Annotated in this window: 44 protein-coding genes and 1 tRNA gene (1 of these 45 running past the window's edge); 17 read left to right on the top strand and 28 right to left on the bottom strand. The window is 38.9% G+C overall.

Going from position 1 to position 57,671, the window contains the following annotated elements; genetic code table 11:
• The 3 genes from D0T66_RS07880 to D0T66_RS07870 all read right to left on the bottom strand — a co-directional run.
• Window positions 1-1,053: the 5' portion of a sulfatase gene (locus tag D0T66_RS07880; RefSeq protein ID WP_163356714.1), read on the bottom strand. Its footprint begins 531 nt before the window's first position; only the first 1,053 of its 1,584 coding nucleotides appear in the window; it begins with the start codon at window positions 1,051-1,053; its stop codon lies beyond the left edge, outside the window.
• Window positions 1,053-2,480 carry a sulfatase gene (locus D0T66_RS07875; RefSeq protein ID WP_163356713.1) on the bottom strand — a complete coding sequence of 476 codons (1,428 nt, stop codon included), beginning with the start codon at window positions 2,478-2,480 and terminating at the stop codon, window positions 1,053-1,055. The genes D0T66_RS07880 and D0T66_RS07875 overlap by 1 nt, the downstream gene beginning before the upstream one ends.
• A 212-nt stretch (window positions 2,481-2,692) precedes the next feature.
• The gene (locus D0T66_RS07870) at window positions 2,693-3,259 is read right to left on the bottom strand and encodes an RNA polymerase sigma-70 factor (protein ID WP_163356712.1); all 567 of its coding nucleotides are present in this window, start codon (window positions 3,257-3,259) and stop codon (window positions 2,693-2,695) included.
• A gap of 153 nt (window positions 3,260-3,412) precedes the next feature.
• Here D0T66_RS07870 and D0T66_RS07865 point away from each other — a divergent pair, with 153 nt between their 5' ends.
• The 3 genes from D0T66_RS07865 to D0T66_RS16445 all read left to right on the top strand — a co-directional run bounded on the left by D0T66_RS07865 (window position 3,413) and on the right by D0T66_RS16445 (window position 6,538).
• Window positions 3,413-4,000, top strand: a complete 588-nt coding sequence (locus D0T66_RS07865; protein ID WP_255489769.1) for an AraC family transcriptional regulator — start codon at window positions 3,413-3,415, stop codon at window positions 3,998-4,000.
• Window positions 4,001-4,094: 94 nt separating this feature from the next.
• A complete protein-coding gene (locus D0T66_RS07860; RefSeq protein ID WP_370520774.1) occupies window positions 4,095-6,398 on the top strand; it encodes a heavy metal translocating P-type ATPase in 2,304 nt (767 codons plus the stop codon).
• Window positions 6,362-6,538, top strand: coding sequence for a heavy-metal-associated domain-containing protein (locus D0T66_RS16445; RefSeq protein WP_370520773.1), 177 nt, complete (start codon window positions 6,362-6,364; stop codon window positions 6,536-6,538). Before D0T66_RS07860 ends, D0T66_RS16445 begins: the two co-directional genes overlap by 37 nt.
• A gap of 63 nt (window positions 6,539-6,601) precedes the next feature.
• Here D0T66_RS16445 and D0T66_RS07855 read toward each other — a convergent pair whose 3' ends face one another.
• From D0T66_RS07855 to D0T66_RS07835, 5 genes are read right to left on the bottom strand one after another with little or no spacing between them, the layout of a single operon-like run.
• Window positions 6,602-8,050 (bottom strand): DUF4933 domain-containing protein, encoded by a 1,449-nt coding sequence (locus tag D0T66_RS07855; RefSeq protein ID WP_163356711.1) that lies wholly within the window; start codon window positions 8,048-8,050, stop codon window positions 6,602-6,604.
• Between the two features lie 33 nt (window positions 8,051-8,083).
• Window positions 8,084-10,438 (bottom strand): FtsX-like permease family protein, encoded by a 2,355-nt coding sequence (locus tag D0T66_RS07850; RefSeq protein ID WP_163356710.1) that lies wholly within the window; start codon window positions 10,436-10,438, stop codon window positions 8,084-8,086.
• Window positions 10,439-10,455: 17 nt separating this feature from the next.
• Window positions 10,456-11,124: an ABC transporter ATP-binding protein gene (locus D0T66_RS07845; protein WP_163356709.1), complete on the bottom strand. Its 669-nt coding sequence runs from the start codon at window positions 11,122-11,124 to the stop codon at window positions 10,456-10,458.
• A 22-nt stretch (window positions 11,125-11,146) separates the two neighbouring features.
• Complete coding sequence (locus tag D0T66_RS07840) at window positions 11,147-12,397, bottom strand: efflux RND transporter periplasmic adaptor subunit (protein WP_163356708.1); 1,251 nt, start codon at window positions 12,395-12,397, stop codon at window positions 11,147-11,149.
• A gap of 5 nt (window positions 12,398-12,402) precedes the next feature.
• The gene (locus D0T66_RS07835) at window positions 12,403-13,884 is read right to left on the bottom strand and encodes a TolC family protein (protein WP_255489767.1); all 1,482 of its coding nucleotides are present in this window, start codon (window positions 13,882-13,884) and stop codon (window positions 12,403-12,405) included.
• Between the two features lie 195 nt (window positions 13,885-14,079).
• Between D0T66_RS07835 and D0T66_RS07830 the strand changes: the two genes are divergently transcribed.
• From D0T66_RS07830 to D0T66_RS07820, 3 genes are read left to right on the top strand one after another with little or no spacing between them, the layout of a single operon-like run.
• Entirely contained in the window at window positions 14,080-15,435 is a 1,356-nt protein-coding gene (locus D0T66_RS07830; protein WP_163356939.1) for a sigma-54 dependent transcriptional regulator, read from the top strand.
• Window positions 15,432-16,727 carry a PAS domain-containing sensor histidine kinase gene (locus D0T66_RS07825; RefSeq protein WP_163356707.1) on the top strand — a complete coding sequence of 432 codons (1,296 nt, stop codon included), beginning with the start codon at window positions 15,432-15,434 and terminating at the stop codon, window positions 16,725-16,727. The genes D0T66_RS07830 and D0T66_RS07825 overlap by 4 nt, the downstream gene beginning before the upstream one ends.
• A gap of 40 nt (window positions 16,728-16,767) precedes the next feature.
• Window positions 16,768-17,763: an aldose 1-epimerase family protein gene (locus tag D0T66_RS07820; RefSeq protein WP_163356706.1), complete on the top strand. Its 996-nt coding sequence runs from the start codon at window positions 16,768-16,770 to the stop codon at window positions 17,761-17,763.
• Between the two features lie 318 nt (window positions 17,764-18,081).
• On the opposite strand, the gene D0T66_RS07815 is transcribed toward D0T66_RS07820, so the two are convergent.
• Both D0T66_RS07815 and D0T66_RS07810 read right to left on the bottom strand, forming a co-directional pair.
• Entirely contained in the window at window positions 18,082-21,273 is a 3,192-nt protein-coding gene (locus tag D0T66_RS07815; RefSeq protein ID WP_163356705.1) for an N-6 DNA methylase, read from the bottom strand.
• A 180-nt stretch (window positions 21,274-21,453) separates the two neighbouring features.
• Window positions 21,454-21,780, bottom strand: coding sequence for a hypothetical protein (locus tag D0T66_RS07810; RefSeq protein ID WP_163356704.1), 327 nt, complete (start codon window positions 21,778-21,780; stop codon window positions 21,454-21,456).
• A gap of 218 nt (window positions 21,781-21,998) precedes the next feature.
• On the opposite strand from D0T66_RS07810, the gene D0T66_RS07805 reads away from it, so the two are divergent.
• A complete protein-coding gene (locus D0T66_RS07805; protein WP_163356703.1) occupies window positions 21,999-23,342 on the top strand; it encodes a site-specific integrase in 1,344 nt (447 codons plus the stop codon).
• Window positions 23,343-23,356: 14 nt separating this feature from the next.
• Here the strand turns inward: D0T66_RS07805 and D0T66_RS07800 are convergent, their stop codons facing one another.
• On the bottom strand, window positions 23,357-23,881 hold the full coding sequence (locus D0T66_RS07800) for a hypothetical protein (protein WP_163356702.1): 525 nt from the start codon (window positions 23,879-23,881) through the stop codon (window positions 23,357-23,359).
• Window positions 23,878-24,357 carry an IS1 family transposase gene (locus tag D0T66_RS07795; protein WP_163356701.1) on the bottom strand — a complete coding sequence of 160 codons (480 nt, stop codon included), beginning with the start codon at window positions 24,355-24,357 and terminating at the stop codon, window positions 23,878-23,880. The genes D0T66_RS07800 and D0T66_RS07795 overlap by 4 nt, the downstream gene beginning before the upstream one ends.
• A gap of 267 nt (window positions 24,358-24,624) precedes the next feature.
• Here D0T66_RS07795 and D0T66_RS07790 point away from each other — a divergent pair, with 267 nt between their 5' ends.
• The 4 genes from D0T66_RS07790 to D0T66_RS07775 all read left to right on the top strand — a co-directional run bounded on the left by D0T66_RS07790 (window position 24,625) and on the right by D0T66_RS07775 (window position 27,646).
• The gene (locus D0T66_RS07790) at window positions 24,625-24,897 is read left to right on the top strand and encodes a helix-turn-helix domain-containing protein (protein ID WP_163356700.1); all 273 of its coding nucleotides are present in this window, start codon (window positions 24,625-24,627) and stop codon (window positions 24,895-24,897) included.
• Window positions 24,898-24,899: 2 nt separating this feature from the next.
• Window positions 24,900-26,219 (top strand): DUF3987 domain-containing protein, encoded by a 1,320-nt coding sequence (locus D0T66_RS07785; RefSeq protein ID WP_163356699.1) that lies wholly within the window; start codon window positions 24,900-24,902, stop codon window positions 26,217-26,219.
• A 131-nt stretch (window positions 26,220-26,350) separates the two neighbouring features.
• Window positions 26,351-27,253: a hypothetical protein gene (locus D0T66_RS07780; protein ID WP_163356698.1), complete on the top strand. Its 903-nt coding sequence runs from the start codon at window positions 26,351-26,353 to the stop codon at window positions 27,251-27,253.
• Between the two features lie 54 nt (window positions 27,254-27,307).
• Window positions 27,308-27,646 carry a hypothetical protein gene (locus tag D0T66_RS07775; protein ID WP_163356697.1) on the top strand — a complete coding sequence of 113 codons (339 nt, stop codon included), beginning with the start codon at window positions 27,308-27,310 and terminating at the stop codon, window positions 27,644-27,646.
• Between the two features lie 48 nt (window positions 27,647-27,694).
• Here D0T66_RS07775 and D0T66_RS07770 read toward each other — a convergent pair whose 3' ends face one another.
• From D0T66_RS07770 to D0T66_RS07745, 6 genes are all read right to left on the bottom strand, one after another.
• Window positions 27,695-28,219, bottom strand: coding sequence for an antirestriction protein ArdA (locus D0T66_RS07770; protein WP_163356696.1), 525 nt, complete (start codon window positions 28,217-28,219; stop codon window positions 27,695-27,697).
• A complete protein-coding gene (locus tag D0T66_RS07765) occupies window positions 28,216-28,536 on the bottom strand; it encodes an HU family DNA-binding protein (protein ID WP_163356695.1) in 321 nt (106 codons plus the stop codon). The genes D0T66_RS07770 and D0T66_RS07765 overlap by 4 nt, the downstream gene beginning before the upstream one ends.
• Window positions 28,537-28,792: 256 nt before the next feature.
• A complete protein-coding gene (locus tag D0T66_RS07760) occupies window positions 28,793-29,134 on the bottom strand; it encodes a DUF4406 domain-containing protein (protein ID WP_163356694.1) in 342 nt (113 codons plus the stop codon).
• 43 nt (window positions 29,135-29,177) lie between these two features.
• Window positions 29,178-29,516 (bottom strand): hypothetical protein, encoded by a 339-nt coding sequence (locus D0T66_RS07755; RefSeq protein WP_163356693.1) that lies wholly within the window; start codon window positions 29,514-29,516, stop codon window positions 29,178-29,180.
• Between the two features lie 91 nt (window positions 29,517-29,607).
• Entirely contained in the window at window positions 29,608-30,426 is an 819-nt protein-coding gene (locus D0T66_RS07750; protein ID WP_163356692.1) for a DUF6591 domain-containing protein, read from the bottom strand.
• A 30-nt stretch (window positions 30,427-30,456) separates the two neighbouring features.
• Window positions 30,457-30,894: a hypothetical protein gene (locus tag D0T66_RS07745; RefSeq protein WP_163356691.1), complete on the bottom strand. Its 438-nt coding sequence runs from the start codon at window positions 30,892-30,894 to the stop codon at window positions 30,457-30,459.
• Window positions 30,895-30,988: 94 nt separating this feature from the next.
• Between D0T66_RS07745 and D0T66_RS07740 the strand changes: the two genes are divergently transcribed.
• Entirely contained in the window at window positions 30,989-31,225 is a 237-nt protein-coding gene (locus tag D0T66_RS07740; protein ID WP_163356690.1) for a helix-turn-helix domain-containing protein, read from the top strand.
• A gap of 242 nt (window positions 31,226-31,467) precedes the next feature.
• Here the strand turns inward: D0T66_RS07740 and D0T66_RS07735 are convergent, their stop codons facing one another.
• From D0T66_RS07735 to D0T66_RS07710, 6 genes are all read right to left on the bottom strand, one after another.
• Window positions 31,468-32,475 (bottom strand): hypothetical protein, encoded by a 1,008-nt coding sequence (locus D0T66_RS07735; RefSeq protein WP_163356689.1) that lies wholly within the window; start codon window positions 32,473-32,475, stop codon window positions 31,468-31,470.
• A 969-nt stretch (window positions 32,476-33,444) separates the two neighbouring features.
• On the bottom strand, window positions 33,445-33,954 hold the full coding sequence (locus D0T66_RS07730; RefSeq protein WP_163356688.1) for an RteC domain-containing protein: 510 nt from the start codon (window positions 33,952-33,954) through the stop codon (window positions 33,445-33,447).
• Window positions 33,955-34,236: 282 nt separating this feature from the next.
• Window positions 34,237-35,748 (bottom strand): glycoside hydrolase family 32 protein, encoded by a 1,512-nt coding sequence (locus tag D0T66_RS07725; protein WP_163356687.1) that lies wholly within the window; start codon window positions 35,746-35,748, stop codon window positions 34,237-34,239.
• Between the two features lie 10 nt (window positions 35,749-35,758).
• Window positions 35,759-37,168, bottom strand: a complete 1,410-nt coding sequence (locus tag D0T66_RS07720) for a DUF4960 domain-containing protein (RefSeq protein WP_163356686.1) — start codon at window positions 37,166-37,168, stop codon at window positions 35,759-35,761.
• A gap of 12 nt (window positions 37,169-37,180) precedes the next feature.
• Window positions 37,181-38,866, bottom strand: a complete 1,686-nt coding sequence (locus tag D0T66_RS07715) for a RagB/SusD family nutrient uptake outer membrane protein (protein ID WP_163356685.1) — start codon at window positions 38,864-38,866, stop codon at window positions 37,181-37,183.
• A gap of 22 nt (window positions 38,867-38,888) precedes the next feature.
• Window positions 38,889-42,044, bottom strand: a complete 3,156-nt coding sequence (locus tag D0T66_RS07710; RefSeq protein ID WP_370520772.1) for a SusC/RagA family TonB-linked outer membrane protein — start codon at window positions 42,042-42,044, stop codon at window positions 38,889-38,891.
• A 245-nt stretch (window positions 42,045-42,289) separates the two neighbouring features.
• On the opposite strand from D0T66_RS07710, the gene D0T66_RS07705 reads away from it, so the two are divergent.
• The 4 genes from D0T66_RS07705 to D0T66_RS07690 all read left to right on the top strand — a co-directional run bounded on the left by D0T66_RS07705 (window position 42,290) and on the right by D0T66_RS07690 (window position 49,368).
• Complete coding sequence (locus D0T66_RS07705) at window positions 42,290-44,485, top strand: GH32 C-terminal domain-containing protein (RefSeq protein WP_163356684.1); 2,196 nt, start codon at window positions 42,290-42,292, stop codon at window positions 44,483-44,485.
• Window positions 44,486-44,506: 21 nt separating this feature from the next.
• The gene (locus D0T66_RS07700; protein WP_221412193.1) at window positions 44,507-45,682 is read left to right on the top strand and encodes an MFS transporter; all 1,176 of its coding nucleotides are present in this window, start codon (window positions 44,507-44,509) and stop codon (window positions 45,680-45,682) included.
• Between the two features lie 20 nt (window positions 45,683-45,702).
• A complete protein-coding gene (locus tag D0T66_RS07695) occupies window positions 45,703-46,587 on the top strand; it encodes a carbohydrate kinase (protein WP_163356683.1) in 885 nt (294 codons plus the stop codon).
• Window positions 46,588-46,659: 72 nt separating this feature from the next.
• Window positions 46,660-49,368: a substrate-binding domain-containing protein gene (locus tag D0T66_RS07690; RefSeq protein ID WP_163356682.1), complete on the top strand. Its 2,709-nt coding sequence runs from the start codon at window positions 46,660-46,662 to the stop codon at window positions 49,366-49,368.
• 1,106 nt (window positions 49,369-50,474) lie between these two features.
• Here the strand turns inward: D0T66_RS07690 and D0T66_RS07685 are convergent.
• From D0T66_RS07685 to D0T66_RS07670, 4 genes are all read right to left on the bottom strand, one after another.
• On the bottom strand, window positions 50,475-51,683 hold the full coding sequence (locus tag D0T66_RS07685) for a site-specific integrase (RefSeq protein WP_163356681.1): 1,209 nt from the start codon (window positions 51,681-51,683) through the stop codon (window positions 50,475-50,477).
• Window positions 51,684-51,965: 282 nt separating this feature from the next.
• Window positions 51,966-52,039 (bottom strand) — tRNA-Ile (locus tag D0T66_RS07680).
• A gap of 76 nt (window positions 52,040-52,115) precedes the next feature.
• The gene (locus D0T66_RS07675; protein WP_185154827.1) at window positions 52,116-52,868 is read right to left on the bottom strand and encodes a phosphatidylcholine/phosphatidylserine synthase; all 753 of its coding nucleotides are present in this window, start codon (window positions 52,866-52,868) and stop codon (window positions 52,116-52,118) included.
• Window positions 52,865-53,533, bottom strand: a complete 669-nt coding sequence (locus D0T66_RS07670; RefSeq protein ID WP_163356680.1) for a phosphatidylserine decarboxylase family protein — start codon at window positions 53,531-53,533, stop codon at window positions 52,865-52,867. The genes D0T66_RS07675 and D0T66_RS07670 overlap by 4 nt, the downstream gene beginning before the upstream one ends.
• Before the next feature lie 306 nt (window positions 53,534-53,839).
• On the opposite strand from D0T66_RS07670, the gene D0T66_RS07665 reads away from it, so the two are divergent.
• Window positions 53,840-57,421 (top strand): glycoside hydrolase family 2 TIM barrel-domain containing protein, encoded by a 3,582-nt coding sequence (locus tag D0T66_RS07665; protein ID WP_163356679.1) that lies wholly within the window; start codon window positions 53,840-53,842, stop codon window positions 57,419-57,421.
• Window positions 57,422-57,671: the final 250 nt, after the last annotated feature.

Genomic DNA, 57,671 nt, shown 5'->3' with positions numbered 1-57,671 from the left:
CTTATCAAAGAATCCATGCTCTCCAAGGAAATATCCTTGATCGGATACATAAACAACGATTGTATTTTCGGCTAATCCTTCTTTATCGAGTGTGTCGAGTAAGCGCCCTATATTGTCGTCAATTGCTGCGCCACAACGCAAATAGTCCTTAACCAATTTTTGATAAGTCTTCTTCCGCGCTTCTGTTTTATCCAATCCCTGAATTGAGAATGGAAGTTCCGGATAGAGACACCACCAGGCTGCAGGATCTTTGGAGGTATTTTCCCATCTCCATGCCATGTTTTCCAACTGCCGCCCTTCATAAGTACGTCCTGATTGTTCAGGCCCGAATTCCATCATACTTTCCGGCTCAGGAAACACAACATCGTCATATAAATACCTGAAGCGTTCAGGAAAATCCCAAGGCTCGTGCGTTGCCTTAAAGTGGCAGAACATCATAAAAGGTTTATCCTTATCCCTGTTCTTTATCCAGTCTATCGTCATGCCGGTCACAATATCCGTCGAAAAGCCGGATATCGTATCTCCAGCCTTAGCAATATCATCATCTACCCAGTTCCGCTCTGTTTTCATTATAGGATTATAATATTCTCCCTGATCATGAAAAACACAAAAGTCATCAAAGCCTGCAGGCTTCTTCTTCAAATGCCATTTACCAAATAAAGCTGTTTGATAACCACTCATCTGCAATTGCTTGGCAATATTATCAGCTTCGGGATACAGAGCGTCTTCCAGTGTATACACTCCATTATTCTGGCTATATGCGCCTGTCAGGATAGCGGCTCTGCTGGGTACCGATATCGAGTTAGTACAGAAAGTATTATCTAACGTACACCCCTCTTCGGCAAGGCGTCTTATATTATCATTCCTGACATAATCGCCCAAAACCCCGCCATAAATACCCCAAGCTTGCGAGGTATGGTCGTCCGACAGGATGAAAAGAATATTAGGGCGTTCCTTTCCCCCGGTTGATGGCTGAGGAGCTGATTGTGCTATCAATGGAGTAAATCCGCAGATCAGCCCAACCGGCAACAAGAATCCTTTTCTCAATTTCATTACTTGTAATCTTTTGTCAAACCCGGTGCTCGTCTTCCTGTACCTTGCTTCCGCGTCAGGTTGTCACCCAGATCCTCACGCATTTCGTTCGCTACCTGCATCAACTTCATAGCCACTTCGGGATATTGGCTGATAACATCGTAACGTTCACCCGGATCGCGGCGAAGGTCATATAATTCACACTTCGTCACCTCTGCAAAATCGTTTAGCTTACCCGGTTGCCCGTCGTTACCCGGGACGTAATCGCCATAGGTAGTATAACGATGCGGAAAAACAAGTTTGAATGTACCATCCGTCACCGCCTCCAAGTCGTTTTTCTTGAAATAATAAACAAACGATTCGCGCGGATTAGCCGTTTCATCGCCTTTCATCAATGGCAACAGGCTGACACTATCTATTTTGCGATTTGGTAGAGGAGCACCTGTTATTTCGGCAAAAGTGGAGAATAAGTCTATATTCGAAGCCAGCTTATTGCAAGTCGTTCCCGGCGTGATTTGCCCTTTCCAATACATTACACACGGAATGCGGTTTCCGCCGTCGAAAGTGGTAGCCTTCGCTTCGCGCAATCCTCCTGCCGAACCGGCATGGTTGCCATAATTCGCCCAAGGACCGTTGTCGGAAGTCAGTATCACCAACGTATTTTCTTCAAGTCCCTGCTCGCGAAGTGTCTGCAAAACCTGTCCTATGCTCCAGTCTATTTCCATCATCACATCGCCATACAAGCCCTGTTCGCTTTTTCCCTTGAATTTGTCCGAAACGGCTAACGGCACATGCGGCATAGAGTGTGCGAGATAGATAAAGAATGGTTTATTCTTATTCTTCTTGATAAAATTTACTGCCCGATTGGTATAATCGGTCGTGAACTTTGTCTGGTCGGTATTATAGCCGATTATTTTATTCCCTTCGAAAGTAGGCAAATCGGGGAAGTCGAAAATTTCGCCCTGTTGCGGGTGGAACGGCCACATATCATTGGAATATGGCAACCCGTAATATTCGTCGAATCCGTTCTGCAACGGCATGAATGGTTTGGCATCACCCAAATGCCATTTGCCATATATGGCTGTTTGATATTGTTTCTGTTTCAATAGTTCACCCATTGTCATTTCCTCCGGATTGATGCCATAGTCGGAGTCAGGCCCGGGAGCTCCGGCAAATCCTACCCTGTTGGGATAGCATCCTGTCAGCAATCCGGCACGCGAAGCGCCACTGATAGGTTGCCCGGCCAAAAAATGCGTAAAGCGCATGCCTTCGGCAGCCATGCGGTCGATATTCGGCGTTTTGTAACCGATTGCCCCGTTGAACGAAAAATCTCCGTAGCCGACATCATCAAGATTGATGAGAATGATATTGGTAGGCTTCTCTTTTGCCCATCCACTTACCGCAGAGAGCCCCAGCGCACCTAATACGAGTAAACTATTCTTGTTCATAGTGTTATAATTTATTATATTTCGGATTTACGTGTTTTCAAACATTAGATATTCTTTGCTTCAACAAGAATAATAAGAGGAGAAAAACGAATACAAAAATTTCATGGTACCTACAATTCTGTAGAAGTGGTGTTCTCTCTTCTCTAAATGGTTATGTTCTTCCGTTATATATAAAACACATAAGAGAGAGTTTCCCCTAATCAAAAAATAGCTTACGAAATAAAAAAGGATATATAAAGGATGGCGGGCAAATAATCTTTGAGCTCTTTTTTCAATATGGTCAGCGCTTTGGACATGTGGAATTCGACGGTCTTGACAGAGACGTCCATTTCTTCCGATATCTCTTTATATGTCTTATCTTTATATCTGCTCAACATGAAAACTTCAAGCGTCTTGAGGGGCATCGAAGCCAACGCTTTATCGATAATTTCCTGCACTTCGTTCGAGAATATTTCATTTGGGTCACACGCCTCGAGCGTAGTTATGCGCATGCCTATCTCCCACTCGGCCTGCTTGCCTATTTTTTCTATAATCCCTCTCCGCAACTCGGTATCGCGGAGGTAGTTGAGGCTTTTATTCTTAATTATCGTCAGGATATATGCCTGTATATTAGCGCCTTCTTTCAGCGAATGCCTATTATTCCAATAGGCCATAAACGCTTCGGTAACAAAATCCTCGGCGGTAGGTATGTCTCTCACATAGCTATAGGCGAAACGAACAAACTTTGAATAGTTTTTCGCATACAATTCGTTAAAAAGCTGTAAATCAGCCGCCTGCATTAGACTTTTCAGTTATTGGTTACTTATTCTTCTGATAGTTATCTATACAAATGTAATATTATTAATAGAAAATTCCGCGAAATTTACTATTTCTTATGTTTTATTAGCCACAAAATACCAAAATTACTTTCCTTTTTTCACTACATTAGTGAAATGAATTCGATGGGCGAAAAAGAAGAAAAATTATATATAAAAAATATGGTGTGCAACCGCTGCATTATGGCTGTGGATAGCTTGTTGCGCAACATGGAGATAGAGCCCGTATCTGTCGGATTAGGAGAAGTAGTGCTTTCCGAAAAGCTTGACAAAGAGCAAAAAGAAACGTTGAGAAACGCATTAGAGGCCATAGGATTTGAATTGATTGAGGATAAGAAAATCCGAATTATCGAACATATAAAGAAGATAATAATCGAACTGGTTCACTACAGCGACGGCGACGGACTGAAAGTAAACCTGTCGGAACATATCGCGCAGAAACTCTCACACGACTACAGCTACCTCAGTAAACTCTTTTCGGAAGTGACGAATACGACCATCGAAAAATACTTTATCGCCCAGAAGATAGAACGGGTAAAGGAACTCCTCGTCTACGACGAGCTATCGCTGAAAGAGATTGCCGACAGGCTCAATTATTCGAGCGTAGCACATCTGAGCGCACAGTTCAAGACTGTTACGGGCCTCACACCGAGCCATTTCAAAAAAGTAAAAGACAACAAACGGAAGCCTCTCGACGAGGTATAAAAATCTTATAACTCAAATCCATAATTATATAACATTTTTCGATAAGACGTAAGTTATCTTTGTATGGTAAGATTCAACAAAAGATAACTGCATAATGGCTAAGACAATAAAAGATACATTCCCCGTATTGGAGATGAGTTGCGCCGCTTGCGCTACACGCGTAGACAAAACGCTCAACAAGCAGGAGGGAGTAAAAGAGGCATCCGTCAATTTTGCTGCTGCAACCGCATCTGTAGAGTACAATCCACAGGTCACTTCACCCGAAGCTCTCCGCGCCGCTTTACAGGATGCGGGCTACGACCTCGTCATTGAAAAAGAGGAGAATACAGCAGACGAGCTGGAAGAAGCGCACCTCAGCAAATTCAAGCAACTCAAACGGCGCACCATCTGGGCTATCGTCCTTTCCATACCGGTAGCGATAATAGGCATGTTCTTCATGCATATGCCCTATGCCAACGAGATAATGTGCGCACTTTCCACTCCTGTCGTATTCTGGCTCGGACGAAGTTTCTTCGTAAGTGCGTGGAAGCAACTCCGCCACGGCTCGGCCAACATGGATACGCTCGTCGCATTAAGTACAAGTATTGCCTACCTGTTCAGTTTGTTTAATATGCTGTTTCCGCAGGTATGGCTTTCGAGGGGTATCGAGCCTCACGTATACTTCGAAGCGGCAAGCGTAATCATCGCTTTCATCCTGTTAGGCCGCTTGCTCGAAGAAAAAGCAAAAGGAAATACTTCGTCTGCCATCAAAAAGCTGATGGGATTACAACCTCAAACGGTTACCATAACGGGAAAACATAATGCCTTCATCGAAATACCCATCGACCAGATAGAAAAGGGGAACATACTGATAGTGAAACCGGGCGAACGCATTGCCGTAGACGGGCAGGTGACAGCAGGCAGTTCATACGTAGACGAAAGCACCCTCAGCGGTGAGCCTGTACCTGTATTGAAAGAAGCGGGAGCAAAAGTTTTTGCCGGAACACTTAATCAGAAAGGCAGTTTCCGTTTTCGGGCAGAAAAGGTAGGAAGCGATACCATGCTCTCGCAAATCATCCGTCTGGTGCAGGACGCACAGGGAAGTAAAGCGCCTGTGCAACGGTTGGTGGATAAAATAGCAGGGATATTCGTGCCCGTCATCATCAGCATAGCTATCCTTTCGTTTGTTCTTTGGTTTATCCTCGATTCCGCGAATGGTATCACGCACGGCTTGTTGGCTATGGTTACCGTACTCATCATTGCTTGCCCTTGCGCTTTGGGACTGGCTACACCCACCGCCATTATGGTGGGGATAGGTAAGGGTGCAGAAAACGGCATCCTCATCAAAGATGCCGAAAGCCTCGAAATCGCCCAAAAGATAGATGCCATCGTTCTGGACAAAACAGGCACTATCACCGAAGGAAAGCCTGTCGCAACCAATCTTTTATGGCTCGGAAATGACGACAGCCAAAAATCGGTCTTTTACAATCTGGAGAAGCTATCGGAACATCCCTTGGCCGAAGCGGTTGTCAGCCATTTCGGAGAGATACCTCCGGCAGACATCACCAGTTTCGAAAGTATTACAGGCAAAGGGATAAAAGGCGATGCTAATAAGCAAGCCTATTATGCCGGAAATCGTAAATTATTAGACGAAAACAAGATACATATCGACAAAACGTTAGATGCGGAGACTAAACGTTTCGCAAGCGAATCGAAGACGGTTATCTGGTTTGCCGACAGCGAAAGAGCACTTGCAATAGCCGCCATCAGCGACAAAATAAAAGAAACATCGGTACAAGCTATCAAACAGCTGAAAGCATCAGGCATTGAGGTGTATATGCTCACAGGCGACAATGAGGCGACAGCCAAAGAAATAGCATCGAAAGCGGGAATCGACCATTATCAATCCGAAACACTGCCTCAGGGGAAAGCAGAATTTATCCGCCAACTGCAATCGAAAGGAAAAAAAGTCGGCATGGTAGGCGACGGCATCAACGACAGCGCCGCGCTTGCACAGGCCGACCTGAGCATTGCCATGGGAAAAGGCAGCGACATTGCCATGGATGTAGCCAAGATGACGATTATCTCCTCCGACCTGACGAAGATACCGGAAGCGATAAAATTGTCGAAACTGACAGTGAGGACTATCAAGCAGAATCTCTTCTGGGCATTTATATACAACCTCATAGGTGTGCCGGTGGCTGCAGGAGTCCTTTACCCGATAAGCGGATTCCTCCTCAACCCGATGATAGCGGGAGCAGCCATGGCGCTCAGCAGCATGAGTGTGGTAACGAACAGTCTGCGGCTAAAAACAAAGAAACTCAATAATTCACTAAAAGAAAGAACAGTTATGACAAAGCAATTCAACGTAGAAGGAATGATGTGCAACCATTGCCGTATGCATGTCGAAAAGCACTAAACGGCATAGCGGGCGTACATGCCACCGTAACACTCGATCCTCCCGTAGCAACGGTAGAATTCAGCGAGGGAGAGAAAAGCATCGGCGAGCTGCAGCAAGCATTGTCCGAGGCAGGGGAATACAAACTATCAGAGAAATAACAAAACGTGACAAAGGCTGCCCCAAAAGGCAGCCTTGAGTTTTATATACCGTTCTATTCCAGCTTATTCTATAATTATCGCCAACAAAGAGCCGTCCGGCATATCAGCATATAAAGATTCCATCTTTTGTTGTTGTTCGGTTGAGTAGGTTGAGAAGTCTTTGCTGTCTATTATCTTTTTCAATTGCGATTTGGAATAGCCTACATATAGTTTGTTGCCCGATGTCTTTGCCCGAGACAGATTTATAGGTATCCCGTCCGGAATACTATTGTTGAATAGCATATCTTCGGGGAATTTATTCCAATCTTCGGGAAACTTACTTTCTTCCACACGATAAATTTTCTTATCATTTTTGTCGTATAGCGAATAATAGAATTTCACCGACCCGTCCTTCCGGTTGTTCGGGCAGTCGTAATTAACCGTATAAACGATATACAAAAACCGGTCTGTCTCCTTCAGGCTATATATAAAATATTTGCCTGCTTTGTTTCCCGTGAGGGCTGTTTCTATAGATGGCTTATGCTGCTTATAACTCAGTACATACCTCGGTGTCAGTTCGTTCGAAGATTTGAAACTGTAAACCGTATCATTGTATGCCTGACGGACATTCAGTTTACCGCCATAGTAAAACATATCCACTCCCTCGGGATTTGTATAGGCTCTGGTAATTTGCTTGGGGTTCAACGGATTATAGTTCATAAACCGGCACAAGGTATCGCCATTGATAGCATAGGAATACATAATCGGCTTTTGCTCCAGTTCGACAGGCCTGTAGTTATAAGACATCATCTCTTTCCCGTTGATAGGAATCGGTATGCCCATGCGGATGAGGGCAGTATGGTACATCCTCCGGTTGCTGATACTGTAATAATTGGCATAGGCTTTCTGTGCTTTCACATCAGATACAATAAGCATATCTCCATACGCTTGGGCTTTACCGATAAAAAACTCGCTCTCCGGCGTCCGTTCTACATCTATGCTGTTCTTTGTTTTATCATAGTCAGGATATTCTTTCGGCTTTGCCACGTCTGTTACAAATGTCCCGCTATCATCGTACTGATAATAACCGAGATAAGCATCGCCTGCTATGATGGCTTTATCCAGAAGTGTAATTTCCGAATTGAGCCCACTGCCCGACATCATATTCGTCTCGTATGTAACCGTAAATTTCGCATCCCCGAAAAAGCCGGGAAACTCATCCTTATGGGGGAAATCGAGTACCACATATTTCACCGACGAATAATAATCCGCCAGATCGAACACCTTCTTCTCCTGCGTCCCTTCGAGGTTTATCGTAACCGGAGGGTTTGCCGGATCTACTTTTCGTATTTCTTTGTATTTAATACCCTGTTTCGGGGCAACCGTATCGATAACCAATTGCGCTGGTATGTCTGCTGCAACTGCTGTTTCTTCTTTCTTTTTTTCCTCTTCCAGCGACTGCTTTTTTGAGCCTGAACAAGCCACCGACAATAGGCAGAAAGACAGAATAATTATAGATAAATTCTTTTTCATATACTATTTGTTTTCATTATGATTCAGTATTATTTATTCGCTCCTCAACGAATCGACAGGTCTTTTCCGTGCCGTCAACCATACCTGCAAGCCGACAACAAGGCTTGTTATCACCATCAGGCAAAGAGGCACAAGCAAAAATACCCACCAACTGAGCGTGGTACGATAGACATACCCTTCGAGCCATTTGCTCATCAGTATATAGCAAGTCGGGATGGAGAGTACAGCAGCTACACAGGCTATTTTCAGTATATCCTTGCAGAAAAGTTTGACGATATCGACTATTCCGGCACCGTTTATCTTGCGGATAGCAATCTCTTTCGTCCGTTTCTCTATCATAAACGACACCATACTGATAACACCCATCAGGGAAAGCAAGAAAGATATTACAGAAAAGACAGATAGCACTTTGAGCGTACGCAATTCATCTTCGTACATCTTGTTGTATTCATCCTCCACGGTGTGATACATTACAGGGCGATTCGCCCAGTCCGGTTTCATTTCCTTATACTTGGCAAGGATATATTCGAGTGTCTGCTGCTTGTCACGTCCTGTTGTCTTCACATATAGCTTAGTGCTGGCTTCGGGATTGAATGACATAAACAGAGGTGCAACAGGCTCTTTCAACGGCTTGAAATTGAAGTCTTTTACAACACCGATGATTCGCCCTTTGGCATAACCGTAACTTACGATATATCCCAGCGGATTATCGACATCCATCAATTTCACAAACGATTCATTCACAACTATATCGAACGATTTATCGTCGCTATCCTGCCACCACGACAAGCCGGACGGAATAAATTCGCCTTGCAACACTTCGAGACCAAAAGTGCCGGCATAATTGTGATCACAGAATATTTGCGTAAAGGCCATTTCGCCCAGATCTTCCGGTTTGCCTTCCCACGTCACGCCTGTATGCGACCAAGGAGCATTGTATGGCGGGCAATTAGCTATGGTAGCGTCTATCACATTCGGGTTTTCCTTTTTAATGATATTGATATAGTCTTCGGCTTCGTACCAGAGGTTCGTATCTAAAACGATAATATTCTTTCGGCTCATCCCTGTCTCGTCATTGAAAATGGCCGTTATCTGCTTGTAAATAAATACCGTACTCACCAAAATGGAGATGGACAGGAAAAACTGCAAGCCGACAAGGGCTTTCCGCATCCGTTCTTTCGAACCGCTTTTGGAGCCGCCTTTCAGTATAGAGGCCGGATTATAGGAGGAGAGGTAGAATGCTGCATAGCCGCCCGAAAGGATAGAAATCAAAATACAAACGGCGATAGCTATTACAATCGTTTGCCAGTCGAAACTGAGTGCAATCTTATTCCCCATAATCTCACTGAACTCGGGGAAAATATATTTGGTAAAGACCAAAGAGACAAAAACAGCGATAAGCGATATGATAAACGACTCGAAGAGGAAACGCTCGACAAGATTCCGGCGGGTAGCTCCGGTCACCTTGCGCACGCCGACCTCTTTCATGCGGTTCATGGCACGGGCAATAGATGTATTGATATAGTTGATAATCGCCATCAACAGGATAAGGAGTACTGCGACCGTGAAAAAGATAATCTGCGCATAATTGCCATATATCTCTTTGAAGCCGAAGCGTTCTATCGTAGTGATGTCTTGGGGCGAATGCAAATGCACGTCTTTGAGCGGTTGAACAGTCAAGGTATTTTTAGTATCTCCAAGAGTGGATAAAAACTCGGATAGCTGCTTTTCTAAAGCCCGCGTCATAGGTGTTCCTTCTTCCAACATAATATAGTGGCTGCCGCTATCCATCACCCTTGCGTTCACATTCAATATATCGAAGCGGACTTGTGTATTGGCCGGCATTTTCACCACAGCGCTAATCGTATACCCATCCATGAAGCGCATCAACTTCTTCCCGACGGGAGATTCATCGCCAAAAACTTTCCGGGCAGCTTCTTCTGTTATGATACAGCCACCCTCTTGTATCACCCCCTGCGGCGAACCCTCGACATATTCGTAGGCGAATATGCGCAGAAAATCGGGCGATGCCGCGGTATAATTCAGCATGATACCGTCACCCTCATCACCTTCGCGCGTAAGAGATGTATATTCGTTCACAACAACCGTAGCTGCCGAAATCTGAGGGAAAGTGTTTTTCAGCTTTTTAGTCATATCCCTCATGTAAACATTATGGTGGATACCGTCTTTTCTGTTCTCCGTCTCTATCAGCTTATACGTACGGTGGGCATTCGGATATGTATCTTCGAAACTCAACTCGAACTTAACCCAGAAAAGCAACAAGAAACAGCAAGCTATGGCAATAGACAATCCCAAGATGTTGATAACAGAAAAAATCCTGTCTTTGGATAGTCCTCGCAGCGTTATTATCAGATAATGTTTGAGCATAATATTCTTTTTTATATTTATGACTCCATAATTATTTGCCCGTCGAACAGGTTAATGATTCGTCCGGCATATTCGGCATCGTGCGGGCTATGCGTCACCATCACAATAGTAGTTCCATCGTTGTTCAGTTCGGTCAACAGATTCATCACTTCCTCACCCGTGCGCGAATCGAGATTTCCGGTAGGCTCATCGGCCAATATCAGTTTGGGGTTAGCCACTACGGCACGGGCAATCGCCACACGTTGCTGCTGTCCGCCGGACAATTGTTGCGGAAAGTGTTTTGCCCGATGCGAAATCTGCATCCTGTCCATCGCTTCATTCACACGGTTTTTCCGTTCCGATGCGGATATGCCCATATATAGCAGCGGCAGCTCGATATTCTCGAATACGGTCAACTCGTCTATCAGGTTGAAGCTCTGAAATACGAACCCGACCAGCCCTTTTCTTAATTTGGTGAGCTCTCCCTCGCTGAAATCACTTACATCCGTATTGTTGAGGATGTATTTGCCGCCCGTAGGCGTATCGAGTAAACCGAAAATATTCAGAAGCGTAGACTTACCACAACCCGAAGGCCCCATAATGGCAACAAATTCCCCTTCTTTTATATTCAGGCTGACATTTTTCAATGCCCACGTTTCGACTTCCTCTGTCCGGAAAACCTTTTGCAAATTTTCTGTCTTAATCATAGCTTACTATTTTTATTGTATATTATTCTAATACTAATTCCTGCACATCGCCAAAATTGTTGTAACCCGAAATAATGACTTGGTCACCCGGTTTCAAACCATCCAGAACCTCATATTGCAACGGATTCTGCCGCCCGATGACGATGTTGGTTCTCACGGCTCTTGTCTTATCCTTATTCAGCTTGAAAATCCATTGCCCACCCGTCGATTGGTAGAAATTCCCTTTGTTGATAACAAGGGCATCTTCGGGCTGCCCCATTTCTATCTGCAGGCGATAGGTTTTACCTATACGCACATTATCAGGCACTTTATCTGTAAAGAGGAAATCCACGTCGAAGTTGCGTTCCTTTATCTCGGGATTTATTTTGGATATGACTAACGGATATTTCTCATTCTTATACGTAATGGAAGCGGGCAAGCCCAACGAGATACGGTCGATATAATATTCGCTCACGGCCGCCGTCACTTTCATATTTTCCATTTCCTTCTGTTCGCCTATGTTCGTTCCGGCATTCACCCGTTCGCCCGGGATAACGTTCAGGAAACTCAACTGACCGTCTATCGGTGCGCGGACAACCAAATTATCGAGCCGTTCTTTGCTGCGCAGGTATTTTTTCTCTTCGCGTTCCATATCGTTTCGAAGCAGGTCGCGCTGAATCGCATTTTTGGCAGAGTCCTGTTTGAGTTCTTCCAATAGTAAGCGGGCATTTTTCTGATTATAAGCATATTCGTCCGCCGAGACATCCAATTGAGCTTTGCTGCGGATGCCGATGGCATATTCTTCCTTGTCTAATTCGTATTGCTTGCTCAAACGGTTGAGATCGTAAACGGTTTTCATGGTACTCCGCTTCAATTCGGATGTTTTCTGCTCCATTTGCAACAACTTCTCGCGCTGAGAGATACGCTGTTTCTCCAGATTATCGCGCTCATCGTCAATGGTACGCAGCAATTCGGGATTTATCAATACCAGTATCGTATCACCCTTTTTCAACATGCTACCGTCTTCGGCCACAATGCGCTCCACGATGCCGGATTCGAGGCTGTTCAGCTTGACTGTCAGCTTTGGCTGTGCAATACCTTCCACATCGAGATATTCGAGGAATTTCCCCTCTTTCACCTCGGATATTTGCAGATTTTCGATATCCTGCCTCAACTTGGACGGCCCAACCGACGCACCTAAGAGATAGATGAGAAGCAGAAACAAAACTGCCGCCCCAAGTATATAATATTTATACCTCAGCAAAAAAGGCTTCTTTTTTATTTGTATATCCATCGTAGTTATTTTATCAGCGAATCATAATCTTCTGTCAACAATATATCCTTTTCGAAGTCATACAATGTGATACTCCGGATGGTATAATATAGTTGCCAGTAGTTGAATAATGTATTGATGTAATTTTGGCAGGCAGCATTCTGCTCCGATATAGCGGCATTCATATCCAATACCGAAGAGCGCCCCAGAATATAGAGCCTGCGGGCGACATCGTTTCGGCGGCTTGCCGTATAATTGGTTTTGGCAGCCACCCTCACCCGGTTTGATTGCAGGTTGAACTGCTTGACCAGTTTCACGATATTCTGCTCGAAATTGGTTCTGTCCTGCCCCACTTGTGTATAAACCATATCGCGGTTCGATTTGGCAACACTTATCCGTCCTTTCGCCCGTCCCCAGTCGAGGATAGGGATGCGTATGCCGACTTCTACATATTGCTGGTTCTGCAAATCCTGATAAGCCTTATTGAATTTATCATTGGTTTGCGTCAACCCCACTTGCGCATAAATATCTGCTTTCAGCCCCGTCTGCGAACGGGCATATGCCACATTACCGTCGCTTTCGCGCTTTCGCCGCTCCATATTGATGATGTCCGGGCTATTATTCAAAGCTTTGTTCAATGCATCCTGCCAATCGACCTGCAATTCCGACAGTTGATGCGTGACATCTGTTTCGATGACAACAGCCTCCGTAATACCCAGATAAACACGTAAATCCTCCATCGCATCATCCACTTCGATTCCGGCATTTAACATATTACTTTCTTCGGTCAGCCGGTTGATTTCGAGTTGCAGCATTTCGTTCTCGGTTATCGTACCTATATTGTAGCGCCCTTTGGCAAAGGTGTACAACGTATCGGCATTGGCAAAATTGGTTTTCGCTATCTGAAGGTTCGACTGTGCGCGGGCAAGGTTAAAAAACTTTGTTATAGCCTTGACGGAAACCAATTCCAATGTCTCTACATATTCCCTTTTGGCTTCCTCGAAACGTAACGGCTCGAGCTTTTTATCCCACTTCAACGAATTATATCCGAAGATGGATTGCTGGAAAGTTAAGGTAACAGGGTTGCTGCGGTAGGTATGCTTATTCTCGTCGCCCAATATATCGAGCCGTTGCAAGCTTGTATTAAGCGAGATAGCTCCGCCCGTCCACGGAATGTTTTGTGTCAGGGACAAGCCTCCGTCGGTTCTTAACTGCTTCTGACGGATATATTTAGAAGTACCGTCCTCCATTGTAATAATATTTATCTGATTATTGAAATAAGGAGTAGACGTGAATGCCAGGCTCGGCTTATAGTTTGCTTTATAATAGCAATAATTCCAATAGGACGAACGGAAGCTGTGACGCGCCACAAGCACATCCGGCGACTGGGTTCTGGCCACCTCAATAGCCGACACAACAGTCAATCGCAAAGTATCTCCCTCTTGCGACCGACTGCATACCGGCAATGTGAAGATTAAAGAAAAAAGTATCAGCATTATGAATTTCATTTGTATCAGCGTTTTTGCAGAAAAGAATAAACAACAAACATGCCACCATCATAAAGCATTAATTATATGCAATATACGCATACAGCACCCGCACAGAAAGCGTGCAAAAGCACACTTCACATGTGCGAATACGCACCGTTTCGGAAAGAATTAATATGTATATTTGCTATCACTACCAATTCAAAGAATAAGCAGATGGACAAAAAGGGCAAGATTTTAATAATCGACGATAACGAAGATATTTTGTTCGCTCTTAATGCTTTGCTCGCCAAGTATACGGAGAAAGTAAAAGTCAGCACCAAGCCCGAGAACGCGCTTCGCTTTATGAGTGAGTTTCAGCCCGATATTATTTTACTGGATATGAATTTCAGCAAAGAAATGTCGAGCGGAAAAGAGGGATTCTTCTGGTTAGAGAAAATCCTGCAAGCAGACCCGAACGCTATCGTCATCATGATGACCGCCTATGCCGACACCGACAAGGCTGTGCAGGCTATTAAAGCGGGCGCGACGGATTTTATACCTAAGCCGTGGGAAAAAGAAAAACTATTGGCGACAATCAATTCTGCTATGCGGCTCAAAGATTCGCAAAACGAAGTGGCAGGATTGAAAAAACAACTACAGGCGCTGAATAACGAGCAAACGGGCGAGATAATAGGCGAATCGGAGCAGATGCAGGCAATTTTTGACCTGATAGAAAGAATGTCCGCCACGGAAGCCAACATCCTTATCCTCGGCGAGAACGGAACAGGCAAAGACTTGGTCGCCCGCACGATTCACAACAATTCTCCGCGGGCTGAGAAGGTATTTGCCACCATCGACCTCGGCAGCATATCCGAATCACTTTTCGAAAGCGAACTGTTCGGGCATGAAAAAGGAGCCTTCACCGACGCTAAAAAAGAAAAGCAAGGACGCATAGAGGTTGCATCGGGTGGCACGCTTTTCCTCGACGAAATAGGGAATTTATCTCCGGCTATGCAAGCCAAATTGTTGACAACCATCGAGAAAAAATATATCAGTCGATTAGGCTCGGTGCAGAATATAGCTGTCGATGTACGCTTCATTGCCGCCACCAACACGGATATTTACAAAGCCGTAGAGGACGGACTTTTCAGACAGGATTTACTCTACCGCATCAACACTATCGAAATCTGTCTTCCGCCTCTGCGCGAACGGGGAAATGATATTATTCTCCTTGCCGATTTTTTCCTCAATAAATTCGGTAATAAATACAAAAAAGAAATAAAAGGTTTATCTTTAGAAGCGAAAAAGAAGTTAACCACCTATAATTGGCCCGGCAATGTCCGCGAATTACAGAATGTGATAGAACGGGCTGTAATCCTTTCGCAGGGAAGGTCGTTGCAAGCAAACGATTTCAATCTATCCAACAACAAATCCACCAAATTGAAGAGTACCGATGTGCTGAATCTGGAAGAATTGGAGCAACAAGCCATCGAAAAGGCTCTCGCGTTGAGCGAAGGGAATATGAATAAGGCAGCGGAAATGTTGGGGATAAGCCGTTTTGCACTATACAGGAAAATAAATAAAAAATGAACAGGTTACCGACTAAAATCGCTATCAGCATAGGCTTTATTGTACTGCTTGCCATCGGCGCAGGCATTGCATTGGCATATCATGCCTTCTGGATAGCTGTGTGCGTGCTGCCTGTGATTATTTATCTGGGTTATGGGTTGTACCGGCTCAACATGAAAACGACGGAGCAATTCCAACATTTTGCAGAATCAATCAAGTTTTCGGAAAGTAATATATCTTTCGGTTCTACCATAAAAAACGAGCGTTATCGCGCCTATCACGATAGCCTGCACAAAGCGCTCGAAAAGTTCAATACGCTAACTCAAAAGCGAGAAGCGGAACTAAACTTTTACAATAACCTACTCAACCGGATAGACTTTGCCGTAATCATTGCCGATGAGAAACAAGCCGTAAAGTGGATAAACAAGGCGGCATTAGACCTTTTGGGCAGGCCGAAAATAACCCACATCGAGGCACTGAAAAATATATCGGACGATCTGTTCGATGCGTTCAACACCTTGCTGCCAAAAACGATGAAGATAGTTAGGTTGCACCGCGAGGGCAAATCCCGCTATTTGGCCGTCACGTTATCTACCGTCTATGTAAATGGCTCTCCGCTGAAAATATACAGTCTGAAAGATGTTCAGCCGGTAGTGGAAGAAACCGAACAGTCGGCGTGGATGCAATTGGTGAGTGTGCTGACACATGAAATGATGAATTCGCTCACCCCGATCATCTCGCTTTCCGATACCTTTTCGGATGTTGAAGCCGAACAAGATCCTGCCATGATGGCCAAAGCAATGCAAACGATTCACCGCCGTAGCGAAGGTTTGCTCGAATTTATCAGCAATTATAAAAAACTCACGCAGATACCTATCCCCCGGCGGGAATATGTGTCGGTCAAAGAGATATTGGAGGATGTGTTGAGCCTGTTAAAGTCACAAGGCATAGAAGCCGAATATATTATCACATCGGATAATATCGCAATATATGCCGACAGGGGGCAGATGGAACAGGTATTGATCAACCTGATAAAGAATGCTTCGGAAGCTTGTGCCGATAAGGATAAACCCGAGATACAAATCACCGCAATGGAAGATTCGAACAATCGGATAATCATTTCCATTGCGGACAACGGACAAGGCATGTCACCCGAAACGACAGAAAGAATTTTTATGCCTTTTTATACGACTAAACTCAACGGCTCGGGCATAGGATTGAGTATTTGCCGGCAGATAATAGATCTGCACGGCGGAACGTTGACCGTAACTTCGCAAGCCGAGAAAGGAAGCACATTCTACATACGTATATGATATAAAAAACAACCCCCGAAACCTCTCTAAAACCTACAACATGAAAACAACCTCTCACCAAAGATTTCTTTTTATCTTACTTTTTCTGTTATTGCATATACCGGCAATATGCTCGCAAAATCAAAAGGCATCGAAAAACAAGTCCGAAATTATAAGCATCGGAAACAAACAATTATCTGTAAACATCAATACTTCCGGCGCTGAATTGTGGAATATCACGGCACAACAAACCGGCAGGGAATATCTGTGGCAGGGCGATCCTTCTTTCTGGCACGATCGTTCGCCTATCCTTTTTCCTGTGGTCGGCCGCCTCTGGAAGAATGAATATCGCATCGACGGGAAACAATATAAAATGGAAGCGCATGGTTTTGCGCAACGATATGTATTCGATGTGATAGCTAAGAAAGAAAACGAAGCATGGTTCAGGCTAAAAAGCGATGAAACGACTTCAGAAAAATATCCTTTCCGGTTCGAATTGATTATAGGATATATTTTAGACGGGAAGCGCCTGAAAGTGGTTTGGAACGTAAAAAATACCGATACCCGGACAATGCCTTTCCAGATAGGAGGACATCCCGGATTCCAGTATCCCGATTTTGACGAGACGGCTGACTGCAATGGGTATTTGTCTTTCAACACGATAGAAGATGAGATATATTTCTCGGTCAAGGAGAAGAATTATTTTTTCAGCGCCAATCCTGAGAGACATCGGTTAGCATTGAATAAAGATGGACTTCTGCCCATCACTCAGCAACTGTTTAAAGATGACTCGCTCACCTTCGAAGATTATCAGGTGCGCAAGGTTACGCTGTTGGATAGGAACAAAACGCCTTACCTCTCGATGGAATTCGAAATTCCTGTTTTCGGGCTATGGTCTCTTTCGCATAAGAATGCACCCTATATATGCATCGAACCATGGTGGGGTAAGGAAGGAAAGGTAGACACCGAAGGCGAATTCGGTCAACGGGAATGGACACAACAACTCGCCCCTTCGGAGAATTTTGTGACCTCTTATACAATCGAAATTTTGGATTGAGGCTAATCCATTGAATAAGGAAAAAGACCTACATTTTCATGTAAGTCTTTCATCTTCTGCGTGGTCCCACCTGTGAGTTAACCATGAATTGAAATGATTTTCGCTGTTTTGTGTGGACTCTATCAATTCCTTACAAGATGTGAATTAAGAAGCTATGCGAGGCTACAATAGTCATGGAGAAGCGCTAAAAAGGGCACTGGATTGGGCACCAGTTTTGAGTATCGTATAATTTTTATGGTCTCCCATATAATTAATTTCCTCTATTTGATAGGCATTAAGCTATATTTTTCATAAAAAGACTTCAGTCTCTTTTCCCAATCATAAGTATTTATTAAATATTCCTTCTTTAAGTTTACCCATATCATTTATAACAATAGATTTAGAGTTTTTCTCTATTTGTTCTATTTCTGTAATTATCTTCAATTGAATATCATCTGGAGGTAATGGAACCCTCAATGATTGAAGATTTGAAATGTTTATACTAGCCTGATTTGCAGCCTTTATTGCATACTTTTGAACCTCAGATATAAATATTGGAAGTTTTAATATTTCAGATATAAATTTAGGTCTAACTTTCTCTTGATTGGGTCTTAGTCTTAATAGATTAATTCCATGAACGATAAGTTCATCTTCCTCAAAATAAGCAGTTTTTCCTAAATGCTTTACACTGTTAATATGGCTAAATAGAATATCTCCTTTTTGAAGAAAATCATTTTCGTTAATATCATCGTTAGTCCATTTTGTCGCATTTAAATTAAATGTTGCATCAGCAATAGACTCTATCCGAGATACCCTATATTTACCTTGAGTATCTATTTGATTAACATTTCTTCCATTTTTTATTTCAATGAACAATTTTTCAATTTTTTCTTGGGGATATTTACTTTTGATAATTATTTTATTCTTAACTGTAAGGGATATATTTTTATCAAAATCAGATCTCGTAAAATCAAGCATATCAACCATTTCTATTCGAGAAACATTGTCTTTTAAAGATTCATCAATTGGGGTAGATAAATCTCCTTTAAAAGCGTTATATATATATGTACTAGCTTTCAAAGGATTATCATAGCTATTGCTATCAAATAGCTTTGTGCATTTTTCGATTGTTTTTGATTTTTCAATTGGATGAATTCCCTCTCGTCCTCTTTTTTCTGAGAATTTATATCCAAGAAATCTTTTTTCCTTCTCTTTCTCTCCCGTTTTAACTAATACTACTTGTTGAGGGTAAGCCAAAATAAAGTAAATTATCTTTTCCTTCTCAATATTGCAAATCTCTTCAATTAACTCTTTGAAAGAATCTGCTTTTATTTTTTCTTTATAGTCTTGGAATAAATCGTGGTTTTCAATACATTGAGAGATGTTTCCTTTAAGTAAATTTATGTAATCATTATAATGGATATTTCCCCATGTGTGAGATACATATTTTGATATCGGATATTCAATACCATTAAGTGTTACATCTTGCCAATTAGAAAAGAACTTTTCTACTTTTTTTTCTAAATTAGTAATTATGTAATTATTTCTTCTTTTGATAAAAAAGACAACAGTATTTATACCTGTAGCCATGAAAGTATTAGAGCCAAGTTCTGCGATTGCAACTATTTCAAAATATTTTAGAATAAGCTCCCTTGCTTTAACGAAAACACCCTTTTTCCCAAGAATTGCCGCAGGCAAAATGACACCCCCTACTCCTTCATCTTTAAGCAACTGTTTTGTTCTTTCTACAAAAAGGACTTCAATTTCGGAGCTATTATCTGTAAGATTTTCATACAACTCGAAATCTTTTTCTGTATAGTATTCTCTTGACGAATTTCTAAAAGCCTCTATAGCATAAGGAGGATTAGATACAATAATGTCAAATTGCTTATTCTCCTGCGGAAAGTCTTTATTTCTTTCTCTCAGTTTACCTTTATAGTCTTGATGTTCAAAAGAAGCTAATCCATCACTATGAATTACATTAGCTAATCCATCCCCATGTAAATAACATCCAACCTTTCCGACCTTAACTAGTCGATAATCTTTTTCTATTCCATATACATACTGTAAAGCCCAATCAAAATGGCTTATTCTAGCAATCTCTACAAATTTCTTGGCATCCACTCGAAGATTACTTATATCATATTTTCCAAGAATTTGTTGAATTTCATGCATGCTTTCTGTTATGAAATGACCACTGCCAGAGGCATAGTCTATTACATATGGCAACAGTTCATCTCTTTTACCCTCTTCAAGTTTTCGCTTTACTAAATCATCAATAGGTAAACTTTTCAAAATAAATTGAGCAATAGGCACTGGTGTAAAAAATTGACCAGCTTCTTGTTTTAATCCCGTTGTTAATAGTAGCTCGAAAAAATCAGAAAGGTATTGTTGTTTTTGCGCATAACGTATTTTATATTTTTGCAATAGTTCAACAACCTGTTTAACTACTTTGCCATTCTCTTTAAATGATTTTTCATCATATACCTCTTTAATCGCAAATTCATTATTTTTCTCTAAGCGAATTTTTTTGAATTCATGTAATAATTCAGTCTTTACGCTATCATCAAGATTCGTATATTTGCTTTCAAACTCTTCTTCTGAAAAATCAGTGACATTTTTTTGCAGAAATTCATACATCCCATTTTTATAAAGGTCTGTAAGTCTTAGTTGAAAAGATATATCATCATCAACGCCCTCTTTCCACTGAAAATCAAGCTCTTTTGTTGTCCCCTCGTTTACCTTTTCATCATAGATCTTGCAAAGGAATAATGTAAAAATCTTATTGAATGCATTTGGCTTATCAGAAACTACATTGTGGCGTAAAATTTCAAGAAAACGATTGAATATGAAGCTACTATCTTCTGGCTTAATCTCTTCAAGTTCATTTATTGTAAGAGCCTTACTTTCAAAAGAGTATGGTTGTACCCAATTATCGAATACACCATTATCTTTTGTTAGCTTATTCCATTTTTCATAGAAGTCTTTTACATCTCCAGAGCGGTAATCATCCTCAATTTTAACAATTTCATTTTTGTAAACAACCTTATTCTGCTTTAGCTCAGAAGAATAAAGCATAATAATATCAGCTTTATTACTAAATTTGAAGTAGGTAAATAGCTGTCCTCCATCCTTACACATACGGTTAAGAGCTTTGTCGAATTCTTTCCCATATGTTTTGCATTCTATTAGTAAATACTCAGAACCATCATCATGTGTAACACATACATCCAATCGACCAGAAGTGCCATGACCTGCATTCCATGTTTTCTCTAAGATAATATTTTGAGGTTTATATCCTTTTTCTAAAAGACGATCAACACACTCTAAAACAACCCAATTTTCTGGTTGTTTAAAGTTTTGTGTTGATTTATTGTTGCTTTCAATTTTATCTCCGTAGTTAATAATCTCATTTTCAAAATCAACCTCAATAGAATAGCCATCACAGCGAGTATATTTTTTAAAAAATACACCTACTGTATTATCTTTAGGGATGAACCCTATCTTGCTGATTAACTTCTTATTATCCATACAGGTATAACAATTTCAGTAACATATTTGTTACAAAAATAGATATTTTAATCGGTTATTTTATAAAAAATAATCGATAATACCAAATCGAGGACGTTAAAAAGATAGCATTGAATGTATTATGTTTGTGGTCTTCCAAAGTATATAACTATCTAGCTAAGATAACAAACTGCTAAAAAGTTATACTTGTTGTCTATCTCCCCACCACTCAAAACAATCTTCCTGCATATCACTTAAATAAGCATCTATATTCAGCGTATCACACATCTCAAAGAAGCCCTCATTGGGTAAGCCTGTCGATTTAGCGATAACGATAGATGCCAAGATAGGCTGTTTGTTCTCAATATCGTATCGGGTAATCTTTTCTAATATCGCTCCAAGACTACGCACTATAGAAGCATCATCTTCTATCAAATCCGAATAATACACCTTTTTGCCCTCGGATGCAGCCTTGATTAGCTTTTCTCTGATCGCTGTTTCCTTATCTGTTAGAGTTATTACGGTCATAATCTTGATATTTTCTGTAAATGTATGAAAAAATAAGGACTTGATTTAACTTTTTCGCTGCCAGTGGTACAATAATTGTTTAACTTTGACGGACACTGACGCTTCGTCATGTTGCAGAGCCCCATTTACGGCAAATAACTTGAAAACAGAAGTTAAGGTCTATGTCTCACGGAACGAGCTTTGAAAGAAAGTTCTTGAAACATAAAACTTAAATGAATATGAGTAACAAGAACATTTTTACAAGAAGTCAAATCAAGTTTTCTTTGAAGAACGCCACCGAAGAGTTCTCGCTTATTCGATTGAGAATGACGGTCAATGGTGTGCGTTTCAGTTATTGCCTGCCTGCGGATTACAAAATTAAAACCGACTATTGGGATAAAGATGCCAAAAGAGCCTTTGAAACAGCCAAACAGCACAAAGACCTTAAAGGTAATCCCCGATTGGTTGTCTCTCTCCAAAACATTAACAGGGAAATTGAAAAAACAGCCTCTGCTCTTATTGATATTATTGAGACTTATAGAAGCCAGAATATAACACCTACCGCAAGCATTCTTCAAGATGAACTGCGTAAGCAACTTAAATACAAAGGTAAGCAAGAGGAAGAAAAACCTTTTTTTCCAGACTTTATGTCCTATATCGACTATTATATTGACTTGTGTAAGCAAGGAAAGATACTGAACATAGATAGCAGTACAAGAATAAGTGAAGGAACACTCGCCACTTACAAATCAACGAAAAATATTCTCAAAAAATATGCTGCTGCTCGTAACGTGGTACTTTCATTTGATAGTATTACAGGTGAATTCCGAAAAGACTTCATCAATTTTTTGTACGAGACCAAGCACAACAAAGGGGAATACAAGGCTAATTCGATAGGTAAGTTCATTAAAATTATCAAGGTGATAATGGGACATGCCCTTGAAAACAATTTTACCACCAATAAAAGCTCTTTGAAGAGGGACTTTAGAGTGTTGCGAGAAGATGCGAATACCATCTATTTGTCGGAAAAGGAATTGGATGCTTTGTACGCTTTGGAATTGCCTCCGAATCAAGCGGAAGTCCGAGACTGTTTCCTTATTGCTTGCGATACTGGATTGAGGTATTCTGATATTTCAGCGTTGAGTCGAAGGCATATTAACATGGAGACAAAAATGATAACCCTTATTACCTATAAAACCAATACTAAGGTTGTCATACCGATGCGCAAAAGGGTTCGGGAAATTCTGAAAAAATATAACTGGCGACCACCCCAAACACAATGTAATCAGGCAACTAATCGGATGCTCAAAAAACTATGTGAACAAGCTGGCATCACAGAATTGATAAGCTACACCGAGATGGCTGGCGGAACACGTAAAGAGTGCACATTCCGTAAATTCGAAAAAGTAACGACTCATACAGCACGCAGAAGTTTTGCCACCAATGCGTTCATGCAGAAAGTATCTCCTTTGTCAATCATGGCTATGACAGGTCATAAAACCGAAACCAGCTTTATGAAGTACATTCGCATCAGCAAGGAAGAGAATGCTCAATTAATTCAAGACCATAAGTTCTTTGAGTAAATCAGCATAGAGCACTAAAAGTCAGGCTTCGTTTTTGTTGCATATTTTACACATTTGATGTATTCGTGAAAGCCTCTAAGTAAGTCTGATATTATATACTCATCCCTCTCTTGAATTAACAGAGAAAACGTGTATGCGTCTCTTTTCTGAAATTTTGAAGAGTCTTTTGTGTATCGAACTCTTTTCTTCATGGGTCTAACTTCGGCAAGTATAGTCTGATACGGTTCAAGGAATTTTGTAATATCTTCTAAAACAACTTTAAAGCTCTCATTCCTCATATATTTGTAGATTTCTTGAATAGAATACCCCTCAATATATAGATGTAGGGCAATTCTCTTTATAGCAGTATGATAATTGTATTCTCGTACATCTCTTACCGATTTATCATAAAACGAACCTTCACAGTCTTTGCATTTTAGCTTTGGTATCTCCTGAATTTCAACAGGCAGTGATTTCAATACCATATAACCATTCTTTACAAATTTTTTGGTAGTACTGTTGCAAAGAGGGCATTTTTTTATATCTGTTGTTTTTTTCATTTTCTATGCTTTGCTTCTTTTCTCCTTTTATAAAAAAAGATTGGCGTTTTATCAAGAGGAGATATAATGACTCTTTCGAACTTTTCAACAAAAACAAGCCCAGTTCTAATTTCTGTTTCAATATTTTCCTCAGATAAATATGTCGCTTTCATTTGTTGGAATCCATATCTGTTCTTGTTTACTATCGGCTCTAACGATGAGCCATATTTTTTTATCCACCTTCTTATGGTCTGTTGGTCTATTTTAGGAAAAGTTGCATGAATATCTAGCACGGACACTCCAGCCAAATACATCATCATACATTTTCTTTCTACTTCATGATTTGTGGATGTGGGAGGTATAGATCTTCTGAAATTGCACCTACACTTCTGCTTTTTACATCTATAACGCTGTTTCCCAGAGTCTTTCCCATTCTTTACTGTATCAGACTTGCACTTAGGGCATTTAACCTCTTTTGAGGTACTTGTTTGTTCCATATTCTTTAATGTTGCTGTATGTTTTTATATCGGAAGTAAAGATATGTCATATTTTAATAGAAAAGATATTATAATCATACGAATTGATAAAATCATACGAAAATCACCGTGATTAGCATGAATTATAGTGATTTATAAAATCATGTAGTCAACTGATAATTTGATTATTATATTGTACAAACTACACTTGTGCGACCTCACAAGAGCGATCCTAATTATATAGGTAGATCCTTTTCACGAAGAAAGGGAGTAACTAAATCGTATAAAATGGAAATAATTTTAACCAGCGCTGATGAATTGCGAGAGCTAATCAACGCAGCAGTAGTAAACGCATTCGAGGATGCAAAGTTGGCAGAGAAGCAAAAAGCCAAAACCGAAGAGTATTTAACCAGAGATCAGGTATGCAAGATTCTGAAAATATCTATGTCAAGCCTTACACGTAGAGTCGCTGATGGTAGCATGAAATGTTACAAAATCGGTGCTAGGAGCTTTTTTAAAGCCAGTGAATTAAACGATGTACTAATCAAATTAAACAAATAATTATGGAAAATCAAAAACATCAGTTTCCATTGGAAACACTCTCAAAAGTATTTCAAGAGATCATTTTGTCTCTTAATTCATCCTTTTCTTATCCTATACCATACTCGGCTATAGCATTGATTGCTGCTGTGGCAACGGCAATGGGAACAACTCTAAAGTTACGATTCAAGCAGGGCTTTGAGGTCTTCGGAAACATTTATTGCTATTTTATTTCCGACCCAGGCACTGCGAAGAGCCACCCGATCTCATGGATGTTTTCTCCTATACTCAAACGGCATCAGATGGCTTTAAAGCAGCATCGGGCAGACTACGACTCATTCTTAATCGAGAATGCTGGCAAAAAAGGCAAAGAACGCTTAAAAGAGCCTGTTTTTAAAGGACTTATTATAAAAGACTTTACGCCAGAGTCTTTAATTAAAGAGCTGTGTAACAATCCCAATGGACTTGCCGCAATAATCGATGAACTGATGGCTATGTTCAAAAATGCCAGCCGTTATAATGGCGCATCTTTGTCCGAACAACTTAACGAAATATTCAGCAATATCCCAATCTATAAAACAAGAGTAAGCTCCGAACCTTTGTATTGCCCTACTCCTTGTCTGACTATTATAGGAACAACCCAGCCAGCTATGTTGACTGAGATGTATTCAAAAGATAAAGCAAAAAATGGAGGCACAGCACGCTTTCTTCCAGCTTTTCCTAAAGACCTGCCAATACCTCTTTGGACGAATATTGAACATGATTCACAAATGAGGCAACAATATGAACAGATGATAAACCAGTTGCTCGATACGAATTTAGAGTTAGATGAAGATGGGAACCCTATAAGCCATATCATAGAATTTACCAATGAAGCCAAATCTGCTGTAATTGCTTGGCAATCAGAATTTGCTAAGAAGATCGAACGAGAAGACCGAGGACAGAGCTATCAAGATTCGATGACCAAACTACCAATTTACTTGCTTAAATTCTCTCTTCTAAATCAAGCTATGCGATTTATTGCAGAAGAAGCAGACTTGGATGCTGTCGACTTGATTTCAGTTAACAATTCTATTGCTCAAATAGAATATTTTGAAACTCAAATACTGCTTGTTCATGATTTTGTATATGGAAAAAACCTCATACTAAAAATGACAGAACAACAACGTACAGTGTTTGCGACTCTTCCCAGTAGCTTTTGTATAAGTGATATGTACGACCTTGTTCAGGACAAAGCAGGATTTACTAGAGATCAACTGAAAAAGTTTGTACGAATAAAGGAGTACTTCATTCGTACGAGTAAAGGTAATTACACTAAACGTTTCGAAGAAATAAACGATTAAATCACTGGCACTTGAGCACTTCGGCACTGGAAGAATTGCAGACCTCGTGTTACGGGGGCTGGAAAACTTTAACCCAGTGCCGTCAAGAGCCACAAGAGCCGAAAAATTATTAACATAAAAATCATAATAACATGGTTATAAAAAAAGATTTTGTTCCGAATAATTATTTCGGAAAGTACATGTCTCCATTTTACAAAATGGATGAATCAATCGCTTTATTTAGCTTTCTATGCAAGTATTTTCCTGCTGACCTTGTCCAAAGCGTGTTGCAATGGCTGGATGTGATGGCTACCTATCGCTTCCGTTGCGATGGAAAGTTCGGTGCATTATTCAAATTTACAGATTACAGAAATCCTTCACGGGTTATGGAAGTGTGTATAGACCCCGAAACTGGTAAAGTACTTAGGGATGGCGATGCTCGTGCTGAAATGACCGATACCCTCAAACCAAACGCCATTTATTATTCTGCGCCTAAGGGCAACAAGGTGTCCATGACCGAAAAGCAGATTCTTCACAACCCACAGCACCAAATCATATATGAACCGAAGCCGTGTCTGTTTGGGAAAGAACAGTGCTTCTCCCACGCTGGTTACACTAGACCTTTTGCCATTGTTAAAGATGTTGTTCCTGCAATAATTCTCAACATATGTGCGTACAAAGACTTCAACAGTCCAGTTTGGCTGGCAACAGGAGATAGTAACATAACAGGCAATGACCTCCTGAATCCCGAAATATTGAAGCATTTCCAAATTTTGAAAGAGATGATTCTATGTCCAGGTGCTGGATTGTACGAAAAAGCAAAAGAGATTGAGCTTGCTATCAGGGCACAAGGTGTCAATGTTAAAACCAGTCGCTTCATGGAAACAGTCGAATATGAGGGTAAACAAAAAGGCGACGACCTGAGCGATTACGTGATAGCTGAAATTAAACGAGGTGTTCCGTATAAGGAGGCGTATGAGAAGGTGCTGGATCGCCACAATTTGGCTCTTAGCTGGCTTACCGATATGGTAGAGAGCGAAGGTAAACTGAAATAAAAATAAAGTAATAACCTGGCAGGACTTAGTTCCTGCCAAAAAATTAATATAATCATGATACTAAATTTATATGACCATTTCTACGAGTCTCGTAAAGGAAAGAAATTATCAGATGGAGCTGATGATTCCCGAAAATACCAAAACTACTATTGCTTGGGCTCAAAAGGGCAGATAACGCAACCTCCGAAGTCGATTCAACCATATATTCGTAATATAGCTGGAAAAAGAAATGGTTTTCCTAAAGATGAAGCGATTGACATTGGTCTTAACTTGAGGAGATATATCGTTTCTCAGGACGAAGGCTTGCTTATGGCTATCCGTGATGAATGGGCTCTACCCAACAGGTGCTATGACTTTTTCACAGAGGAAGAGGTCGATGACTATTACTCTTAACAGATTGGGTTGTGGCAGCCATTAAAAGGCTGTCACAACTTATCTCTATTACCTCCTAAACACAAATCCATCCTCAAACCAATAATCAGTAGAGAAAAGCTCATTGGCAAATTTTTCATAATCGAAATAAGTCTGAGCGAACTCAGGTAAGTCATAACAATCGACCACATATCGATAGACAAAGTCCTCTTCACTGTCATATTTCCCGTGATATTTGTCCCAGAATTTAGAAAGTAAAACATGCGTATCTTCCCTTGAAATATCATAACTGCCGTGAGAACACCAAACCATAAACGCCTCTTGATTGTCATCTTTGAGACTCTCCATCGCATCCCGAAGATCGAAAAAGTTCTCGCTCAACCAACATTCGCTAATCAGCCCCTCGGGTATTTCCTCCCAATCTTGAAACATTAACTCGGGGTCTTCTTCGTCCTTGTGCAACACCTTACAGGCTTCGATAAACTCTTCCAAGTCCGAGTAGTCAGACAACTGTATCCACTTGCCAAAGAGGGAACCATCGTTGTATTTGGCATAAGTACCCACATAAATTTGAGCTTCCTGTATATCTATCATTGTTCTGCTCCTTTCTCTATTCTTGGACGACCTCGCTTCTTCTTTTGGACTAAGAGATTGTTTAGATATTGGCTCGGCTTGAAGCGAACTACTTTCTTAGCTGGCAGCTCCAAGGCTTGCATAGTCTGCGGATGGATGCTCATACGGGCAGCTTTGTCTTTCACGGAGAATGTACCAAAACCTAAAATGATTACCTTTTCATTTTTCTGCATTTCGGCACTGATGGCTTCAGTAATGGCTTCCAGTGTTTTCTTAATGTCTATTTTGCTGAACCCTGTCATTTCAGATACTGCATCTACTAGCTCTTTCTTATTCATAATCAATTGATATTTAGTTAATATTCAGTAACTATTTTCAAGAGTTATTCCGTTGAATTTCAATTAGACAGATCGTCATATCTTTACATTGAAGCGTCATAGCCTTGTTGTCAGACTATGACGCATCGTCAGATTGTGTGTGCTTGATAAATACTATAAGAGGACGATTTTGATTCTATCATTTTCGAATACTTTTAAGTTTTTCATGTAGGCAGGCAGGTAGTCGTGATGATAACCTGCCTATGCTGTATTTGAGTTACAGATCATTTTCGGTTAATGTCATCAGCCCCAGTTCCTGGGCGATGAAGCGCTCAATTCTGGCTCCCTTAGAATCTTGCCAGTTATCCAGCAAGTAGATGGCATCACACTTAAACAACTGAACAATGTCGTCTCGCATGTATTCTTTCCAATTCTTTGCTGACATAGGAGGGTTAATTTTCATCGGGTTCAGTGGCGTGAAACCTTTCTCCACCAACAAGGCTTCCGCTTTATCGAAATTGGCTTTAGCTTCTTTCAACTCCAATCCTGTTATCTGTCCCGAGATGTAAACCAATTGACCATTCGCAGGGCGACCTTTAGTAATCTTTAATTTTCTCATTTTCAATCTATTCTAATGATTAATGCTTTAAATTATCTATCATTTAACCTTGTTTATCTGTGTTTAATATCAGATAAGCATTGAGGTCTTCCAAATGCTTATCTTCTGGCAGAATTTCATCTATGATGTCCCAAGTGAGTGAATCCGACAGCATGGACTGGATAAGGGAAGCAAAATTGTATAGGGTTTCCAGTTCCAACTTGCTGTTCTTGTCGCCGATGAAGATTAGCTGGCTGTCTCCATTGGTTACTATCTTCATGCAGAGAGGTAGTGCTTTTTGTATTCCGATGGTTGTCAGATAGGTGTAGTCCAGTGTTATGATAATTGATTCTCCTGTACTGCTATCGAGTATTTTTAGTTTAAAATATTTCTTCGTTTCCATGTGATTCTCTGTTTATTGTTAAAAATTTGGCAAAAAAATAACCGTTACAGATTATCTCCGTAACGGTCTTTGTATTGACGGCTTAATTAACTTATTTCATATCTTTTGCTGCCTCCATCATCTTAGTTTGTATCTTTAGCATACGACCAAGTTGTTTGGCAGATAAATCATCATTTCTATCCGCTTCATCAAGACTTTTTTGTAGATCCTCAGCTTTTCCCATCAAATCAGCATACTCAGCAACGGCACTCATATCGTTATCTTCTAACTTCTTATATAGTTTTATGCTTTTATCTATATAAGCTTCATAGTCATCCAATATTTTATCCCAGTCTTTACTGTTTGAAGTTGAGGAAGACTTTTCCTCTTTCTCGAAGTCATTGTCTGATTCAGTATTTGAAGATGATGATGTTCCCCTTGGTCTTTCGATTTTTTTACTAGTTATAATGAATGTTGCTGCATCTTTTGGCATTTCGTAATCATTATATTCTTCGAACAAAATCCAGTTCTCCTCGCCAACATTTTCAGCCATTCCTTTCAATAAGGTGCCCATTTGGTATTCACATGGAATATTGGAATAGTTTGCAATAGGTTGACCATCTTTATTGCACACACTCAAATAAAGTGGTCCACGATGTTGGCTTTCGAAACTATAATCGTCAGTATCCCCTTTTTCTATGGATACAATCTTCACTTGAATAAATACCTTCCTGAATGTTTCTTTAGGTATTTCCAATTTGTAGCTCCCTTCCTTAACCTGAAAGACTTTAGACAAATATCCTTTTACAGTGGTATCATAAGGTGTCAGTTCTTTAGGTTGTTCTTCTACTTTATCTTTCTTGTTTCCAGAGCAAGAGGAGAATGCCAATATCGCAATAATTGCAATTGCGAACAATGTTTTTAGCTTCATAATACTTTTGTTTTTAATTTGTTTAAATGGTTAATATGTACTGATTATTTTATGAGTTTTATACTTGCCTATCAAGGCTTTCTTATTTTTTAAATACTGTATCAAGTAGGTTGTTACCAGCAGATAATCGCCATTAATCATCCGATGCACGATCAAATTGTTATCCTTTATCAGCATGGAGATAATAGGAGTAACTGACAATTCCGCCTTATCCGATGTCAGCCCAACGACAAGGATTGATTTTCCTTTTACTTGCACGCTATAGTCGTCCCAATCGTCTTTCTCTTCATTCTCATAGCTCATGTCCATAAAGAGTTCATCCCCTTGTTTGATAAAGTTGTCAAAATCGAAGTAGGAATAACTGCCGTCCTTTTCCTGCAAACGCATTGCTTCCAATACATCGAATGTCTGCCCCCATACGGAAAATGAAGCAGTTGCTAATAATGTGATTAATAATAATTTCTTCATGTTTTCAGATGCCTTAACTCAAATGATACTTAGTATAACTAAGCGCAAATATAAAACCTTTTTGTTAATTTATCATGTATTTACAGGTTGTTTTATGAAAACCGATATTGATAAGTTCGTAATTAATAGGATTCGGGAAATGCGGAAAGAAAAAGGCTTCTCTCAACGAGGGATGACCGAGTTTTTGCATTGCTCTGTCGGATTTATCGGTCAGGTTGAAAGTCCGAACTATGAAACCAAGTACAGCGTTTATCAGATTTATCAAATAGCAAAGGAGTTTGAATGTTCCATTGCTGATTTCTTCCCCCCAACAATTCCCGAGAATCCTTAACCACAGGAGGCGATTTGTTTTGCTTCTTACTCATACCCAATTATTTTCAAGCATTACTCCATTTGGAAAGGGCATGACGCTTTGTCAATAATCTGTCAGTCAGCACTATTAAGGAAAATAAGTTAACAAACATTCTCTTGTATGAGTCAGGTATCAGTTTCGATTGCTGGCAAATAATTTGAATATAAGAGGTTAATTGTCAAATTAAGGACATGACAGGGCGTCAGATTTAACAAGAGAGCTTAATCTTTTAGCATCTTTCTTATCCCCTCAATAACTGTGTCCGCATCATGATTCTGATTAAGGTACGCCTGCATCATTGCCCGTATTTTTTTCATTTGCTTGCCCATTGCGCCCTTTGTTTTCTCTTCATAAAGCTTCATGTCTTTAATTTCCTGTTCAATGCTCTTCAAATCGAAGTTGTGATAACGGATAATGCACCATAGACCATAATCAACTATGTTGTTTATCTGCATGGTATCGGATTGAGGAATGCTGGAAGTGAATATTTTATCAAATTGGGTAAGGATCATATTTTTAGAGGCACTCATTACGGAATAATAATCAGTATTCTCAATGCCTAATTCCTTTTGGATTTTGCGCTTATTTTCCAGCTTCACTTCAAAACGAGTCTTACCTTGGAAATAATCAAGTATGGACGCTGCATTGCCTATTTTATTAAGGAATGGCTTGTTTCGGGAAAGATTGATTTCCACTTCCTTATTATAAATGCTGATAGACTCCCTACAATCTTCCGCTTTGACATCTCTTGTAAAAAGGATCGCATCTTGATAGCGATACCACTTATATCTGCGATAATCGCCTGTACATTGATTTAGTCTGTTTAAAATATCAGTAGTCAATTCTAAATTAACATCTTTGGTTATGTAAATCTTATTGAAATAGCAATCATTTATTATGGCATCAATTTCTAACAGGCAGATACCAAGCCTTTCAATATTGGATAGGCATTTTCGAAATGTTTCTGAGGAGATTAGTAAAGCGTAATCATTAAGAAGCAGTTTAGATGAAAATTCTATGGTCATTCGATTAGAGCGATAATTGGCTCTTATGTACAACTCAAAGGGTGTAATGTCTGCATGTTTGTGAGGCTGATATTCAACAGAAATGAGCTCGCCCGTTGTAGTATCAACATCATGCTTAAAAAGGTCTTTATTGGGGTTAGAGAGGTATTTTGTCTTAGTAACTAACCGAACAGTATCAAATGTAAGAGGAGTAGCTGATTTCATGTCTTTTTCAATATTTATCAGCATCAGTTGCCTGATTGAATACCAGAACCTAACTTGATAGGACAGAGTTAGTTCAGCTTGCAGTTATATCTCGATATAGACCTTAACCAGCTATTGAAACTCCTTGTTAACAATCAAGCTCTTAAAAGTAAACAAACAAAGAGCCCGAAAACGTGACCTGCTTGTATGTGTGAGGATATTCATGCATGGTTTTGAAGGGAGGGGGAAGGAAAGAGGAAAGGGAACTACATTCCACTCTTTTGGGCACTGCGGTCTCCGAGAGAGCCCCCAAATTAATGCTTCATTACCAACATAAGCCAAACTGCCTAACTTATTCGAAAAGAAAGGATATTAGAGTATTTTAGTCTGTAAAAAGCTATATTACAGCACATAATGCGAATATTTGGAGATTTCAAAAAAGGGCACGGACGTGGTCACTAAAAAAGAAAAACCCTCGCAAGATCTTGTCTTACAAGGGTTTTCGATACTTATTTGTGGTCCCACCTGGTTCCACTTTATATTTTCTAAATGTTATTATTTCAACTGTTTATAACATTACTCTATTTCAATAGTAATGGTTTAGTAATGTATTCGAATGTCTCTTAAATACCACTTTTGGCTTGAAGTTGACCTCATTCTTTTATGTGATTCAAATATATAAAATAAGGGTGAGATATCCAATTGTGAAGTCTTATTTCTATCTCATACGAAGTGAGATATTTTATAAAGTATGATTTAAAGTGCAGATTAAAGGAATTCTTTGTAGAATGGGCAAATAGGAAAAAGTGTGGAGTCATTTTTCCCGGAACAGAGGCACTGGTATACCTTTACAAACAGGAAAAATAATCCACACTTTATAAGCATGAATGGTATTTCCTATTTTCTCGTTTGTAAATTCAAAAATTACCAGTTTTCTATTCATAGAGAAAATGAAGAATATGCAGTTTAAAGTTCAGTCATATTAACGTATCAATCATTTATTTTTCTTCGGATCTTCTTTTTCTTAAAAATACCGTTATCCATATTATCCATTCTTTCGTTTAACTTTTCAATCATTTCATCAAGAAAGAGAGTACGGCTTCCGACTCTTCGTCGAATAGCACGGAAAGTATCGTAACAATCTTTTACTTCAAAAGAGAATAGTTGACAGAGGATTTCAATCAATAGATTAATATCTATTTCCCCATTCTCAAATTTCTTAGTTTCCAGAGCACCATATGCAAATTCTACCAAATCGGCAGCCGTTCCGGTCCAATGAAGGTCTTGTTCTGATTTTTTTTCTTTTTGATTTCCTTTATTGCTATTATTCTGTAATTGCCATTGCAAAATCCTCAGTTCTATATCAATAAGAGAGATTGCCTTGATTGTATATTTTAAGGCATTTTTTTTCCTCCTTATCGGATAACCCGTCTCGTATTCCGACAAGTTCCAAACGTACAAAGCCAAGGTGATAATACAGCTTTGCGATGTTTGATTCAATCTGTAGTTTGTCTAATAACTTTAGTGCAAATTCGTCATAGGCTTTTGTTAACTCCGTTAATACATCTTTCTCTTTTGAGGCTTTCGTTAATAGTAGAAATAATCTCGAATTCATTAATTGTTTCATAATCTTGAATATTTATATTAGTAAATAGGCAGTTGTAATATTACAACTGCCTTGAACTTATATTCAATAATTAGATATCAAAGAGTGAAAGAGCTCCATTTTATATAGAGTATCAAAACTATTGTAGTTCTGTCTTAATTGTTTGATAACTGAGCTTAATAAATAGAATTAAACTTCTTAATTTTTAAAGAATGTGATGTTGTTCCTGATATATTGATGGCATTATAAAGCTTTTGTGGAAATATTAGATTTGTTTGTTGAACTATACCTCCATTTATAAACGCTTCAATAGAATTATTGTCGACAATTAATGTCAATGTAATATTTTCAGAATTAACATAAAGTGGAGCTGTATTAATACTTGGAAAATTGCTGGAAAAATTTACTTTACCCGATTTCGTTCTATCTGTCCTGAATTCAGTCGCATCTCTATCTATTGTTATAACAAACTCTTCCTTTGCATCATTTGAAAGTTTAAGGATAGTAGTATTTGAAGCAGGAATGGCCATATTAATCTCTAGTTGATATGCTTTATTATCAACATCTAAATGATACGCCTCTTCAGAATTTGATAAGGGAACCCATTCTTCACTTATTTCATCTAATTCACTCACAACCTCAGACGTTAGTACAGGATAACCATCCGGATGAGATTTTAATGTTAGAGTTCGGGGTAATGTTGCCCCGTTTCGCCATGTCATTGTTGGTACAGCCTCGGCATATTGCCAATTACTCATCCATCCTATGAATATGCGTCTGCCATCACTTTCTGGAATATTATTCCATGTAACACCTGCATAGTTGTCTTTGCCGTAATCCAGCCAAAGCGGATAGGACATATTATCTGCTTTAAATGTAGTTCCATTAAAGTCTCCAATAAAATATTGCGTACCTGAACCTCCATTCGGTGCTCCGGGATTTATGCTTACTAACAACACCCATTTTGTTTGCCCGTTATAAGTCAATGGGAACAAGTCTGGGCATTCCCAGACCCCTCCATGCCCACCAATACCATCTCCGAATTCACTCAGTTTTTCCCATTCTTTCAAGTTCTTTGAACCATAGAATGTTATAGTCTGTGAAGTAGCCAATGACATAACCCATTTATTTGTCTCTTTATGCCAGAAGACTTTCGGATCACGGAAATCTATGATATTTTCGTCAGTAAGTACAGGATTAGCTTCATATTTTGTGAAAGTCCTTCCTTTATCAAGACTATAGGCAAGAGATTGATTTTGTCTGGCCCCGGAAGAGGTGTAAATAGCAATCATCGCATTTTCTCCAAAACCCGCAGTATTATTTTTATCAATAACCGCAGAACCGGAGAATATATCCCCTGATTTATCAGGGAAAAGAGCTGTTGGCAGATGCTCCCAGTTGATAAGATTTTTACTGACAGCATGTCCCCAACTCAAATTTCCCCAAAAAGAGCGATATGGATTATATTGATAAAAGAGATGATATTCACCATCCAAATAAACCATTCCGTTGGGATCGTTCATCCAATATTTTTCTGGTGTAAAATGAATGGATGGACGATATGGTTCGTCATTATAGGTATTATTGTCTTTATAATAGTCATTTGAATAATCATCAGAACAGGATGAGAAAAAGCATATTACCCCAATTATTGATAACATGAGACTATTAGTAATTTTATCTTTCATAATATCGATTTTATTTAGTTTTCAAATACTCTAATGCATTATATGTAATTTTCTCAATGTTATCCTGATAGATATTTCTTCCATTATTTTGATTCCATTCAAAAGCTCCAATACCAATAGCAATAGAAGTCCCTTTAAACTCTGCATTTGGATAGGCTTCAAAATTAGCCATCATCCAATAGTCATTTATACCGTCCCATGTACCCAGTATTTTTATTTGATTATCTTCTGATATCTTAATATATCCATTCTCATCAGTATTGCCATATCCATAAAAATCACAGATATCTTTCCATATATTATTATGATTTTCTTTCCATCCAGAACCTATAAGCGGAATACATTTTTTACCATCTAACAGAATATGTGACAACCCTTTATATATAGGGTGTTCTGATTCATCATGAACTTTTCCGATACTAACATTTACATGCCATACATCTCCATTGTCAAAACCTCCACCCATTTCTATTTCTGAATTAAAATTAGACTTCATGCGTCCCATCGTCCACAAGTAATTTGTTGCATGTGTGTTCAACAACAAATTTCCTCCATCAGTGTAATATTTCTTCATTGCACTAATTACAGTTTCCTCCAAAGATATTGCAGGCAATAACGATCTCGGGGATTGAGCATCGCGTATCCACCAAATGACACGATATTGAGTTAAATCAGTTCCTGCTTTCACATTCTCAAATGATAGATAGGTTCCTGTTGGATAGGTTTCAAAGAACCATTTTCCTGCTGCTATTTCATCATCGTCAGCAGTAGCAAGAAACATATTGTAAGTCGCGGCATCCCCCAGAAACGCAATTTTGGTACTTCCTACTCTGATAGTAGTATAAACCGTTTCGGAAGAATTACCTTTTTCATCGAAACTCACTACACCTATTGTGTACACTTTTTCGGATGCGTTTTCCAAAGAATAAGTTGTAGCACTTCCCGGCAACTCTATTTTAGTACCATCATATCTTACTTCTATTTTACTTATTTTTTCATCGGGAAGCTCCCATGTTAATACAACTGTCTTGGCGCCATCCTTTTGACGTGCCGTTAGGCCATTGATAGATGAGCTTCCTTCGCGTGTAAAATAAATTGTTTGCCCAGTAGATATATTTCCTTCTTTATCAAGCACATTAAATGTGAATTTATATTCCTTTCCCACCTTTACTACACCATATTTATAGGATGTAGGATTGTTGGATATAACTTTAGTTTCGGCATCTGACGATACTTTCACACTCAAATCATTCTGATTTGGTAAAATCCATTCCACTCTTAAAGTATCATCATCTATTCGATATTCTAAATTGGATAATGGAGCTACTTTGGCATCATCCGAATCAATGTCACGATCGTAACACCCACTCAGCAATAAAGCTAACGAGAGTAAACTGAACACATAATATTTTAGTTTCATAATTCTTAGATATTAATAGTTATAATTTTGTTTGTACACATTCTTGCTGAAGTTTATTTGTTGTTGAGGAATAGGTACATACTCCTCTTTGTTTTTATCGAAATGTGCACCTTCATAATAAGGACGTTTTGATTTCTCGTTTTCATAATATGCATTCAGCACACTATCCGCGATTCCCCAACGAACTAAATCAAAGAAGCGGCTTCCTTCCATGGCAAACTCAAGGCGTCTTTCCCAACGTAAGGCTGTCCGTGCATATGAGTTTGTCCAGGTTGCATCGTTAGCATATAATGCCATATCAATATTCGTAGCATAAGGAATAAGAGCGATGCTGTTTTTAGCACGCATCCTTACTTCATTTATCAGTGGCAGAGCCTCCCCTTCCCTGTTGAGTTCTATCAAAGCTTCAGCACGCATCAATAGTACATCTGCATAACGAATAATTATTCTATTCTTTGTATTTGCTCGGAAGGGATCAATCAGAACTGATGACTCGTCTCCTACCTTTACATTTTCTTTCAACGAAGAGTAATAACCATATACGCCGGGATTTCTGTTATGCCCTGTCTCGAAGATATTTCCTAAATCGTATTTATATGGGTATCCAACCATTGCAACCGTATGATATAAGCGAGGATCTGCATTATCTGTACTTGCATCATAGTCAGCTAAATTGTATGAATTAAAATCAGGTAATCCGTTTTTCGTTTTAAACGCATTTACCAGATTCTGACTCGGCTTTTGAAAATCGCATGCGCCCGATGTATTTAGGGGTACGTTAAGTGCATCACTGAAATTTAACCGGCCTTTACTTGTGCCATCATCCTTTGAAAACTGAATAGAAAAAAGAGCTTCAATACCATTTTCGTATATATTTTTTCCAGGAAGAAAATTATGCGCAAAATCGGGAGCAAGATCATATGATGAACCTATTACAGCGGCAGTATATATTAATACCTGATCCAAATCATCTGTATCAATACTTGTAACATTATGCTTTTCGTCTTGACGATATGCTTTATATAAATATACCTTCGCTAAGTAAGCTGCAGCAGCATATTTGTTTGCGCGTCCTATCTCTGGTTGCACATCAGGCAAATTTTTATAAGCAAATTCAAAATCCGCTGCTATTTTCGCCCATGATTCATCATTTGTAAGTTCTACATTCGATATTGTACCATAAGCATCGGTTGGTACTGCTTCGTCAATGTAAGGTACATTCTTAAACATAGTCTTCAGTAAAAAATAGAAATGTCCTCGAAGGAAACGACATTCGCCTAATCTCCTATTTTTCATTTCAAACTCGTTTTCTGATACAGAATTGAGCACACGTATAGCATTATTTATACGTGAAATAGCTATATAACAATTATAGAAGAGAGCATCCGGTTCTCCGAATGTAGGAACAATATTACTTGAGGTTTCGTAGAAATGGAATGCTTGAATATCTGATTCGTCACGCCCACCTTTATATGCATCATCGGAACGCACATTTCCATATGGCCAAAGATTGAATGGGGTATCATAATGGTCATTGCCTAACATCGAATATGCTGAAATCACATTTTTTTCAATCTGGTCAAGCCCTGATATATCATCGTCATCTAAGATTCCATTTGGCTTTTCGTTTAGAAAATCAGAGCAGCTGCTAAAGACCAAAAATAAAACGGCTAATATGGATAAATATATTTTTTTCATAATTATATTATTATTAGATTGTTTAGAATGAGACATTTAACCCGACAGTAAACGTTCTTGGTATAGGATAACCAAATTGAGGGCTTTCTGGATCTACCCCTGTGAAACTTTTACTTTTAATCGTCCATAGATTTTGTCCACTTATATACAGTCTTAAATGGTTTGCATAGAATTTTCTTGTGATATGTGTAGGAAATGTATATCCGACTTGTAACATTCTTAATTTTAAATATGAACCATTTTCTATGAAGTAAGTGGAAAAACGTCCTTCATCATTTGTATTCAGAGATGTCACAGACGGAATGTTGCTATTTACATTTGTTGGGCTCCATGCATTTAATAGTCGGCGTCCTTTATTGGAGCCTGTTTCGCTTACACTCCAAAAATCAGTATGGTATTTTTGATCATTTACGACGTCTATGTTATGGATTCCTTGCCAGAACATAGTTAAATCAAAGCCTTTATAACTAAAGTTGACATTTAGTCCATACATAAAATCGGGATGTTGTACGCCAATCCATGTCCTGTCATCATTATCAATTACTCCATCCCCATTTAGATCTTTGTAACGAATACGTCCGAGTCCTTTTCCTGGTTGCTGGGCGGCATTATCTACCTCCTCCTGCGTTTTAAATAATCCATCTGCAACATATCCGAATAAAGAATTAATAGGATGTCCCAATATATTATTTCCGGCTACTCCTCCATAGTTATTTTCTACATCTTCGGGCAAATAAGTCATTTCATTTCTATATAAAGAAAGATTACCTGTAATATCATATTCTAAACCAAATGGTAATTTGTTTCGATAACCTACCGAATATTCCATTCCCCAGTTTTGCATTGAAGCACCATTTACCCAACGATTTCCACCTTCTCCTATCGCAGCAAGATAGGGTGGAAGCACTAGGATATCTTTGGTCTTCTTCATGTAATATTCTGCTGACCCGTAAAGTTTTTGTTCCCAAAAACCAAAGTCGAGACCAATATTGGTTTGTGTAGTTGTTTCCCATTTCAGGTTATCATTAGCAAGTTGTGTACGTTTAAATCCAGACTGTAATTGTCCCGATCCTGTTCCGCCAATGTCATAAGATGTACTATGCACCGTTCCCCATGTAGGATCAGCAGTTCCATAATCAGGTACGTATATATTATATATGGCTGTATTGCTTATTTCTTGGTTTCCTGTTTGTCCCCATCCTAAACGTAACTTCAGATCCGAGATGTTATTTATATTGTTCTTGATGAAAGCTTCTTCGCTTAAACGCCATCCTAAAGAAAATGCAGGAAAAGTTCCATATTTATTATTCTTACCGAAACGTGATGAGCCATCGCGACGCAAGGTTACCGAAGCAAGATAACGATCATCGAATGAATAATTAACCTTACCAAAAAAGGATAACAAGGTATATGCTGTAGAGTTACCGCCAGCAATTGATTTCCCTGTACCTACATCAGGCCACATATATTCAGGTGTTTCAAGTTCAAAGCCTTCACGATATGAGTTGAAATTGACATTTTCTTCTCTAAAGGCTTCTACTCCTAACATTGCATCTGCTCTATGTTTACCTACTGTAATATTGTAAGATGCAATCGCATTCCAATTCCATTTTAGCCAATGTCCTTGGTTTAAGTTTACTGAATTAACATCACTCTCTAATTTCCCTGATTGATATTTTCGGACAAGATCACGTTTATAATAATTCCCATAGTCAAGCCCAAAATTAGTTCTCAAATCCAATCCTTCAATTGGATTAACGGCCAGAAATGCATTACCAAAAGTTCTCCAATATGAATATCTATTATCTTTTACGGCTTCAACTAATCTTACAGGATTTTGCCGGTCATTCATTACTCCCACAGGACCTCCCCATCCCCCCGATTCTGTATAAACGGGTAACATAGGCAAGGCTTGTAATGCGGTATTCAGAATACCGTCGGGTGCTTGTATCTCACTGGTTCTATTAAGTGTAAAGTTTTCCCCTATTGTTACTATCCCGTCGAATAATTTGTATGAAGTATTCATGCGGGCTGAAATTCGGTCGAAATCGCTATTTTTGATCACCCCTTCATTAGTAAGATATCCCAACGAAAAGAAATAACTACCATTATCGGTACCGCTACTTACCGACATATCATAGTTCTGCATAACACCTGTTCTTGTTATTTGATCAAACCAATCAGTGTTTGCTGTACGCATTATATTTCCACTTCCCACTACGTATTCGGGTAATATGACTTTATTGAGTACTGCTACTCCATTGGCATCATATCCCCAGTCGTAAGTATAACCTATCGCATTGGCATTGGGATCTTTCCCTGCATTTACTTCTGCTTGCCACATCATCCGACCATATTCTTGGGTATTTAGCATATCCATCTTGGTGGTGTATTTTGAGGTGGTAACACCTGCATTGAAATCGATCTTAACTTTTCCCTTTTTCCCTTGTTTGGTTGTGATAATTATAACACCATTGGCCGCTCGCGAACCATATATACTTGCTGATGAAGCATCTTTAAGAACCTGAATACTTTCTATATCCGCAGAGTTCAATTCATGCATGCCAGCTTTGGTTGGCACACCATCTATTATATATAGGGGATCATTATTGTTCAATGTGCCTATCCCACGTATACGAATAGTAGAAGCCCCACTCGGATTACCATCAGTAGTTACCATCATACCGGCAACTTTTCCTTGTAGAGCTTTCATAGGATTATTTTCAGCTACTTTCTTTATCTCATCAATAGATACAACTGATACAGCTCCTGTCAGATCTGCTTTTCGTTGAGATGTATACCCTGTTACAACTATCTCATTTAATAATTGTTGGTTTTCAGATAAAACAACATCAACGACGTCTCCATGGCTAACAGTTTTTTCTTGTGCTATCATTCCAACCATAGAGAAGACCAGGGTGGCTGATTCTTTTGTTAATTGAATCCGATACTTTCCTTCAATATCTGTAACTGTTCCATTTGTTGTTCCCTTTTCAACAACACTGACTCCTATTGCACCCAAACCGTCTTCTGCCAGAGTAACAACCCCTGTTACTTCCTTTGTTTGAGAAAAAGCAAGTGAAGGAAGAACAAATAAGAAAAATATTGAAATACAACATTTCAATTTAAGAATGTGAGTTTGTTTTTCCATTTGGTAATTAAATTTATTATTTAACATATTAATTTCATGGTTGTACAAAACTATATGGAATTAAGTCTTCCTTATGTAAGGGATGTTTCAGATATATGTAAAAATGTTGCAATGCATGAGAAAATAAAATAGATGCAACATTTCTACAATCGTTGGCAACATCTGTTATAGCATTATTGTAGCATTAATTATTCCTTTGTAAAGAAGGATAGGACTTTAAATCTTTGGCTAAAAATTTCTTCAATCAATATTATAAACTTATTAATTAAACCATGAAAAAAAAAATAGGATTACTTTTTTGCACTTCACTGATAATAATGACCGGATGCTCATCGGAAGATATTGTCATTGACGATTTTGAATCGGGAACATATGATAAATGGACAATAGAAGGAACTGCTTTTGGTACTACTCCGGCTCAAGGGAAATACCCCAATCAACAGGAAGTAAACGGTTTCTATGGAAAATTTCTGGCTAATAGTTATAATGGAGGAGACCAACTAAAAGGGTCATTAAGTTCTTCTGAATTCAAAATTGAGCGGGAATATATCAATTTCTTACTGGGAGGAGGGAAGAGTAGTGATATATATATCGAATTATTGGTAGATGGTAAAAGTATATATAAAAATTCTCCGCTCGTAAATAGTGAGACTTTACAATGGACTACATGGGATGTTAGGCAATATAAGGGTCAAAAAGCCAAGATACTTATTACAGATAACCATGATGGAGGATGGGGGCATATCCTTGTAGACCAAATTATAATGAGCAATATGGAAAAAAGTTCGGTTATGATTGATCATAAAATTTCTTTCAAGGCAGATAAAAAATATATTTTGGTTCCAATTGATGATTCCGCTCCGGAAATAAGTACACAACTAATAGTGAATGGACAAGCAGAAGGTGTGCCTATGAACATTAATATTGCCCAATCGGAGGTATCCTATTGGGTCCCAATAGACATAGAGAGATACAAAGGTGATAATATAGATTTAGTATTCTCTTATATAGATAAGAATAGTATAGGATATTCTCAAATTAAGCAATCGGATGACTTTCATTTTAATGTTAATGAAAAATATCGTCCAACATACCATTTTACACCTAAATATGGCTGGATGAACGATCCCAACGGTATGGTATACCATAATGGAAAATATCACTTGTATTATCAGCATAACCCTTATGGCTCTTTATGGGGTAATTTGAGTTGGGGGCATGCGGAATCTAAGGATCTTATTAAATGGGAACATCAACAAGAAGGGATAACACCGGATTCACTGGGGGCTATTTTCTCAGGAAGTGCGGTCATCGATAAGAATAACACTGCCGGTTTTGGAAAAAACGCGATGGTCGCTATTTATACATCCGCAGCTGAAAGGCAAACCCAGAGCATTGCTTATAGTCTGGATAATGGACAAACTTTTACAAAATATAATGGAAACCCTGTACTTACAGATTCCAATATTGTTGATTTCCGTGATCCGAAAGTGTTCTGGCATGAAGTTTCACAAAAATGGGTCATGTCATTGGCTACTTCACAGACCATAACATTCTATGGTTCAAAAAATTTGAAAGAATGGGAGAAACTGAGCGAATTTGGAGAGGGGCTTGGTGGACATGATGGAGTTTGGGAATGCCCTGACCTGTTCCCTTTAACTTATAATGGAAAAACTAAATGGGTACTATTTGTCAGTATCAATCCTGGCGGTCCTAATGGAGGAAGTGCCACCCAGTATTTTATCGGTGATTTTGATGGAAAAACGTTTAAAGCCGATAAACTATCTTATCCTATATGGCTTGACTATGGACGGGATAACTATGCCGGTGTTATTTGGAATGATGCTCCGGATAATCGTCGGATTTTTATTGGATGGATGAATAACTGGGATTATGCAAGAGAAGTGCCGACAGTCAATTTTAAAAGTGCCAGTACTTTGCCTCGCGAATTAAAACTTACACACAATGGCGAACATTTAGTTATAAGTAATCCTCCTGTAAAGGAAATAGTCAATTTAAGAAATGAATCGAAGAAAGTGCAAGATATTCAGGTAGAAAGTACTTATACCATTGATAAACTTCTAGATAAAAATGATGGGGCATATGAGGTAGAAATGACCTTAGAAGCCGGAAGTGCAAAAAAATTTAGTTTTACACTCGAAAACCGGAGAAAAGAACAACTGAAATATTCTTTCAATTTGAAAGATGGAGAACTTCTAACAGATAGGTCGAAAAGCGGAGTTGCTGATTTTAGTGAAAAATTTGCACTAAAAGTAATAAAAGCACCTCTAGCCCAAAAGAATACTTATAAGATTCGTCTCTTTATAGATAATGCATCTTCAGAACTGTTTGTTAATGATGGTGAACTGGTTTCTACAAACATTATATTCCCATCAGAACCTTATAACTCTTTGAAATTTGAAGGTAATATCAATGTCAAGGATATAACTATCCATAAGATTAAATAATATTTTGAAATAATTAAAATCATGACTAATAATAAAGGATTTTACACAAAGATTCTTCCCATAATGCTTGCATTCTTCTGTATGGGATTTGTCGACATGGTAGGTACTGCCACCAACTATGCACAAAAAGATTTGGGACTGGATGATGCTACGGCAAATATATTTCCGTCTATGGTTTTCTTTTGGTTCCTTATATTTTCCGTTCCTACAGGAATACTAATGTCCCGAATCGGGAGAAAAAAAACAGTAATTATCAGCTTATTGGTAACTGCCTTGTCAATGATAATCCCGTTTGTATGGTATGACAAGACATCGCTTATTATAACCTTTTCTTTATTGGGAATAGGCAATACCCTGATGCAGGTTTCGTTGAATCCTCTGTTGTCGAGTATTGTAAAAGGTGATAAACTGGCAAGTTCCCTAACCTTCGGACAGTTCGTAAAAGCAATAGCATCGTTCAGTGCTCCGCTAATAGCAACAAAGGCCTCATTAATGTTTGATGACTGGCGCATGATTTATCCCTTATTTCTATTAATTTCGGTGATAACAGTATTATGGCTTGGTATGACCCGTATTGATGAACAGAAAGAAGAAGGTAAAGGTGCGACATTCTCCGAATGTTTTAAGCTTCTTGGAAATGGGGTTATATTGCTCTGTTTTCTAGGTATCATGTGCCATGTGGGAATTGATGTCGGGACTAATGTCACTTCTCCCCGTATATTAATGGAAAGATTAGGCTTGACAAATCTCGATGATGCCAATTACGCAACAAGCGTTTATTTTGCCTTTCGTACTGCAGGTTGCTTTATTGGAACTTTCATCTTGGCACGTTATTCAGCGAAAAAGTTTTTCGGGTTAAGTGTACTCTGTATAGCTTTGGGCATGGGAGGGCTTTACTTCCTGCAAGGTGAAATTATTTTGTGTGCATGTATAGGTTTGATTGGTTTTGGAAATTCCAATGTATTTTCCGTTATATTGTCGCGTGCAATGCTTTACATGCCTAATAAGAAAAACGAAATATCGGGACTTATGATAATGGGCTTGTTTGGCGGAACTATATTTCCTTTTTTCATGGGACAGGCAACTAAAGCATTAAATAATTCTCAAATAGGAGCTTTGATAGTTATGAGTATTGGGGTTATTTATCTTCTGTTCTTAGCAACCAGAATTAAAGATAAAATGAATTCTATTGAATAAATCTAATAAAGAAATAAACGATGAATAATACAATTGTAGGACTTGGAGAAATATTATGGGATATTTTCCCAGAAAGAAAAGTGATGGGTGGTGCCCCCGCAAATTTTGCATACCATGTATCGCAGTTCGGATATAACGGTCACGCCGTAAGTGCCGTAGGAGATGATTTGTTAGGTAAGGAAATATTGGAATGCCTGGCAAAAAAAGAATTGAATTACCTGATAGAGACTACAGATTACCCTACCGGAACAGTAAATGTGAAACTGAATAAGGAAGGAATTCCTGAATATGAGATATGTGAAAACGTGGCATGGGACAATATTCCTTTTACTGCCAAGACCGAAAATCTGGCAAAAAATACGGGGACAGTATCTTTTGGATCTTTGGCACAAAGAAACAGCGTATCGAGAGAAACTATTAAAAGGTTTCTGAAAAGCATGCCTGAAAACAGCTTAAAGATATTTGACATAAATCTTCGCCAGCATTTTTATTCTAAGGAATTGATACATGAATCTTTGCAACTTTCAAATATGTTAAAAATTAATGACGAAGAAATTGTTTTAGTCGCACAGTTGTACGGATACAAAGAAAATGATGAACAGGAAATCTGTAAACGTTTACTCGAAGAATACGAACTTGATATTATAGTATTAACAAAAGGAACAAATGGTAGTTTTGTATTTACACCCAAAGAAACATCATATCAACCAACACCAACAGTACATGTAGCAGACACTGTCGGTGCCGGAGATTCTTTTACAGCTGCTTTTGTTGCATCATATTTGCACGGTCAACGACTCACAAACGCACATCAGTTAGCCGTTGAGGTATCAGCCTATGTATGTACACAACATGGTGCTATGCCTAAATTGCCGGATGCTTACCTGGAATTATTTAGGAAATAAAATATAAAAGCATCGTATTTAACTTTTAATTACGATGCTTTTTATAGATTTGCCTATTATATTAAATCCACCATGAACAAAACCTGTCTTATACTCATACTTATACTTAGTCTCTTATGTTCCTGCAATAGAGAAGAAAAGAGTAAATACATCATTGGAGTTTCACAATGCAGCGATGATTTATGGAGGCGGACAATGAACAACGAAATCTTACTGGAAGCCTCTATCAATCAAAATATCGAAGTTGATATAAAAACTGTTAAGGACGATACACAACAGCAGATAAGAGATATTGAAGAATTAATAAAGAATGGTGTCGATTTATTAGTTGTTTCCCCAAATGAGTCTACTGCAATAACCTCCGTTGTACAGAAAGCGTATAACATGGGGATTCCTGTCATCCTTGTTGATCGAAAAATTGATACAGAAGACTACACTGCTTATATAGGAGCAGATAATTATCAAATTGGTAAAGAAGCAGGCATATATACAGCGGGCATACTGAATAACAAGGGAAATATTGTTGAAATGAGAGGTTGGAATGGCTCAACCTCTGATGCAGAGAGACATGCAGGCTTCATCGATGGAATCAGAAATTATCCTGATATAAAAATTATTGCAGAATGCCGAGGAAACTTTTTAAAAGAAGATTCCGAAAAAGAGATGACCAAGATACTGAATTCATTTAAAGAAATTGATCTTGTATTTGCTATGAATGACCCGATGGCATTAGGGGTACATGAGGCTGTTTCTAATTATAGTGGGCGTTTCCCTTTTATCATAGGAATTGATGCATTGCCAGGTGAAGGCGGTGGTATGGAAAATATAGAAAAAGGGATACAAAATGCTTCATTTATTTACCCTACAGGAGGAGATAAGATAATTGATCTGGCATTAAAGATATTACAAAATAAGCCATATCTTAAAGAAAACATCCTGCATACAGCAGTAGTTGATAGAAGTAACGTCAGAGTACTCCAATTACAAACTGAACAAATAACAAACCATCAGGAAAAAGTAGAGCGTATAAATGAACTTTTAGACGAAAGCCTTAAACAATATTCTAATCAACAAACTCTTTTCTATGGTACTATTCTTGTACTTCTGTTGATTTCAATTCTACTTGTCGTATCTGCCCTTGCATATCGGAACAAAAGTAAATCAAACAGATTATTGGAAGAACAAAAGAATCAATTGGTTTCTTTGTCTAAACAATTGGAAGAAGCAACGAATGCAAAACTGGTCTTCTTTACAAACATATCTCATGAATTCCGTACTCCACTTACTCTGATTCTGGGACCAATAGACACACTTTTAAATTCCGGAAATATTTCTGCAAAACAAAAAGCATTACTGGAAATCATCCAAAGAAGTAGTAACAGTCTTTTAAATCTACTTTCTCAAATTATCGAATTCCGGAAATATGAAAATGGGAAATTAGACATTCAGTTTGTAAAAGGTGATATTAAGTTATTTCTGGAGGATTTAAATATTGCCTTCTTAGATTATGCAGAGAGAAAACACATAAACTTCACTTTTACCACAGATGATGATAATTATATTATTCCTTTTGATAAAGAAAAGGTAGAGAAGATATATTTTAATCTTTTGTCAAATGCATTTAAACATACTAGAAAAGATGGAAGTATTCATATAAATATTACAAAAATCCAATATAATGATGCAGACTATTTTAAACTATCAGTATTTAATGATGGAGAAGCTATCCCTCCAGATAAAATAAATAATATATTTAATAGGTTTTACAAAGTTAATCCGACAGATTCAGGTACCGGAATAGGATTGGCTCTTACAAACTCGCTTGTTGATTTGCATAAAGGTGTAATATCTGTAGAAAGCATAGAAGGAAAAGGAACAGTGTTCGATGTTCTACTTCCATATGAACAGGATTTAACAGATATAGTAGTATCTGGTGATACTCATGCAATCAGGAGTGCCGAATCTTTGCTCCTAACGGATGCGGAGTCAATGCAGGAAAAAATATTTGTTGAGAATATATTAAGTGAAGATAAAAAGATTATTCTGCTTATAGATGACAATGTCGATATGCGGAATTATATGCGATTGATATTACACAAAGACTATACAATAATTGAAGCTGATAATGGAAGCACAGGAATTGAGCTATCCATAAAGTTCTTACCCGATATTATTATTTGTGATATAATGATGCCGGGCATAGATGGTTTTGAGGTCTGTAACACTCTAAAAGAAAATATATTTACAAGTCATATCCCTATAATCTTGCTTACAGCTTGTTCTTTGGATGAACAAAAAGCTCAAGGATTTAAAAGTGGTGCTGACGCATATATACCAAAACCATTTAATGCACAGTTATTGAAAATAAGAATAGATCGATTAATCGAAAACAGGCAAAAGATAAAAGACGCATTTACAAACAATTTACTTAGTGATTCAAAGAAAACGACTTTGGCGGAAATAGAGCAATCTTTTATTAATAAATTCCAAAAATATGTAGAAGATAATATAACAGACCCAGATATGAATATAGTTGAAGTTGCGCAATATATGGGTTTGTCCCGGTCACAATTATATCGGAAAATAAAGTCTATAACAGAATATTCACCCAATGAGTTTATTCGAATATTGAGACTAAAATATGCTGCCCAAATGATTATTTCAGGTACGCCAATCTCCGAAATTGCATATAAATCTGGATTCTCTTCAGCTTCTTATTTTACAAAATGTTTTAAAGAATTTTATAAAGTTAGCCCTACAGAATTCATTAAGTCAAAATAATTCATTATAAATTTTTAGAATACCAATAAAATAAACCGCAGGATCTAACTTTGGTTTTCGCCCTCCCTTTTTCCATTTTCTTTGATTGTTACTTTCCATAAACTTTAGTTGTTTTTATTATTCTACAAAATTGACGACTCCGGAGTTAATTTCCCCCGACTTTCAGAGGAGTGGACAAGGTGTTTTAAGGCACTTAAAACGTTTTGAGTGTACTCAAAACATACCTTGCCATGCACTGACGTGCATCAAAATTTACATTGCAAAATTAGAATCTATGTATTAGATAAACGTGAGTTCGAAATAAGAAGATGCTGATACTGTTATGATTATATGGCGAATTGCGTCCTTTGCGGCTCTACTTTGCACTCTTTGTGGTAAAAAAATATAGGCTTAACCGCAAGGTACGCAAGGATTTACACAAAGGGCGCAAGAAAAAAACACATAATATACTGATATTTAGATATTTTTATTTCGAACTCACGTTAGATAAAATAGAAACTTACCTGCGCCAACCGATGCCAACCTCTACCATGTAAAAGAAAATGATAACTTGAGAAATGATGTTTTATTGTTCGCAACATTGTAGTATTTGCTATACGAAAGTGCAAGCGAGCATATAAACATATTTATGATAGACTAAATAATCAGTCGTTTTGCCGTTTGTTTGTGTGTTGGAACGTTAGCATGTTGGAACGTACTAACGTTACGACGCTTGTAGAAATGTTAGATTCTTTTATCGTTCTATCGTTTGTTCGAAAGTACGATAGTAACATAGATAAATCTATCTATCGAAAGTTAGAATGTTCGATATAATAACAGATATAATGTTCTATTGATTGTTCTACCTATATAAAGATAGTATTAAATATATTTTCCTTTTTTCAACTGATAAACACCTCTTTTTTGAAGAGAATAAATAGGGCAAACTTTTTGAGAAAATACTATCTGAAAGATGGAGATTTTCGATAAAACCCAAAAGGCTGTGAGTTTGCCATTTTGTTCTCTTTCAGATTTCTTTGTGTTCAGCTGAAATAAAGCATAAAAAAAGAGAAGTTGAAAAATCAACTTCTCTAAATTTGATATATCATGATTGGGAATCTATCTTTCTATCTTTTGTCAATTCTCCTTGCCAAATCATCCATATCCTTACTGATTTTCAAATCTGTGATCTTTGCATATATTTGAGTCGTGCGAATACTGCGATGTCCAAGCATTTTTGACACCGTCTCTATTGGAACTCCATTGGATAGGGTGATTGTCGTTGCAAACGAGTGCCTTGCAAGGTGGAATGAAAGCGGTTTATCTATATCACATAGTTCTCCTATATCCTTCAAGTATTCATTTATCTTCTGATTAGAGATAACAGGTAATAATTTCCCGTCTTTCTGTTTCCCTTTATACTTTTCTAAAATCTGCTTAGGAATATCCAGCAAACGTATATTTGAATTGACATTAGTCTTTGTTCTTTTAATCATTATCCATAAATTGCCGTCAAAAGCTTTTTGCACACTTGTTTCCATCAGATTGGATACGTCAACGTAGGCAAGTCCTGTATATACACTGAATATAAAAATATCACGGATTGTATTTAGTTTAGGGGTTCTGAAACTCTTTTTCCAGATTCGATCTATCTCATCTTGTGTCAAAACTTCTCTATCTGTCTCCTGAAATCGAATTCTAAAATTGATAAAAGGATCGTTAACCGTTTCCCCGGTCGCTTTGATAAAATTAATAACCCGCCTGAATCGTTGTACACACTTCATAGCTGTATTGTTATGAAGATTGCATTTATCCATAAGGTACAGGTAAAAGTTTTCGATGAATGCAAGGTTGAGTTCTCTTATTGAAATATCTTCAATTCCATGTTTCTCTTTCATGTAGTCAATGAGTCGGGTTTTAGCGAGCTCATATCTGGTATAAGTTTTATGAGTAGTATGTTTCCCGACTTTCATTTTGTATTGGTTATTATGCTCCGTGAAATAACTGATTAGTGTCTTAGCGGACGCCTCAAATCCCAAAACATCATTTTTTATTTCATCGGGGAAAGCATAACCATTTTCATCCATTCTTCGATTGTAGGCTTTGGTTATCTTTGAGGATAAGTCATGTAGAGCCCTGTTGATTTCTGCTACTTCATTTGTACGACCAATAGCTTTGCCTGCTTTTGCATCCCAATTTTCGAGATTGACTTCTAATTTTGTTCCTAGTTGAGCAACCTTTGTATTAATGGTTATTCTTGCCATTATAGCTACTTTGCCATTTGCTTTAGGTTGATTTTTCTTTACATAAAACAATGTCCTGAATGTTGACTTCATAATTCTTCAATTTTTTAGTTACAAATTTTTGTTTTTTCGCTTTGAAGAATGACAGACAACTCTGCGACAACTTGTAGTAAATAAGATATTTATTGCTTTATCCATTACCTAAATTATATCTTGAAAATAGGTAATGTTTTAGTAACGGTTTTTGACTTTAGATTGACTTTTTCGGGTCTGAAAGATGACCAAAGAGAAGTTTATAAAAACTGAAAAAGCCCTCTAAATTAAACATTTAGAAGGCTTTTCTTAATTTTGACCGAATCTTGGCTTCGGCTTTTGTGGTCCCACTTGGGCTTGAACCAAGGACCCCATGATTATGAGTCATGTGCTCTAACCAACTGAGCTATAGGACCGGATTTGGATTTTCTTCCTAAATCGGGTGCAATATTACTGATTTTAACCGAATCTCACAAGTTTTTCGGCGAAAATCTATGCTGCCGAATCCAGTTTTTTATTCCGATTGTCAAGAATAGACAAAGCAATATAGAGCAGAATGCCTGCTGCGATACCCAGTATCCCGAAAAATATCAGCATCGCAACCATAAACAGGGCAAGGAAATAACGCAGTTCGTTCCCTTTGAATCCCCAACTTTTTACCTTCAACGAGAACATAGGCAGTTCTGCTGTAAGTAATGTCGAGAAAACAATCACCGCACCTATAACAATATATACAAGTCCGCCCGAGATATAAGGCTGAATATCCATAACCGAAGGGAATCTGTCCTGCCCCGAAAGCGCACAACAGAAACTCACCCAAAACAGGGCATTGGCTGGCGTATTCAACCCGATAAACGAATCGGACTGCCGTTCGTCCACATTAAACTTAGCCAACCTAAGCGCTGAAAATATAGCGATAAGGAAAGCTATGTAGGGGAGGTATTCCTGCACCAAGCTATTTCGCGATATTGCAGCTACATTTTCATTCAGAAAATGAAATATCATAACACTGGGGGCAACCCCGAAGCTTACCATATCCGACAGCGAATCCAGCTCTTTACCCATCGGTGAATAAGCTTTCAGCAGGCGGGCTGCGAAACCGTCGGAAAAGTCGAAAATTGCCGCGATTATTACAAATATCACCACCCACCAGTATTGCCCGTTAAAGGCCATAACCGTAGCTATACAACCCGACAAAAGGCTACATGAGGTAAGGGTATTCGGGATATGTTTCTTTATACTCATTTATTGGGTTTTAAGCGGGCGATAAGCGTTTGGTTTCCTGTCACCTTCTGATCCATTTCGACCGTTATCTCCGTCCCTAATGGCAGGTAAACATCCACACGCGAACCCAATTTGATAAAGCCTAAATGCTCGTCTATATGGGCTACATCACCTTCTTTGGCATAGGTTACAATACGTCTGGCCAATGCTCCGGCAACCTGACGAAGCAGGATTTGCTGTCCGCATTCCGTTTCCATAACCACCGTCGAGCGTTCGTTCTCGGTGCTCGATTTAGGAAGATATGCCGCTTTGAAGCGTCCGTTATGATGCTTCGACAGCAATACTTTGCCATTCACCGGAAACCAGTTGGCATGCACATTAAACGGCGACATAAATATTGAAACCTGAATCCGTTTATCTTTAAAATATTCTTCTTCGTAAACTTCTTCTATTGCTACGATTTTGCCATCTGCCGAAGCCACTACAGCCCCATCTGTATTTCCTTCGAACTTACGGTTCGGACAGCGGTAGAAATTTACGGCTATCGCAAACAGCACGATGGATACAGCCAACACAATATATTGCAGAATCGGCAAATTAAAAAAATAAAATAATGCTCCGTTGAGCAATAATAATATAACGAAGTATATCAATAAAACGTCACGCCCTTCGTGGTGTACTTTCATATTCTTATTCTCTTAAATATTGAATTATGCATATTAAGCTATGCAAAAATATTCTTATTTAGCGACAAATACAACATACTTGCTGTTTTATTTACTAAAATCCACAGAAAAGCAGCATCAGCAAAGGAGATAAACAAGCATACGGAGAACAGGATGTTAAAATATGTAAACATCCCGAAGAATAGCCTTTTTTATTCATTATATATTGTACCTTTAACCCCATCGAAGAACCACCATACGATTAACCTAATTTAACGGGTAAGTTCTACCCAATCAAACTGATAACCTCCACCTAAACCTAAAATCATGAAAAAAAATTCGCTTAAGATTTTTCTTCTTGTGTTCTCTTTTATGCTATTCGGCATGCTATCGGCACAAGAAATTAATCCTGAAAAATTGTACAAGATTCTTTCTCCTTCAGGGTTAGCGCTTGATAATCTGGAAAATCCGGATAACAGTGCCAGGCTGTACCTATCCAAAAACGGCAGTTCAAAAGGGCAGCTATGGCGCATACAACAACTCGCCAACGGGTACTATATCATTACAAATCCATTCTCTGGCCGCAGCCTCGATACCAATATCCATAGCGGCAACGGGAATCCCATTTTGCAGTGGGGAGAGAGCAAATCGAACCAGAACCAGCATTGGGCAATCAAACAAACAGGTACAGGCGCATACCAGATAACGCATCGCCTGAGTGGGATGGATTTAGCCTACAATGGGGGCGAAGAACCGAATGCGATGATATATCAACTCCCTAATTCATCCCATCTATGGAGATTAGTAGAAACATCGCAGAAAGTGCCGAAAGAGAAAATCGTCCGCGGAAAAACAGAATGGGAGAACGAAACTATTTTCGGCGTAAATAAAGAACAGGGACACGCGACTTATGTTGTCTATCCCGATGTACAAACACTCAAAGCCGATAAATACTTCGACACCCCATGGCTGCAACCTTCATCGCCATATTATATGACACTGAATGGCAACTGGAAATTCAACTGGGTAAAACAACCTTCCGAAAGACCGGTAAATTTCTACAAAACAAGCTATGATGTATCAGGCTGGAAGGAAATACCTGTTCCGGCTAACTGGGAAATGCACGGTTACGGAACACCTATTTATACCAATATCACCTATCCGCACAAAAATAATCCACCACTTATCCAATCGCAGAAAGGATATACCAACGAGAAAGAACCGAATCCTGTAGGCTCATACCGCCGTACATTTACCATCCCTAACGATTGGGACGGAAAAGAGATATTCCTCCATTTCGATGGCGTATACAGCGGATTCTATGTTTGGGTGAACGGACAAAAAGTCGGCTACAGCGAAGGAGCAAACAACGATTCGGAGTTCGACATCACCAAATACGTCAAAGCCGGAGAAAATATGGTAGCGGTAGAAGTATATCGCTGGACAGACGGTAGTTATATCGAAGACCAGGATATGTTCCGCATGAGTGGTATACATCGCGACGTATATGTATATGCTGCGCCGAAAGTACATATCCGGGATTATCACCTGGAATCTGAGTTTGCCGGTAATGATTTATCTTCGGCAATATTCAAAGCAGACATTGCGGTGCATAATTATGGAAAAAACTCTTCGGGCAAAGCGAGCGTAGAAGTTACATTATTGAATCCTAACGGTTCGGCGGTAGCGACAATGACACACCCTGTTGAGAAAATCAATTCGCAGAAAGAGAAAAACATCACCATACAATCCAACGTAAAGAATCCGGCTCTATGGACGGCCGAAAAGCCAAATCTGTATTCGGTTATCGTCTCGTTGAAAGACGAAAACGGAAAAGAGTTGGAAGCGATGTCGTCCAAATTCGGCTTCCGCAAAATAGAGATAAAAGACAAACGGGTATATGTCAATAACCAACAGGTTTTCTTCAAAGGTGTCAACCGGCACGATACGCACCCGCAATTCGGGCGCGCCATTCCAGTGGAGTCTATGCTCGAAGATATCCTGCTGATGAAAACACATAACATCAATATGGTGCGCACAAGCCACTACCCGAATAGCCCGAAAATGTATGCTATGTTCGACTATTACGGATTGTATATTATGGACGAGGCTGACCTCGAAAATCACGGGAATCACTCTATTTCGGAAAAACCGAGCTGGATACCTGCATTCGTAGACCGTATAGAGCGAGTGATACAACGGGATAAAAACCATCCGTCTGTCATCTTCTGGTCTCTCGGAAACGAAGGTGGCGGAGGCAGCAACTTCGAACATATGTATAAACGGGCGAAAGAACTCGATCCTACGCGCCCTGTACATTACGAAGGATATAATGAAGTTGCGGATATCGATTCGCACATGTACCCTTCCATTGATAATATGGCGCGCTTCGACCAGCAAAACAGCGACAAACCGTACTTCCTATGCGAATATGCGCATGCTATGGGCAACGCCATCGGCAATCTGCCCGAATACTGGGATTACATCGAAAATAATTCGCAACGCATGATAGGCGGCTGTATCTGGGACTGGGTAGATCAGGCAATCAATATGTACGGCAAACCCGAAAACCAATATTATTACGGAGGCGATTTCGGAGACAAACCGAACGATCTGGACTTTGTGTGCAATGGTATAACAACGCCTGACAGACGGATAACTGCCAAACTCCTCGAAGTGAAGAAAGTATATCAATACATCAAAATTCGTCCGGTAGCATTGGTCAGCGGGAAAATTGAAATAGAGAATAAATACGATTTCAACAATCTTAATGAATATAATATTTCTTGGGAAGTATTGAAAGACGGAGTAAAAATAGAATCGGGTGCCATAGCTCCGCTCGACATTGCTCCAGATCAGAAAATGACAATTCAGGTTCCATATAAAAGAAATTTCGATGCAAATTCGGAATATCTCCTGAACATATATTTCTCATTGAAGAATAAAGAAAGCTGGGCTGACAAAGGACATGTAGTTGCCAGCGAGCAATTTGCATTGAATGACAAACCGGCTGTCCTACCTGTCAACACGGCCTCTGTAGGAGAGGTAAAAGCAACGCAGTCGGGCAATACATTGACCGTAGCCGGAGATAATTTCCGCGTCGCTTTCGACAATAAAACAGGCAAAATGACCTCGTTGCAATATGGCAGTAAAGAGATGGTACACAATAACGAAGGTCTTCAATTGAACTGGTATCGCAGTGTCGGCAATGATAAATATACCGATCAAAATTTCTATCCATACACCAATAGCAATCTGCTGTTTACACATCAGGTGACCGATGATAAAAAAGCGGTGAACGTACTCATATCATCTACTGCTATTGTGCAAAGCGAAAAGAAACCTCAGATTCCGTACTTGATTAAGTACACCATTTACGGAGACGGAACAATCGATGTAGATGCAACATTCAGCAAAGCCGGTTCGGGAAGCGACATTATTCACCGCTTAGGGCTGCAAATGCAACTACCTCAGGGATATGAGAATATAAAGTATTATGGACAAGGACCTCAGGAGAATTATATGGATCGTCAAGCTGCGGCCTTTGTAGGATTATATAATAATACTGTAAGAGGAATGGAAGCCGAGCACTATGTCCGTGCGCAAAGTATGGGCAACCGCGAGGATGTACGATGGTTCACTATTGCAGACAACAGCAACAAAGGAATCAAGGTGACTTCGAAGGATAATATGAACTTCTCGGCTCTACATTTTTCGGATGAAGCATTATGGAACGCAAAACATGATTTCAAACTCGACGGAATACGCCAACCACAGATTTATTTAAGTATAGACTGCATCCAGCAAGGGCTTGGGAACGCCACTTGTGGGCCACTTCCGTTGAATAAATACATGATTCCGAACAATCAACCGATGAGTTATTCAATCAGGATAGAGCCTCTAAAGTAAATAATATAACTAAATAATAAAAGGTCGAAGTTCTCCGCTTCGACCTTTTTTGTATAGCTATACCTATGCAATTAAAGTAATCAAGATCCTTTAGATGCCAAAAAAGAGTGGCTACTTATCTTCATATATTTCTTATAAGGATAAACGGGATGGGAGGAAAGGAAGGAATAGTATGGATAGGTGACTAGTCCTAAAAAACCGTTACAGGTTTTATTAGACAAAAATATTAATAATTTATGAGATAGTTGTC

It is taken from the genome of Dysgonomonas sp. 25 (genome assembly GCF_010501075.1).
Taxonomy (GTDB): domain Bacteria; phylum Bacteroidota; class Bacteroidia; order Bacteroidales; family Dysgonomonadaceae; genus Dysgonomonas.
The sequence above is the reverse complement of the archived record's forward strand: the minus strand, read 5'-3'. Positions and strand labels throughout refer to the sequence as shown.

Excerpts from the sequence above, each read along its gene's own strand:
- D0T66_RS07875 (WP_163356713.1), bottom strand. The coding sequence starts at position 2,480 with ATGAACAAGAATAGTTTACTCGTATTAGGTGCGCTGGGGCTCTCTGCG.
- D0T66_RS07870 (WP_163356712.1), bottom strand. The coding sequence starts at position 3,259 with ATGCAGGCGGCTGATTTACAGCTTTTTAACGAATTGTATGCGAAAAAC.
- D0T66_RS07865 (WP_255489769.1), top strand. The coding sequence starts at position 3,413 with ATGAATTCGATGGGCGAAAAAGAAGAAAAATTATATATAAAAAATATG.
- D0T66_RS07860 (WP_370520774.1), top strand. The coding sequence starts at position 4,095 with ATGGCTAAGACAATAAAAGATACATTCCCCGTATTGGAGATGAGTTGC.
- D0T66_RS07855 (WP_163356711.1), bottom strand. The coding sequence starts at position 8,050 with ATGAAAAAGAATTTATCTATAATTATTCTGTCTTTCTGCCTATTGTCG.
- D0T66_RS07850 (WP_163356710.1), bottom strand. The coding sequence starts at position 10,438 with ATGCTCAAACATTATCTGATAATAACGCTGCGAGGACTATCCAAAGAC.
- D0T66_RS07845 (WP_163356709.1), bottom strand. The coding sequence starts at position 11,124 with ATGATTAAGACAGAAAATTTGCAAAAGGTTTTCCGGACAGAGGAAGTC.
- D0T66_RS07840 (WP_163356708.1), bottom strand. The coding sequence starts at position 12,397 with ATGGATATACAAATAAAAAAGAAGCCTTTTTTGCTGAGGTATAAATAT.
- D0T66_RS07835 (WP_255489767.1), bottom strand. The coding sequence starts at position 13,884 with ATGAAATTCATAATGCTGATACTTTTTTCTTTAATCTTCACATTGCCG.
- D0T66_RS07830 (WP_163356939.1), top strand. The coding sequence starts at position 14,080 with ATGGACAAAAAGGGCAAGATTTTAATAATCGACGATAACGAAGATATT.
- D0T66_RS07825 (WP_163356707.1), top strand. The coding sequence starts at position 15,432 with ATGAACAGGTTACCGACTAAAATCGCTATCAGCATAGGCTTTATTGTA.
- D0T66_RS07820 (WP_163356706.1), top strand. The coding sequence starts at position 16,768 with ATGAAAACAACCTCTCACCAAAGATTTCTTTTTATCTTACTTTTTCTG.
- D0T66_RS07815 (WP_163356705.1), bottom strand. The coding sequence starts at position 21,273 with ATGGATAATAAGAAGTTAATCAGCAAGATAGGGTTCATCCCTAAAGAT.
- D0T66_RS07810 (WP_163356704.1), bottom strand. The coding sequence starts at position 21,780 with ATGACCGTAATAACTCTAACAGATAAGGAAACAGCGATCAGAGAAAAG.
- D0T66_RS07805 (WP_163356703.1), top strand. The coding sequence starts at position 21,999 with ATGAGTAACAAGAACATTTTTACAAGAAGTCAAATCAAGTTTTCTTTG.
- D0T66_RS07800 (WP_163356702.1), bottom strand. The coding sequence starts at position 23,881 with ATGAAAAAAACAACAGATATAAAAAAATGCCCTCTTTGCAACAGTACT.
- D0T66_RS07795 (WP_163356701.1), bottom strand. The coding sequence starts at position 24,357 with ATGGAACAAACAAGTACCTCAAAAGAGGTTAAATGCCCTAAGTGCAAG.
- D0T66_RS07790 (WP_163356700.1), top strand. The coding sequence starts at position 24,625 with ATGGAAATAATTTTAACCAGCGCTGATGAATTGCGAGAGCTAATCAAC.
- D0T66_RS07785 (WP_163356699.1), top strand. The coding sequence starts at position 24,900 with ATGGAAAATCAAAAACATCAGTTTCCATTGGAAACACTCTCAAAAGTA.
- D0T66_RS07780 (WP_163356698.1), top strand. The coding sequence starts at position 26,351 with ATGGTTATAAAAAAAGATTTTGTTCCGAATAATTATTTCGGAAAGTAC.
- D0T66_RS07775 (WP_163356697.1), top strand. The coding sequence starts at position 27,308 with ATGATACTAAATTTATATGACCATTTCTACGAGTCTCGTAAAGGAAAG.
- D0T66_RS07770 (WP_163356696.1), bottom strand. The coding sequence starts at position 28,219 with ATGATAGATATACAGGAAGCTCAAATTTATGTGGGTACTTATGCCAAA.
- D0T66_RS07765 (WP_163356695.1), bottom strand. The coding sequence starts at position 28,536 with ATGAATAAGAAAGAGCTAGTAGATGCAGTATCTGAAATGACAGGGTTC.
- D0T66_RS07760 (WP_163356694.1), bottom strand. The coding sequence starts at position 29,134 with ATGAGAAAATTAAAGATTACTAAAGGTCGCCCTGCGAATGGTCAATTG.
- D0T66_RS07755 (WP_163356693.1), bottom strand. The coding sequence starts at position 29,516 with ATGGAAACGAAGAAATATTTTAAACTAAAAATACTCGATAGCAGTACA.
- D0T66_RS07750 (WP_163356692.1), bottom strand. The coding sequence starts at position 30,426 with ATGAAGCTAAAAACATTGTTCGCAATTGCAATTATTGCGATATTGGCA.
- D0T66_RS07745 (WP_163356691.1), bottom strand. The coding sequence starts at position 30,894 with ATGAAGAAATTATTATTAATCACATTATTAGCAACTGCTTCATTTTCC.
- D0T66_RS07740 (WP_163356690.1), top strand. The coding sequence starts at position 30,989 with ATGAAAACCGATATTGATAAGTTCGTAATTAATAGGATTCGGGAAATG.
- D0T66_RS07735 (WP_163356689.1), bottom strand. The coding sequence starts at position 32,475 with ATGAAATCAGCTACTCCTCTTACATTTGATACTGTTCGGTTAGTTACT.
- D0T66_RS07725 (WP_163356687.1), bottom strand. The coding sequence starts at position 35,748 with ATGAAAGATAAAATTACTAATAGTCTCATGTTATCAATAATTGGGGTA.
- D0T66_RS07720 (WP_163356686.1), bottom strand. The coding sequence starts at position 37,168 with ATGAAACTAAAATATTATGTGTTCAGTTTACTCTCGTTAGCTTTATTG.
- D0T66_RS07715 (WP_163356685.1), bottom strand. The coding sequence starts at position 38,866 with ATGAAAAAAATATATTTATCCATATTAGCCGTTTTATTTTTGGTCTTT.
- D0T66_RS07710 (WP_370520772.1), bottom strand. The coding sequence starts at position 42,044 with ATGTTAAATAATAAATTTAATTACCAAATGGAAAAACAAACTCACATT.
- D0T66_RS07705 (WP_163356684.1), top strand. The coding sequence starts at position 42,290 with ATGAAAAAAAAAATAGGATTACTTTTTTGCACTTCACTGATAATAATG.
- D0T66_RS07700 (WP_221412193.1), top strand. The coding sequence starts at position 44,507 with ATGACTAATAATAAAGGATTTTACACAAAGATTCTTCCCATAATGCTT.
- D0T66_RS07695 (WP_163356683.1), top strand. The coding sequence starts at position 45,703 with ATGAATAATACAATTGTAGGACTTGGAGAAATATTATGGGATATTTTC.
- D0T66_RS07690 (WP_163356682.1), top strand. The coding sequence starts at position 46,660 with ATGAACAAAACCTGTCTTATACTCATACTTATACTTAGTCTCTTATGT.
- D0T66_RS07685 (WP_163356681.1), bottom strand. The coding sequence starts at position 51,683 with ATGAAGTCAACATTCAGGACATTGTTTTATGTAAAGAAAAATCAACCT.
- D0T66_RS07675 (WP_185154827.1), bottom strand. The coding sequence starts at position 52,868 with ATGAGTATAAAGAAACATATCCCGAATACCCTTACCTCATGTAGCCTT.
- D0T66_RS07670 (WP_163356680.1), bottom strand. The coding sequence starts at position 53,533 with ATGAAAGTACACCACGAAGGGCGTGACGTTTTATTGATATACTTCGTT.
- D0T66_RS07665 (WP_163356679.1), top strand. The coding sequence starts at position 53,840 with ATGAAAAAAAATTCGCTTAAGATTTTTCTTCTTGTGTTCTCTTTTATG.